At 55.7% G+C, this 57,671-nt stretch carries 53 protein-coding genes, 1 tRNA gene and 1 pseudogene (1 of these 55 running past the window's edge); 34 read left to right on the top strand and 21 right to left on the bottom strand.

What is annotated here, in order from left to right:
- Window positions 1-74 precede the first annotated feature (74 nt).
- Both AC2FGB_RS03990 and miaA read right to left on the bottom strand, forming a co-directional pair.
- Complete coding sequence (locus AC2FGB_RS03990; RefSeq protein WP_496693255.1) at window positions 75-1,745, bottom strand: ABC transporter substrate-binding protein; 1,671 nt, start codon at window positions 1,743-1,745, stop codon at window positions 75-77.
- 319 nt (window positions 1,746-2,064) lie between these two features.
- A complete protein-coding gene (miaA, locus tag AC2FGB_RS03985) occupies window positions 2,065-2,958 on the bottom strand; it encodes a tRNA (adenosine(37)-N6)-dimethylallyltransferase MiaA (protein ID WP_496693254.1) in 894 nt (297 codons plus the stop codon).
- A 95-nt stretch (window positions 2,959-3,053) separates the two neighbouring features.
- Between miaA and pyrH the strand changes: the two genes are divergently transcribed.
- The 14 genes from pyrH (at window position 3,054) to AC2FGB_RS03915 (ending at window position 17,932) form a co-directional block, all read left to right on the top strand.
- Entirely contained in the window at window positions 3,054-3,806 is a 753-nt protein-coding gene (gene pyrH, locus AC2FGB_RS03980) for a UMP kinase (protein WP_142634233.1), read from the top strand.
- Between the two features lie 250 nt (window positions 3,807-4,056).
- A complete protein-coding gene (locus AC2FGB_RS03975; RefSeq protein WP_496687742.1) occupies window positions 4,057-5,283 on the top strand; it encodes an aminotransferase class V-fold PLP-dependent enzyme in 1,227 nt (408 codons plus the stop codon).
- Between the two features lie 48 nt (window positions 5,284-5,331).
- A complete protein-coding gene (locus tag AC2FGB_RS03970; protein WP_496693253.1) occupies window positions 5,332-6,756 on the top strand; it encodes a cryptochrome/photolyase family protein in 1,425 nt (474 codons plus the stop codon).
- Between the two features lie 69 nt (window positions 6,757-6,825).
- On the top strand, window positions 6,826-8,034 hold the full coding sequence (locus AC2FGB_RS03965) for an SAM-dependent methyltransferase (RefSeq protein ID WP_142634227.1): 1,209 nt from the start codon (window positions 6,826-6,828) through the stop codon (window positions 8,032-8,034).
- Between the two features lie 16 nt (window positions 8,035-8,050).
- A complete protein-coding gene (locus AC2FGB_RS03960; RefSeq protein ID WP_142634225.1) occupies window positions 8,051-8,491 on the top strand; it encodes a TrgA family protein in 441 nt (146 codons plus the stop codon).
- 28 nt (window positions 8,492-8,519) lie between these two features.
- Window positions 8,520-9,638, top strand: a complete 1,119-nt coding sequence (locus tag AC2FGB_RS03955) for an NUDIX domain-containing protein (protein ID WP_496693252.1) — start codon at window positions 8,520-8,522, stop codon at window positions 9,636-9,638.
- A 66-nt stretch (window positions 9,639-9,704) separates the two neighbouring features.
- Window positions 9,705-10,739, top strand: coding sequence for a cysteine synthase A (locus tag AC2FGB_RS03950; RefSeq protein WP_142634220.1), 1,035 nt, complete (start codon window positions 9,705-9,707; stop codon window positions 10,737-10,739).
- On the top strand, window positions 10,739-13,165 hold the full coding sequence (locus AC2FGB_RS03945; protein WP_281994719.1) for a DUF3772 domain-containing protein: 2,427 nt from the start codon (window positions 10,739-10,741) through the stop codon (window positions 13,163-13,165). Before AC2FGB_RS03950 ends, AC2FGB_RS03945 begins: the two co-directional genes overlap by 1 nt.
- A gap of 88 nt (window positions 13,166-13,253) precedes the next feature.
- A tRNA-Ser gene (locus tag AC2FGB_RS03940) sits at window positions 13,254-13,343 on the top strand.
- Window positions 13,344-13,706: 363 nt separating this feature from the next.
- Window positions 13,707-14,666 (top strand): glycosyltransferase family 2 protein, encoded by a 960-nt coding sequence (locus tag AC2FGB_RS03935; RefSeq protein ID WP_496693251.1) that lies wholly within the window; start codon window positions 13,707-13,709, stop codon window positions 14,664-14,666.
- Window positions 14,663-15,049 (top strand): GtrA family protein, encoded by a 387-nt coding sequence (locus tag AC2FGB_RS03930; RefSeq protein WP_271946729.1) that lies wholly within the window; start codon window positions 14,663-14,665, stop codon window positions 15,047-15,049. The genes AC2FGB_RS03935 and AC2FGB_RS03930 overlap by 4 nt, the downstream gene beginning before the upstream one ends.
- Window positions 15,050-15,058: 9 nt before the next feature.
- The gene (locus tag AC2FGB_RS03925; protein WP_142634211.1) at window positions 15,059-15,808 is read left to right on the top strand and encodes a methyltransferase domain-containing protein; all 750 of its coding nucleotides are present in this window, start codon (window positions 15,059-15,061) and stop codon (window positions 15,806-15,808) included.
- Window positions 15,805-17,214 carry a hypothetical protein gene (locus AC2FGB_RS03920; RefSeq protein ID WP_281994716.1) on the top strand — a complete coding sequence of 470 codons (1,410 nt, stop codon included), beginning with the start codon at window positions 15,805-15,807 and terminating at the stop codon, window positions 17,212-17,214. Before AC2FGB_RS03925 ends, AC2FGB_RS03920 begins: the two co-directional genes overlap by 4 nt.
- A 40-nt stretch (window positions 17,215-17,254) precedes the next feature.
- A complete protein-coding gene (locus AC2FGB_RS03915) occupies window positions 17,255-17,932 on the top strand; it encodes a YrbL family protein (protein ID WP_496693250.1) in 678 nt (225 codons plus the stop codon).
- A 3-nt stretch (window positions 17,933-17,935) separates the two neighbouring features.
- Here the strand turns inward: AC2FGB_RS03915 and AC2FGB_RS03910 are convergent, their stop codons facing one another.
- Window positions 17,936-18,814: a LysR family transcriptional regulator gene (locus tag AC2FGB_RS03910; protein ID WP_271946738.1), complete on the bottom strand. Its 879-nt coding sequence runs from the start codon at window positions 18,812-18,814 to the stop codon at window positions 17,936-17,938.
- Window positions 18,815-19,025: 211 nt separating this feature from the next.
- Between AC2FGB_RS03910 and AC2FGB_RS03905 the strand changes: the two genes are divergently transcribed.
- Window positions 19,026-19,274: a hypothetical protein gene (locus AC2FGB_RS03905; protein ID WP_142634203.1), complete on the top strand. Its 249-nt coding sequence runs from the start codon at window positions 19,026-19,028 to the stop codon at window positions 19,272-19,274.
- A 43-nt stretch (window positions 19,275-19,317) separates the two neighbouring features.
- Window positions 19,318-20,322, top strand: coding sequence for a GlxA family transcriptional regulator (locus AC2FGB_RS03900; RefSeq protein ID WP_496693249.1), 1,005 nt, complete (start codon window positions 19,318-19,320; stop codon window positions 20,320-20,322).
- A gap of 7 nt (window positions 20,323-20,329) precedes the next feature.
- Here AC2FGB_RS03900 and AC2FGB_RS03895 read toward each other — a convergent pair whose 3' ends face one another.
- The 5 genes from AC2FGB_RS03895 to AC2FGB_RS03875 form a co-directional block, all read right to left on the bottom strand.
- Window positions 20,330-20,890, bottom strand: coding sequence for a sarcosine oxidase subunit gamma (locus tag AC2FGB_RS03895; RefSeq protein WP_496693248.1), 561 nt, complete (start codon window positions 20,888-20,890; stop codon window positions 20,330-20,332).
- The gene (locus tag AC2FGB_RS03890) at window positions 20,883-23,828 is read right to left on the bottom strand and encodes a sarcosine oxidase subunit alpha family protein (protein ID WP_496791756.1); all 2,946 of its coding nucleotides are present in this window, start codon (window positions 23,826-23,828) and stop codon (window positions 20,883-20,885) included. Before AC2FGB_RS03890 ends, AC2FGB_RS03895 begins: the two co-directional genes overlap by 8 nt.
- The gene (locus tag AC2FGB_RS03885; protein ID WP_271946753.1) at window positions 23,825-24,112 is read right to left on the bottom strand and encodes a sarcosine oxidase subunit delta; all 288 of its coding nucleotides are present in this window, start codon (window positions 24,110-24,112) and stop codon (window positions 23,825-23,827) included. Before AC2FGB_RS03885 ends, AC2FGB_RS03890 begins: the two co-directional genes overlap by 4 nt.
- A gap of 14 nt (window positions 24,113-24,126) precedes the next feature.
- A complete protein-coding gene (locus tag AC2FGB_RS03880; RefSeq protein WP_271946755.1) occupies window positions 24,127-25,377 on the bottom strand; it encodes a sarcosine oxidase subunit beta family protein in 1,251 nt (416 codons plus the stop codon).
- Window positions 25,378-25,462: 85 nt separating this feature from the next.
- Window positions 25,463-26,311 (bottom strand): LysR family transcriptional regulator, encoded by an 849-nt coding sequence (locus AC2FGB_RS03875; protein WP_281972198.1) that lies wholly within the window; start codon window positions 26,309-26,311, stop codon window positions 25,463-25,465.
- 108 nt (window positions 26,312-26,419) lie between these two features.
- On the opposite strand from AC2FGB_RS03875, the gene AC2FGB_RS03870 reads away from it, so the two are divergent.
- The 6 genes from AC2FGB_RS03870 to AC2FGB_RS03845 are packed head-to-tail and all read left to right on the top strand — an operon-like array spanning window position 26,420 to window position 32,108.
- Window positions 26,420-27,019, top strand: coding sequence for an amino acid synthesis family protein (locus AC2FGB_RS03870; protein ID WP_496693246.1), 600 nt, complete (start codon window positions 26,420-26,422; stop codon window positions 27,017-27,019).
- Complete coding sequence (locus AC2FGB_RS03865; RefSeq protein ID WP_496693245.1) at window positions 26,991-27,770, top strand: alpha/beta fold hydrolase; 780 nt, start codon at window positions 26,991-26,993, stop codon at window positions 27,768-27,770. The genes AC2FGB_RS03870 and AC2FGB_RS03865 overlap by 29 nt, the downstream gene beginning before the upstream one ends.
- Window positions 27,767-28,675, top strand: coding sequence for a flavin reductase family protein (locus AC2FGB_RS03860; RefSeq protein ID WP_271946765.1), 909 nt, complete (start codon window positions 27,767-27,769; stop codon window positions 28,673-28,675). The genes AC2FGB_RS03865 and AC2FGB_RS03860 overlap by 4 nt, the downstream gene beginning before the upstream one ends.
- A gap of 12 nt (window positions 28,676-28,687) precedes the next feature.
- The gene (locus AC2FGB_RS03855; protein WP_496693244.1) at window positions 28,688-29,722 is read left to right on the top strand and encodes an LLM class flavin-dependent oxidoreductase; all 1,035 of its coding nucleotides are present in this window, start codon (window positions 28,688-28,690) and stop codon (window positions 29,720-29,722) included.
- Between the two features lie 8 nt (window positions 29,723-29,730).
- Window positions 29,731-31,209, top strand: coding sequence for an aldehyde dehydrogenase (locus tag AC2FGB_RS03850; RefSeq protein ID WP_281972196.1), 1,479 nt, complete (start codon window positions 29,731-29,733; stop codon window positions 31,207-31,209).
- Window positions 31,210-31,241: 32 nt separating this feature from the next.
- Complete coding sequence (locus AC2FGB_RS03845) at window positions 31,242-32,108, top strand: urea carboxylase-associated family protein (RefSeq protein WP_496693243.1); 867 nt, start codon at window positions 31,242-31,244, stop codon at window positions 32,106-32,108.
- Here the strand turns inward: AC2FGB_RS03845 and argE are convergent.
- The 3 genes and pseudogenes from argE to AC2FGB_RS03830 all read right to left on the bottom strand — a co-directional run bounded on the left by argE (window position 32,105) and on the right by AC2FGB_RS03830 (window position 33,687).
- The gene (argE, locus tag AC2FGB_RS03840; protein ID WP_496693242.1) at window positions 32,105-33,262 is read right to left on the bottom strand and encodes an acetylornithine deacetylase; all 1,158 of its coding nucleotides are present in this window, start codon (window positions 33,260-33,262) and stop codon (window positions 32,105-32,107) included. The genes AC2FGB_RS03845 and argE overlap by 4 nt on opposite strands.
- A pseudogene (locus AC2FGB_RS03835) lies at window positions 33,259-33,486 on the bottom strand (ectoine hydrolase DoeA); the annotation flags it as partial. The gene argE and the pseudogene AC2FGB_RS03835, both read right to left, overlap by 4 nt.
- 69 nt (window positions 33,487-33,555) lie before the next feature.
- Entirely contained in the window at window positions 33,556-33,687 is a 132-nt protein-coding gene (locus AC2FGB_RS03830; protein WP_425595910.1) for a hypothetical protein, read from the bottom strand.
- Between the two features lie 154 nt (window positions 33,688-33,841).
- Here AC2FGB_RS03830 and AC2FGB_RS03825 point away from each other — a divergent pair, with 154 nt between their 5' ends.
- From AC2FGB_RS03825 to AC2FGB_RS03800, 6 genes are all read left to right on the top strand, one after another.
- Window positions 33,842-34,885 carry a pyridoxal-phosphate dependent enzyme gene (locus AC2FGB_RS03825; RefSeq protein WP_496693241.1) on the top strand — a complete coding sequence of 348 codons (1,044 nt, stop codon included), beginning with the start codon at window positions 33,842-33,844 and terminating at the stop codon, window positions 34,883-34,885.
- A 576-nt stretch (window positions 34,886-35,461) separates the two neighbouring features.
- Entirely contained in the window at window positions 35,462-36,553 is a 1,092-nt protein-coding gene (locus AC2FGB_RS03820) for an ABC transporter ATP-binding protein (RefSeq protein WP_142634174.1), read from the top strand.
- Window positions 36,554-36,654: 101 nt separating this feature from the next.
- The gene (locus AC2FGB_RS03815) at window positions 36,655-37,743 is read left to right on the top strand and encodes an extracellular solute-binding protein (protein WP_142634172.1); all 1,089 of its coding nucleotides are present in this window, start codon (window positions 36,655-36,657) and stop codon (window positions 37,741-37,743) included.
- Between the two features lie 70 nt (window positions 37,744-37,813).
- Complete coding sequence (locus AC2FGB_RS03810) at window positions 37,814-39,088, top strand: ABC transporter permease (RefSeq protein WP_271946783.1); 1,275 nt, start codon at window positions 37,814-37,816, stop codon at window positions 39,086-39,088.
- Between the two features lie 5 nt (window positions 39,089-39,093).
- Entirely contained in the window at window positions 39,094-40,305 is a 1,212-nt protein-coding gene (locus AC2FGB_RS03805) for an ABC transporter permease (protein ID WP_271946786.1), read from the top strand.
- 161 nt (window positions 40,306-40,466) lie between these two features.
- Window positions 40,467-41,687, top strand: a complete 1,221-nt coding sequence (locus tag AC2FGB_RS03800) for an aminopeptidase P family protein (protein ID WP_496693240.1) — start codon at window positions 40,467-40,469, stop codon at window positions 41,685-41,687.
- Between the two features lie 21 nt (window positions 41,688-41,708).
- Here the strand turns inward: AC2FGB_RS03800 and speB are convergent, their stop codons facing one another.
- Window positions 41,709-42,683, bottom strand: a complete 975-nt coding sequence (gene speB, locus AC2FGB_RS03795) for an agmatinase (RefSeq protein ID WP_281994703.1) — start codon at window positions 42,681-42,683, stop codon at window positions 41,709-41,711.
- Window positions 42,684-42,815: 132 nt separating this feature from the next.
- Here speB and AC2FGB_RS03790 point away from each other — a divergent pair, with 132 nt between their 5' ends.
- The 3 genes from AC2FGB_RS03790 (at window position 42,816) to AC2FGB_RS03780 (ending at window position 45,209) form a co-directional block, all read left to right on the top strand.
- Window positions 42,816-43,658: a glycosyltransferase family 25 protein gene (locus AC2FGB_RS03790; RefSeq protein ID WP_281972190.1), complete on the top strand. Its 843-nt coding sequence runs from the start codon at window positions 42,816-42,818 to the stop codon at window positions 43,656-43,658.
- A gap of 94 nt (window positions 43,659-43,752) precedes the next feature.
- Window positions 43,753-44,154 (top strand): group I truncated hemoglobin, encoded by a 402-nt coding sequence (locus AC2FGB_RS03785; RefSeq protein WP_345741800.1) that lies wholly within the window; start codon window positions 43,753-43,755, stop codon window positions 44,152-44,154.
- Window positions 44,151-45,209, top strand: a complete 1,059-nt coding sequence (locus tag AC2FGB_RS03780) for an adenylate/guanylate cyclase domain-containing protein (protein WP_271946800.1) — start codon at window positions 44,151-44,153, stop codon at window positions 45,207-45,209. Before AC2FGB_RS03785 ends, AC2FGB_RS03780 begins: the two co-directional genes overlap by 4 nt.
- A 5-nt stretch (window positions 45,210-45,214) precedes the next feature.
- Here AC2FGB_RS03780 and AC2FGB_RS03775 read toward each other — a convergent pair whose 3' ends face one another.
- The 8 genes from AC2FGB_RS03775 to guaA all read right to left on the bottom strand — a co-directional run bounded on the left by AC2FGB_RS03775 (window position 45,215) and on the right by guaA (window position 53,663).
- Window positions 45,215-45,829, bottom strand: a complete 615-nt coding sequence (locus AC2FGB_RS03775) for a TetR/AcrR family transcriptional regulator (protein WP_142634158.1) — start codon at window positions 45,827-45,829, stop codon at window positions 45,215-45,217.
- 104 nt (window positions 45,830-45,933) lie between these two features.
- A complete protein-coding gene (gene ppk2 / locus AC2FGB_RS03770; RefSeq protein WP_281994702.1) occupies window positions 45,934-46,803 on the bottom strand; it encodes a polyphosphate kinase 2 in 870 nt (289 codons plus the stop codon).
- Window positions 46,804-46,852: 49 nt separating this feature from the next.
- Window positions 46,853-47,737, bottom strand: coding sequence for an alpha/beta fold hydrolase (locus tag AC2FGB_RS03765; RefSeq protein WP_496710083.1), 885 nt, complete (start codon window positions 47,735-47,737; stop codon window positions 46,853-46,855).
- A 58-nt stretch (window positions 47,738-47,795) separates the two neighbouring features.
- Window positions 47,796-48,713: a homoserine O-acetyltransferase MetA gene (metA, locus tag AC2FGB_RS03760; protein ID WP_496693239.1), complete on the bottom strand. Its 918-nt coding sequence runs from the start codon at window positions 48,711-48,713 to the stop codon at window positions 47,796-47,798.
- Between the two features lie 39 nt (window positions 48,714-48,752).
- Window positions 48,753-49,625: an ATPase gene (locus AC2FGB_RS03755; RefSeq protein ID WP_496693238.1), complete on the bottom strand. Its 873-nt coding sequence runs from the start codon at window positions 49,623-49,625 to the stop codon at window positions 48,753-48,755.
- Between the two features lie 232 nt (window positions 49,626-49,857).
- The gene (locus AC2FGB_RS03750) at window positions 49,858-50,982 is read right to left on the bottom strand and encodes an OmpP1/FadL family transporter (RefSeq protein WP_142634147.1); all 1,125 of its coding nucleotides are present in this window, start codon (window positions 50,980-50,982) and stop codon (window positions 49,858-49,860) included.
- A 125-nt stretch (window positions 50,983-51,107) separates the two neighbouring features.
- Window positions 51,108-52,007 carry a DMT family transporter gene (locus AC2FGB_RS03745; RefSeq protein WP_496693237.1) on the bottom strand — a complete coding sequence of 300 codons (900 nt, stop codon included), beginning with the start codon at window positions 52,005-52,007 and terminating at the stop codon, window positions 51,108-51,110.
- 96 nt (window positions 52,008-52,103) lie between these two features.
- A complete protein-coding gene (gene guaA / locus AC2FGB_RS03740; RefSeq protein WP_271946816.1) occupies window positions 52,104-53,663 on the bottom strand; it encodes a glutamine-hydrolyzing GMP synthase in 1,560 nt (519 codons plus the stop codon).
- Window positions 53,664-53,940: 277 nt separating this feature from the next.
- On the opposite strand from guaA, the gene AC2FGB_RS03735 reads away from it, so the two are divergent.
- Window positions 53,941-55,485, top strand: coding sequence for a trimethylamine methyltransferase family protein (locus tag AC2FGB_RS03735; protein WP_281972186.1), 1,545 nt, complete (start codon window positions 53,941-53,943; stop codon window positions 55,483-55,485).
- Here AC2FGB_RS03735 and AC2FGB_RS03730 read toward each other — a convergent pair.
- Window positions 55,478-55,786 carry a DUF6477 family protein gene (locus AC2FGB_RS03730; protein ID WP_142634139.1) on the bottom strand — a complete coding sequence of 103 codons (309 nt, stop codon included), beginning with the start codon at window positions 55,784-55,786 and terminating at the stop codon, window positions 55,478-55,480. The genes AC2FGB_RS03735 and AC2FGB_RS03730 overlap by 8 nt on opposite strands.
- A 241-nt stretch (window positions 55,787-56,027) precedes the next feature.
- Here AC2FGB_RS03730 and AC2FGB_RS03725 point away from each other — a divergent pair, with 241 nt between their 5' ends.
- Complete coding sequence (locus AC2FGB_RS03725) at window positions 56,028-57,131, top strand: DUF6456 domain-containing protein (protein WP_496791754.1); 1,104 nt, start codon at window positions 56,028-56,030, stop codon at window positions 57,129-57,131.
- Between the two features lie 52 nt (window positions 57,132-57,183).
- Window positions 57,184-57,671 carry the 5' portion of a hydrogen peroxide-inducible genes activator gene (locus AC2FGB_RS03720; protein ID WP_496687848.1) on the top strand. 433 nt of this gene lie beyond the right edge of the window, so only the first 488 of its 921 coding nucleotides appear in the window; its start codon is at window positions 57,184-57,186; its stop codon lies off the right edge, out of view.

The raw sequence follows: 57,671 nt of genomic DNA, 5'->3' as shown, positions 1-57,671 counted from the left end.
ACTTCGCTGTTTTTTGGTCGCCACGATACGGACGAAAAAGCCGCGCCCAATCGGCGCGGCTTGTATCTGTCGGCTTAGGAAAGAATGCCGAACTTATAGATTTGTGGCAGGTCGGCGATGTGCTTTTCAACCCCAACCATATTGTCCCGGTGGTGACGCATCGCCGTCCGCCAATAGGGTTGGATGGTCACGCCTTCTTCGATCATGATCGCCTGCAGCTTGGCCATGACTTCGCGACGTTTGTCGACATCCGCGATCGAGTTTGCCTCTGCCAGAAGCGCGTCGAACTCGTCATTGGCGAAACCAGCCTCGTTCCAGGCTACGCCCGATTTGTAGGCCAGCGCCAGAACCTGTGTGCCAAGCGGGCGGTGGTTCCAGTTGGTCGACGAGAAGGCGTATTTCGTCCAGTCGTTCCAGAAGGTCGAACCCGGAAGAACCGTATGACGTGCCTTGATGCCAGCATCGTTCAACTGAGCTACCACGGCCGCGGTCGTGTTGCGGCGCCAGTCGTCGTCGATGGACTGAACCTCATGCTCGAAGTCACCCATTCCGGCCTCGTCCATCAGCGCTTTGGCTGCTGCAGGATCAAAGGGCAGGCGGGTCACAGCCGAGTCATATTCCGGGTGCATCGGGCCAACATGGCAGTTGTCGGCAGGAATGCCGTATCCCGACATGCCCAGCTCCAGGCAGACGGCGTTGTCGACGGCCATGGCCAGGGCCTGCCGCACACGTTTGTCGGCGTAGATCTTGTTGCCGTCGGCATCTTCGGCCAGCTGGTTCGGGCGGATGACGATTGTAAAGCCCGATGGGATCTCGGACCGTGTCAGACCGATGCTGTCAAAGATGTCTACGAATTCGCCGACCGACTCCCAGTTCATGTCGATCTCTTCGGCCTCATAAGCAGCCAGGAAGGCCGCAGGGTCGGTGCCGTAGTCGATGAATTCGATCCGATCGATATAGCCACCCTTGCCCGCAGCATATCCCCACCAGTCGTGCTCTTCATTGCGGACCAGTACACCCTTTACGCCCACTTCGTGGCTTTCAGGGATCATGAAGCCAGTGCCAATCGGATTGGCCAGCATATTGTTGGGATCGTGGCTGCTGTGCACGATGGCTGCCGGATAGTCGGCCATACCAGGAATGATCGTGATATCGGGCGTGTTGCAGGTCAGCTTGACCGTGTGATCATCGACCACAGTGATTGCACCTTCACCTGCTTTCTGGGTTGCCTCGTCAACCAGGGATGACATGCGCGATGCCATCGAGTTCCCCTCGACTGCCGCGTCACACCACATTTCGATGTTGCGGGCGACATCCGCTGCGGTGAAGTCATCACCGTTGTTCCACTTGACGCCTTTGCGAACGTTCAGCGTGTGCTCAGTCGCGTCATCGTTGGATTCCCAGCTTTCCAGCAACATCGGCTTGAACGAACCGTCATTGTTGTATTCGACCAGATATTCCAGCCAGCCAGCCGTGAAGGTCGCAATTTGCGTCCAGTCATAAGTACGTGGATCTTTCAGGCCGCGCACTTCCATCTGATAGCGGATAGTTCCACCGCGCGGTGGCTCTTGTGCTTGTGCCGGAGACGCCAGGCCGATCATTCCATAGGCGGCGGGGACGGTAACCCCCAAGGCCGTCGCGCGCGCCAGAAACTCGCGGCGGCTTAGTTGCCCGTCGCGGTACTCTTGCGCGTGCATTTCCGCGGCACGATGGATCGGCGCTCCGGTAATGGTTTGGTGTTTCATTAATGTCTCTCCCTGTGACATCGATTTTGATGAAGTAGCTCTGAACCGCTCAGACCAGTTGGTGCCAGGCAGCAGGTTCGTGTGTTCTTTTTTGGATATGCAGCATCCCCATGGCGTCATTCGGCACCAGATTTCCCATGAGGTCAATGTCGGAAATCGTCATCAACTGCACAAAAGCGACATGTTGCGGCCGAAGTTTCCGTCATCGCGGATGCTTAATCTGTGCTCTGGGTAATTCGAATAGTGACCGCCAATCAGATTCGATCACTTGGAATCTGCGGTTGGTGTCCTGAAAATGGGTTTGTAACTACGTTAAGTATCACTTTGATAAATCAACGCGAATCCAGTTTTTCATGCGTGCGCGAAACCACGTGCGCTGACGTTTGGCAAATTGACGGGTCGAGATTGTGGCACGCTCGCGCGCGTCATCCAGTGTGATACGGCCTTCAAGATAGGCTATCAACTCGGGAACGCCGATGGCCTTGAAAGACGGCAGCGAGGCGTCATACCGGTTTCGCATCGCCTCAACTTCTTCCAAAGCACCACTTTCCAGCATCAGGTCAAACCGGCGCCTGATCCGATCCAATAGCCATTCTTTGTCGACATCAAACACAATGGGCACGGCGTCTTGCGGGTTCAGAACCGGAGGAGGGGTGTCGGCTTGCCAGTCCCGCAAGCTGCGCCCGGTGGCTTGCTGAACTTCCCACGCACGTTGAACGCGGGCGCGATTCCGGATGTCAATCCCGGCCAGGGTTTTGGCATCGACCCCATCAATCAGTGTAGCTAGGTCCAGTTGATCCGCGGCAGCCCGAACTTTGGCCGGAGTCGCCGGGATATCGGCCATACCTTCGGTCAGGGCAGAAAAATACAAACCTGTACCGCCCACAATGATGGGGCGCTTACCGCCGGACAGCAATGGCTTGACCTCACGCAACCAGTGGCCAGTCGAATAGTCCTGATCATAAGGCACATGACCATAAAGCAGATGCGGCGCGCGGGCTTCTTCCTCGGCGGAGGGACGCGCCGAGATCACGCGCCAGCAATCATAAACCTGGCTTGCGTCTGCATTGACGATCACGCCGCCGAACGTTTCGGCGATCTTCAGCGCCAGCGCGGATTTTCCCGATGCGGTGGGCCCGGCGATCAGGACGGGTTTGTCGTCAGGAATAGGGGGAAGGCGGTCCCAAATCTGCGTCATCTTGGCATTGGCCATTCAGGTTGCCTCATTCCTCATCATCCGCATTGAACCCGCGGAGCTTTTGCTTCATTTTGCGCCGGAATTAAACCCGTGCCAGCCCGGAGCGCAATATGACCCTTTCCCCCACCACCGACACTGTCGATACGACCAAGGCGAAATACAGCCGCGTTATGCTGAAGATTTCGGGCGAGGCGCTGATGGGAGATCAGGGTTTTGGCCTGCATCCCCCCACCGTTCAGCGCATCGCGCAAGAGGTAAAGTCAGTTCACGATCTAGGGGTCGAGATTTGTATGGTCATCGGTGGTGGCAACATCTTTCGCGGTCTCAGCGGTTCAGCTCAGGGGATGGAACGGACGACGGCGGATTACATGGGTATGCTGGCTACGGTCATGAATGCGCTTGGCATGCAATCGGCGCTTGAGGAGGTTGGCGTATTTACTCGTGTGATCTCGGCCATTCGTATGGATGAGGTTTGCGAGCCTTACATCCGCCGCCGCGCTGTGCGGCATCTGGAAAAGAAACGGGTCTGCATCTTTGCCGCTGGAACAGGGAATCCGTATTTCACCACAGATACTGCAGCGACACTGCGCGCCAATGAAATGGCTTGCGAGGCGATCTTTATGGGTAAGAACGGCGTGGACGGTGTCTATGACAAAGACCCCAAAGAACATTCGGATGCGGTGCGTTATGACTCGGTCAGCTACGATGACGTGTTGGCAAAGCGGCTGAAAGTCATGGATGCATCGGCCATTGCACTAGCGCGCGACAATAACCTGCCTCTGATCGTATTCGGATTGGATGAGCCGGGCGGTTTCCGCGGTATCCTAGCCGGTGAGGGAACCTACACAAAAGTTCAGGGCTGACACCCGAACGATACTCATTTTCAAGGCTGGGCATGATTGCCCGGCTTTTTCTTTGGTTCAGGGCACAGTGTTCTTGACGATGGCAAAAGCTGTGGGCAATTTGTCAGCGTACTTGCGCGGCAAAGGCGCAGGTTCTGCGGGCACCTGAACGTGTCGGCTGGGCTGGAAGACCTGCCATGATTTCTGAGGGTTCCGAAATCATGCTCGGGCACCTCTTGGATAGGCAAGCATGATCAAGGAGGCACGTGCCATGAGCACTCTGGATATCAATTTCGTTCGGTCGCAGTTCCCAGCTTTTTCCGAACCCAGCCTAAAGGGACAGGCATTTTTCGAAAATGCTGGTGGATCATATACTTGCAAGCCGGTGCTTGATCGTTTGACGCGCTATTACACCCAGCGCAAGGTTCAGCCCTATGCCCCCTATGATGCCAGCCGTCTGGCCGGAGAGGAAATGGACGAGGCCCGCGCCCGGATGGCTGCGATCATGGGTGTGGATGCAGATGAACTGAGCTTTGGCCCGTCGACCACGCAGAACACCTATGTTCTGGCGCAGGCATTCCGACAGTGGATGCAGCCGGGTGATGCGATTGTCGTGACAAATCAAGATCATGAGGCCAATTCGGGGCCTTGGCGCCGTCTTGCTGATGAGGGCATAGAGGTTCGCGAATGGCAGATAGACCCCGAATCCGGGTCTCTGAACCCGCAGGATCTTGAGGACATTCTGGACGAAAAGGTGCGTCTGGTCTGTTTTCCGCATTGTTCGAACGTGGTCGGGGAAATCAATCCGGTTACCGAGATAACTGCGATTGCACATGCGGCTGGCGCGTTTGTCTGCGTCGACGGTGTCTCTTACGCGCCGCATGGATTTCCGAATGTCGGTGATCTGGGACCGGATATCTATCTGTTTTCGGCGTATAAAACCTATGGTCCTCATCAGGGGTGCATGGTGATCCGCCGGGCATTGGGTGAGCTGTTGCCCAATCAGGGGCACTATTTCAACGGCGATGTTCTTTATCAACGCTTTACCCCTGCAGGGCCGGATCACGCACAGATCGCCGCCAGCGCGGGAATGGCGGATTACGTCGATCTATTATGCGAACATCATGACGGACCCGGAACTGGTGCTGCAGCGCGGGGGGCGTTTGTCCACGACCTGATGCGCGGGCACGAGATCGCCCTGCTACAACCGGTTCTGGATGCGGTTAAAGATCGCAATGCAGTCCGTCTGATCGGAACCTCTGATGCCTCGCGGCGTGCGCCAACGGTCGCGCTGGCGCTGAACCGAAATGCTGAATCTGTTGCTGCCAATCTTGCCTCGCATGGGGTTATGGCCGGTGGCGGCGATTTCTATGCCGTGCGTCCTTTGCAGGCCATGGGTGTGGATCTGGGTGAAGGTGTTTTGCGAGTCAGCTTTACGCATTACACATCGAAACGGGAAATTGATCAGCTTTTGAATGCGTTGGACGCAGTTTTGTGATCCAGTTCTGACACTGCTGCGTAGAAAGGTAAACAATACGGAGCAGTCATGGGACCCAAGAGCCCGCCGATAATTATGTGGTTCCGACAGGATTTGCGACTGTCGGACCATCCTGCACTCAGCGCTGCTTCGGCAACGGGGAGGCCAGTTATTCCGGTCTATATTTTCGACGATCTCGGGCAGGCCTTGGGTGCGGCTCCTAAATGGCGCCTCGGCAATGGCCTTGAGGTGTTTGACCGTGCGTTGGCGCAGTTGGGAAGCCGTCTGATCTTGCGGCGCGGGGATGCATTGGAGGTTCTGCAAAACCTGATCAAGGAAACCGGATCCACCGAGGTCTATTGGTCTCGGGCTTACGATCCGGACACGATTGCCCGAGATACAAGGATCAAGACGGCTCTGACCAAATTGGGCGTACAGCCCAAATCGTTTTCCGGGCACCTGCTTTTTGAGCCCTGGACCGTCCAGACCAAGACCGGAACGCCTTTTCGCGTGTTTACACCAATGTGGCGATCGGTACAGAAACGCGAGGTTCCATTCCCACATGCGCGACCCGCCGCGCTGACCCCGCCGAAGGAATGGCCGCATACAGATACTCTGGAGTCGTGGGGATTGGCCGCGGGAATGAACCGCGGGGCATCAGTTTGCGCCCGATATGTTCAGCCAGGGGAAGACGCAGCGTTCAAAACGCTCCATCGGTTCTTGGAACGGCTTTCGGGGTATCCCGAAGCCCGGGATCAGCTGGCCGAGGATGGAACGTCGGGCATTTCCGAATATCTATCGCTGGGTGAGATTGGACCACGTAGCGTCTGGCACGCCCTTCAGGGCGCAGAGATGTTCGGCATGTCCGGTACCGAAGCCTATTTGCGGCAGTTGGTTTGGCGTGAATTTGCCTATCATTTGATGTTCCATACGCCTCATTTGTTAAGCAACAACTGGAAACCGGAATGGGATCAGTTCCCTTGGGGCCAAAACGCCTCTAGCCCCGAGATCATTGCTTGGAAGCAGGCAAGGACAGGCATTCCCGTGGTCGATGCTGGGTTGCGACAGATGTACGTCACAGGTCGCATGCACAATCGCGCCCGGATGATTGTCGCCAGTTATTTGACCAAACATCTGATGGCGCACTGGAAAATCGGTATGGGCTGGTTTTCCGATTGCCTGACCGATTGGGATCCGGCCTCAAATGCGATGGGTTGGCAATGGGTTGCTGGGTCCGGCCCAGATGCGTCCCCGTTTTTCCGTATTTTTAACCCCGAGGCGCAGCAAAAAAAATATGATCCCTATTGCGACTATGTGCGGAAATGGGTGGCCGAAGGACAGTCAAACCCGCCCTCGAGCGCACTTGATTATTTTGAAGCCATTCCCTGCAAGTGGGGTCTTGATCCGTCTGCGCCATACCCAAACCCTGTTGTGGGTTTGGCCGGAGGGCGCGCGCGTGCCTTGTCGGCCTATGAGGGCCGAAAAAGCCGGTAAAGAACTGAAAACTTGCCAGAAACACAAACTCGTTTTAGCCTTCTACAACAACCGCACAGGGGAGAGCGGATGGTTCTAACTACAATCGAAGGGCAGACAGACCTGCCAAGATATTTTGCACATGTTCTGAATATGCTGAACCAGATGGAGCAGGGGCAGCTTGATATTGCCTTGCCAGACGGTCGTGTATTTCGCACCGAAGGCAAACGCCCTGGGCCTGTCGCACGGGTCGATATTCACAATCCGGACGTATTTGCACGACTTATCCGGGAGGGTGAGCTGGGGTTTTCAGACGGATATCTGGAAGGCGATTGGAGTACACCAGATCTGCGTGCCTTCATGGATCTAGTGCATCTGGGTACCGAGACCGTGTACGACGATTTCACCGGGAAATTTCTGGTACAGGCCTATGAACGCCTGCGCTTTTGGTTGCATCGAAACAACCGTCGACAGGCTAAAAAGAATATCTCTTATCATTACGATTTAGGTAATGAATTCTATGGGTTATGGCTGGATGATACCATGACCTATTCCAGTGCATTGTTCGAAACCGGGCAGGAAAGCTTGGAAAAGGCACAAACCGCTAAATACGCCAGTCTGGTTGATGAAATGGGTGCCAAGCCCGGTGACCATATTCTGGAAATTGGCTGCGGATGGGGTGGTTTCGCCGAATATGCAGCAAAAGAGCGTGGCCTGCGGGTCACAGGCTTGACGATCAGCAAGGAGCAGTTGAGCTTTGCCCGTCAACGCATTGAAAAAGAAGGGCTTACGGATTTAGTTGATCTGAAGCTGCAGGATTATCGTGACGAACGGGGCCAATATGACGGGATCGCCTCTATTGAGATGTTCGAGGCGGTTGGTCAGAAATATTGGCCGGTTTATTTCGACACCATCCGTGATCGCTTAAAACCTGGCGCACAGGCAACGTTGCAAATCATTACCGTTGGCGATCATCGCTGGGATGTGTATAAGAATGGTGTTGATTTCATTCAGAAATATATCTTTCCGGGTGGGATGCTTCCGGCTCCGACAATTCTGCAGGAGCAGGTGGCGAATGCGGGTCTGACCGTGGTGAAGTCAAAAGAATTCGGCAAAAGCTATGATCTGACACTGCGCCGCTGGTACGAGACGTTCAATGACAAATGGGACGAGATTTCGGGAATGGGGTTTGATGAGCGTTTTCGCCGCATGTGGAATTATTATTTGACCGCTTGCGGCGCGGCCTTTGACACCGGCAACTGTGATGTGACACAGATCACCATAGCGAAACCTACTTAGTAAACGGACCTTTAGAATGCCCAGCGCCTCACGTCTTGTCGCAGCCCTTTGTCTGGCGGTGGTGGCATTTCTGGTTTCCAGCATGATCATAGCAAATGGTGAAGAAGGCAAAAGCTATGGCTACTTCACTGTCGTCAACATGGCCCTTGGGGTCGCGTGTGGTTGGAAAATCATGGGTAAGCGAACCGGCAAAGGGTGGACCGCTGCCGTCAATAACGGACTGACAGGCATTGCCTCGCTGGTGTTTTGGGGTCTTTTCGTTCAGGGCACCTATGAGATGTTCCGCTTGGCCATGCGCCACCGATATGACGGCCCGTTCGAGGCCCTTATGGCGATATTCAAGATTGGCGTTGGATATGGCGAACAGTTGTTAGCTCCGGAAATTCTGTGGACTTTGGCTATTGGCGCTCTTATCGCCGGTTTGGCGACGGAAGAAGCAAGCCGCCGCTGGCGCTAGCACCCAAATACCAACGCGAGATACCCTTGTGAACGATCTGTTTTTCTATGGCACGCTTCGGCATCTGCCACTGCTGCAACTGGTGCTTGGCCGTCCGCTGTCACGCCTGACTTTGTCAGAGGCCAAGCTGAAGGATCACGCGATTTACAGCGTGCGCGACGAGGCATTTCCGATGATCCAGCCAGAACGTGGGGGCGTTGCGGATGGCCTTCTGGTTCAGGGCCTCGAACCCGAGGATTTCAGGCGACTGATTTTCTATGAAGGGGGGTTTGATTATGATCTGCAGCTGAAGCCCGTTGAACTGCCCGATGGCTCTGTTGTCGAAGTCAGCGTGTTCTTTCCCGAGCCTGACCTGTGGTCGCCCAGTGAGCTATGGTCCTTGCAGGACTGGGCAGACGCGTGGGCGGATCTGACCCTAACCGCCGCGCAAGAGGTCATGGGCTATTACGGCAAGGCCGATGCCGTCAAGATCGCGCGCAGTTTTCCGTCGATCCGAACCCGCGCCTGGGCCAAGCTGGGTGCACGCAAACGCGGAACCGGTGACGCGCGTGATCCGAAGAAGGATGTGATCGTACACGAGCATACCCATGCCTATATTGACTATTTCGGCATGCAGGAGGTTCAGCTTCAACACCGAAGGAATGACGGCACGATGGGGTCGGTGCTGAACCGCAATGGATTGATGCAGGGCAGTGCTGTGGTGGTTCTGCCATATGATCCGGGGCGTGATGCGGTGCTTTTGGTTGAACAATTTAGGACGCCAGTTTTCCTGATCGAAGACCCCGAGCCGTGGATGTGGGAACCCGTTGCAGGCATGATTGACCCCGGTGAAACGCCGCAACAGGCTGCGCGGCGTGAGGCGATGGAAGAAGCCCAGATCAACCTCAAGTCGCTTGAATTTGCCGGAGAGGCCTATTCGTCCAGCGGATCGTCCACCGAATACGTCTATCTTTACGTAGGGTTGGCCGATCTTGAGAAAACGATAGACGATGGCGGGTTGGCCTCGGAAGGTGAGGATATCCGCACCAAAATCATTCCCTATGCTCAGTTCATGGATCAAGTCGACGGGCATGGGTTCAAGGATTTGCCGCTATTGTCACTGGCGCATTGGCTAGCTCGGAACAGAGACAGGCTGCGTGGGGCGTGATCGCGGCTTGTGGTTGTTGCGTAGCATCTGTAAATCTTCGTTGATACGTAAAGAAATGAGGGCGCCATGCGCATTGCGAAAGACCTTGCCGACGCAGTAGGGAAAACTCCGTTGATCCGGCTGCGCCGTATCAGTGAGGAAACCGGGTGTGAAATTCTTGGCAAGGCCGAGTTCATGAATCCTGGTCAATCGGTCAAGGACCGTGCCGCTCTTTATATCATTCGCGATGCCATAGCACGGGGCGACCTGAAACCTGGGGGCACCATCGTTGAAGGCACCGCCGGAAACACCGGTATCGGTCTGGCGCTTGTCGGGGCGTCGATGGGCTTCAAGACCGTGATCGTGATCCCGGAGACCCAGTCCGAAGAAAAGAAAGACATGCTGCGTCTTGCGGGTGCACAGTTGGTTCAGGTCCCGGCAGCGCCGTACCGCAACCCGAACAACTTTGTACATTACTCTCGCCGTCTAGCTGAAGAACTGGCGCAGACGGAACCCAATGGCGCAATCTGGGCCAATCAGTTCGACAACGTCGCCAACCGTCAGAGCCATGTCGAGACCACCGGCCCCGAGATCTGGGAGCAAACCGGCGGTAAGGTCGACGGCTTTGTTAGTGCGGTTGGTTCAGGTGGCACGTTGGCCGGTGTGGCCGAGGCCCTGCAGCCCAAAGGCGTCAAGATCGCATTGGTCGATCCGATGGGGGCCGGGTTGTATTCCTATTACAAAACCGGTGAGATCGCGATGGAGGGAAGCTCGATCGCGGAAGGTATTGGGCAGGTGCGGATCACCAAGAACCTTGAGGGGTTCAAACCGGATTTCGCCTATCAGATGACGGATAACGAAGCGTTGCCCTATATCTTTGACCTTCTGCGCGACGAAGGTCTGGTCATGGGCGGATCGACCGCCATCAACATGGCTGGCGCCGTGCGCCTGGCCAAGGATCTGGGTCCGGGCCATACCATTGTTACCATCCTGTGTGATTATGGCACGCGCTATCAATCCAAGCTGTTCAACCCGGAATTCCTGCGCGAAAAAGAATTGCCTGTTCCTGATTGGATGACCGAGGCGCCGCGTAGCATTCCGGGCGTTTTCGAGGACGTATGATGTTGCGGCAGGTCCGCCTGTTTCTGGCCCTTGTTTCACTTTTGTTTGCAGTTCTGTCTGGTCCTGCAACGGCACAGCTTTCGGATCGGCAAAGTGACTACTATCAGGGTTGGGTGAAAACGGCGGATCGGGCCGAAGATGTGATCGAGGCCAATCGGGCCTCGAACGCTTCGCTGGAAAATCTGCGATCGGAAATTCATACCTATCGAGATGTTTTCAACAGCGCGCGTGGTGCAAATACCGAACGTATCCAGACCCTGGAAAGCCAGATCAAGGCTTTGGGTCCCGGACCGGAAGGTGATGCAACCGAACCGGAAGACATTGCTACGCTGCGTTCACATCTTGAAAACCAACTGAACGCGCTGCGGGTGCCGCATATCATTTCCGACGAGGCCTTCAGTCGCGCCAACGGACTGATCGCAGAAATTGACCAGATCCTGCGAAATAGGCAGAAAAAAGAGCTGTTGGAGCGCGGCCCATCGCCACTGAACCCCAGCTATTGGCGGCCAGCCTGGGTTGACCTGACTGAAGCGGGCCGAAGCCTTTTCAACGAGGCTGTGCAGAACTACCAAACGGACGTGGTGCATGAGCAGCTTCGCAAACAGGGGCTTGGAATTCTTTTGCTGGTCTTTGTGGCCATTGTTTTGCTGGGCTATGGAAAACGTTGGTCCGAGGCTGCTGGGAACTATCTGCGTACCATAGGGGGGCAGGGAACTGGCGTATGGACATTCCTGACATCGCTGTTTCGGATAATTCTGCCATGGCTGGGTGTTTTGTTGCTGGTAAAAGCCGTCGTCCTGACGGGGATATTGGGATTGCGGGGAACCCTTCTGATACAAAACGTACCGTTCTGGGCGGCCATTGTTCTGTACTACGACTGGATTGGTCGTCAGGTCTATGTAATGCAGCAGGCGCGGGGTTTCAGAAAGCTCTCGCCAAAGCGGATCACCGAGCTTCGAATCTACCTGGATCTGCTTGCCGTTTTTCTCATTTTGCATGATCTTGGGAACCTTTTCGAACAGATCGAGAATACTTCGGATGCGACGCGCGCGGTTGTGGGCTTCCCAGTTATTCTTGCAACTGCTCTGGTTCTGTTGCGTGCGCGGCAGATACGGCTTGCCGAGGTGCAGGCAGAACCTGATGGCAATGCCCGTGGAACCGGGGTCATCCAGCTGGTCGAATTCTTGCGCCGAGCATTGTTCCTGTTGGGAGTTGTCAGCCCAGTTCTGGCCGCCATCGGTTATAACAACGCTGCTGAGGCCATTGTTTTTCCAGCGGTAAAATCGTTGATCCTGATTGCCGCACTGATCATCCTTCAACGATTCCTGACTTCGGTTTATGGATTGATAACCCGCAAGGGTGAGGCAGCCCGAGACACATTGTTTTCGGTTCTGATTGGCTTTGCCATGGCCATTTTGGCCCTGCCGGTTCTGGCGCTGATCTGGGGCGCACGCGAGACCGATTTGTTAGAGGCATGGTCGCGGCTTCTTTTGGGATTCGACATTGGGGGCGTGACAGTCTCGCCCAGTAATTTCTTTACTTTTCTGGTGGTTTTCCTGATCGGATACGGACTGACACGCGCCCTGCAGGGTGGGTTGCGGACCTCTTTGCTACCAAAGACGAGCATTGATCCCGGTGGTCAAAACGCGATTGTTTCAGGGACGGGGTATGTCGGTATCTTCCTGGCAGCCTTGGTCGCCATCATGGTTGCGGGTTTCGATCTGTCGTCCCTGGCCATCGTGGCCGGGGCGCTCTCTGTCGGGATCGGATTTGGTCTGCAAACCATTGTCTCGAACTTTGTGTCCGGCATTATTCTTTTGGTCGAACGTCCGATCTCAAAAGGCGATTGGATCGACGTAAACGGGATGATGGGATATGTGCGCGACATCTCGGTACGCTCGACCCGGATTGAGACCTTCGATCGAACAGATGTCATTGTCCCAAACTCGGACCTGATCAGCGGTGTTGTCACCAACTATACCCGTGGAAATACGATCGGACGCGTCATTGTCCCGGTCGGGGTGGCCTATGGTACCGATACCCGCGTAGTCGAGACAATCCTGGGCGAAATCGCAAACGCACATCCGATGGTATTGGCGAATCCGGCACCCAACGTTGTGTTTCAGGGGTTCGGTGCGGATTCTCTGGACTTTGAAATCCGCGCCATTTTGCGGGATGTGAATTGGGTTCTTTCGGTGAAGTCCGACATGAACCATGAGATCAATCGCCGCTTTGTCGAGGAGGGGATCGAGATACCGTTTGCTCAGCGTGATGTCTGGCTGCGAAACCCCGAGGCTCTTCAATCGTCAGATAACGCGCAAATGCCCCCATCTGAGCCTGTTTCAGAGACAAAAGCGCCCCCGGCCTCTTCGCCCGCCGAATTGACCGAGGCTGATCTTTCCGACGGTGATGGTGACGAACCCTGAGGCAAGTTCGGGCCTGAAACGAGCCAGAGAATTTTACACTAATCGGGCCTTGCAAATCCCCAGGCGATAGTCCAAATAACGCCCGCACGGAGAGGTGGCCGAGTGGTCGAAGGCGCACGCCTGGAAAGTGTGTAGGCGGGAGACCGTCTCCAGGGTTCGAATCCCTGTCTCTCCGCCACAACACCAGCTCTTGTCTTGGACGCTTAGGTGTTTCACATCTCAGACATTGTTTTGGAGCCCCCCAGCAAAAAAGGCTCGGTAAGCGATTCACATAACCCATGTTGAGCGAATTCATCCAATTTAGATGGCCCAGAATTACTGTTTCTTGCAGGCAAGGGAATTTCAGGATGCGAGGCAGTCAAACTGTTGGGTAGGGCCTATTCCTGTGTCGGTTGGGTAACTACAGGTGAAAACTCGGCGCTCGGCTTGTTCGCTGATGCGTCTGTTGAGATATCAATACATCTACAACGCCAAGTGAACGTTATTCCTTGGCTGGTCCGTTTTGCGATAGGTGCGCTGTAAAATCGCGCCCGGAGGTTAGATGTTACTGTCTGTCGTCATTCCATGCATGAACGAAGAGGAGTCGATCCCCTTACTGGTGGAGCGCCTGATCGCTGCGACTGAACAGTGGAACGCCGAATCCGAGATTATTCTGGTGGATGATGGGTCTAATGACGAAACATGGCGCGCAATCTGTGCCCAAAGCGAGTTTCATCCGCGTATTCGCGGTTTGAAGCTATCGGGTAACCGCGGTCACCAGATCGCTCTGACAGCGGGGCTGAATGCAGCCCAAGGGCAGCGGATATTCATGTTGGATGCCGATCTGCAAGACCCGCCGGAGCTTTTGTCGGACATGATGGCGATGATGGATCAGGGTTATGATGTGGTTTATGGGCGTCGGAGTGAGCGAAAAGGCGAAAGTTGGTTTAAGAAAGTAACAGCTCATGGTTTCTACCGCATATTGAACCGGCTTTCGGACGTACCCATTCCAAATGACACGGGCGATTTCCGGCTTGTCAGCCGTCGGGCGCTGGATGCGGTTCTGAGTATGCCGGAACGCGCGCGGTTCGTTCGGGGCATGTTCGCTTGGGTTGGTTTTCGTCAAATCGGGATCGAATACATCCGCGACCCACGGATCGCGGGCGAGACCAAATACCCGATGTCCAAGATGATCCGCTTTGCGCTTGATGCACTGGCGAGTTTTTCGATCAAACCGCTGCAGATCGCCACACGAATGGCCTTTCTGACACTGATTATCGCCGCGCTGATGGCGGTCTACGTCTTTTGGTCCTTGATCCTTTACAACGCGGTTGCGGGTTGGGCGTCGACGGTTCTGGTGATCAGTTTCTTCTCGGGTATCCAGCTATTGACGCTTGGAATCATGGGGGAATATCTCGGACGTCTGTATATCGAGGCCAAAAACCGACCACTCTATTTTGTAGATCAAGAGACCTCAGAGATTTCAGACACCATAGTAGAAGAGAAGACCGCGCAGAAATGAGCGAACGGCGCCGCATAATCCGGTTTGCCATCGTGGGCTTAGGCGTGGCTGGTTACTACATGCTGGCCTATCTGGGCCTGTTGCGCGTGTTTCATTCGCCTTGGATCGCCAATGCATTGGCTTTTGGGTCCGCAATCCTGATCCAATATATTGGGCAAACAGTCTGGACCTTCGGGCAGGCGCTGGTGGTTCCTGCACAGTTTGGGCGGTTTCTTTGCATGGTCGGAATTGGGCTGCTGGTTTCAGCTGCGATTACCGGACTGGCCGGCCCTCGTTTTGGCCTGAGCGAAGCTGCCTCGGCCGCTGTCGTTGTAGTTGTTCTGCCTGTGATCAACTTCGCGTTCCTACGGCTATGGGTCTATAAACCGCAGAATTCAACCTAGAGATTGGCAATGTCGCATATCTATTCAAACGAGTTCTTTGACTATATTGACCAGGGCGCCAGGCGGTCCGCAAACAGGCTAATTGCTTGCCTTCTAGGAAAAATCTCTGCGGACAGTGTCGTGGACTTTGGCTGCGGGCGGGGTGTGTGGCTGTCGGAGTGGCAGGCCGCGGGTTGCAAGGATATTGCCGGTGTCGATGGCGACTATGTGGATCGTGACAAGCTTGCGATACCGGCTGAGGCGTTTATCGGTGCAGATCTGTCCAAACCGGTCGAGCTTGGACGCCAGTTTGATTTGGCTCAGTCGCTTGAGGTCGGTGAACACTTGCCGCATGACGCGTCGGCCAGCCTGGTTCAGAGCCTGACCACACATAGCGATCTGGTCCTGTTCTCAGCCGCCGTTCCGGGGCAGGGCGGCGAGTTTCATATAAATGAACAGCGCCTGTCCTTTTGGCAGGGTTTGTTCGCTGAACGGGGATACACGGCCTATGATTGTTTGCGGCCTGAGATGTTCGGGGATCAATCGATCGAACCCTGGTATCGGTATAATTCTGTCCTCTATGCGAACCAATCAGGGGCAGTCCGGCTGTCTCAGGACGTGCTGGATACCAAAGTCGCGCCCGGCGCGTTGAAAGAGGTCGGCAGTTTAGGCTGGACCCTACGCAAGCTGGTTGTGCGTGCCTTGCCCCGGTCGGCTGTCACCGCTATCGCTCAGGTCCGGGCCTCTGTTATTGCAAGGTCATATGGCGACAAATCATGACGGAAAAAACATCTCGGCAGGAGTTTCTTTTTCTGTCCCTGCTTTGCATCGCTGCGTTGTTCTTGATCAATTGGCCACAGCTTTTCGACCCTTTCGTACGTCATGATGATTTCCCGGCGCTGCTGGGCTGGACCGAGATTGCCTACCACAAGGCCTTGGATGAAGGTCGTTGGTTGAACTACTGGTGGCAGTTCCGGCCATTTCTATGGCCCTCACAAATAAGCATGTATCTCTATAACATAGCCTGGGGCTTGTTCTCGGCTGCGGCAGCAGCCGCGATCATGGAGCGTTCGGACCCGATCTGGTACAAAGGTTATCTTGCGCTATTCATTGCGTTTTCGGTTCCAGCATTCCTGATTTCATACTGGTTCAACACGTTGCTGCCGGGGATCTGGGTTATCACCTTGTACAGCCTGGCAGTTCTGTTTCTGCCGCATCGTGTGTCGCTGGCCCTTTTGGTTGTGGCAGTGCCCTTATCCTTCATGGCCTACACGACCTATCCGTTCCTGTTGCTGACACTGATCCTGCTGTCAAACAAGGCGCCAAAAACCTATACCAGCGTCGCTGTTACGCTGATCATTTTCTTTGTCAGCCTGGTTCTGGCGTTGCTGAGTGTTTACACCCTGAACTACTTTTATCATGGGATATTTGGTATACCGGTTGCTGAATGGCGTGGGCCGAACGAAGTAAATTCGGTCGATGACCTGCTGCTGAACCTTACCAAGGTCAAAGTATTCCTTCGATCCATCATCTATACAATGGGCGGAGGGACAATCGGTTATGGCTTGATGCTCTTGGCCCTATTTGCAGGTGCCTGGGGGTTCCTGTTTACCCGAAGACGGATGTTTGCCGTCGCGATCCTGATGGCTGCACTTGCTGGTCTGGCACCGCTTATCCTCAAGGCGATTATGTCGGGGGTGCAGGTCCCTGTTCGGGCATTGAACTGGCTTTGGATCTTGTTTGGAGTCGTGCTCACCACGTGTGGGGTTCAGTTTCTGCAGTCTTCAAAAAGATGGTTAAGTGTTTCGCGTATCTTGTTGATGTGCGTGTTGATGATCAATTTGATGCTCATTGGCAAAACATCGTTTATGTTCATCCCGCCTTGGCAAAAAGCAACGCGCGCATTGGCGCAAAGCCTGCCTGAACAGGTCGAAACCGTATATATCTATGGGCATTTTCTTGGCGTGAATGGCGCGGCAGACGCCAGAGTTCAATTCGAACGGGGGCTGCGGTTGCGGTTAAACTATCTGACCGGGGCCGAGATCATCATGTGCTGGAAGCAGCCCGATAGATGCGATGGGATTACACCTCCGTTCGATCCAGGCGACTGGGTCTCGACGCCTGTTGTCGCATCATCTGGTGACCAGGCCTTTATCCTTTTGCCGCGTCCCAATCTGGGGCCCTGATCAAAAGGTGAGTTGTAACAGGTTTGAGAAAATTCTATGAATGCGCCCACTTGGGCTGTCCGGCATTCAAGGACACAGACCCCAACCCCTGTTGGAACACCCGGACATGATTGACCTGAGCGCCCACAATCCCCTGCGAAAAAGTCGCAACTACCTGATTTATCAGCACCCCGAGGTCGAAGGGGCGCTGCTGAAAGTGCGGGTGGACGAACCTGTGCGTAGCCATTTTCTGCCGCGTTATGCCGAATGGCGCTATGGCAATCTGCGCCAATGGAACCGCGAAGCAAACGAATATCTGGCGGCGCTCAACCGTGGATGCCCTGAGATCGAAAGGTTGGCGCAATTCATGGGATATGCGCCAACATCAGCGGGCCCGGCGATAGTGGTGGAAAAACTGACCGGCCCGGACGGAGATCTTGCGCCAACCCTGCATTCGGAACGCGTCGCGCTGGCCAAAGATCACGCCGGACGTGAACGTCTTCATGCTGAATTGATGGAACTGTTTGACGATCTCGAAAGCGGCCGGATCATTGTGGGTGACATGGGGTTCGAAAACATCGTTCGTGCGCAGGAAAGAGGCGGCAAGCTGACCGTGATTGACGGCGTTGGCGAGAGGGTTCTTTTTCCGCTGTCACTGGTCAGCGAAACAGCGTTTCGCAAGTCAATCGACCGCCGGCGACAGAGGATGTCGAGTGGCTTTGGTTTAATGAAGACCTGACCACTAAACTGCTACGCGCAGGGGAAAGGCGCGTTCGACTTCTTTTGCTATCTCCGCAATCAGGGCTTTTGTCACGGCGTTGCGGTTGTTCATCTGAACCCGTGCGACATAGGCAAGCTCTGGAGGGTTTGGAAAGACATCGTTGATGACTTCCATGTCTGGTGTAATGTGCATCCCGTTCAATAGCGCTATGCCCAGCCCTGATCGAACAGCCGACTGGATTCCTGCTGCACTTGGACATTCCAGGATATTGTCAAAGCGGTGGTCCTGCTGCTGACTGTCTTCCATTCCCCATCTCCGGTAGAAACACTGTGTGTCAAAGGACAGAAACGGAACCGGTTCTGACAGATTCAGACGATAGTCGGGTGATTTGACCCAATGAAGGGAATCCTGAAACAGGATCAGATCTTCGGGCTGCACGTCGTTGCGAAATATCTGAATCACCGCCAAGTCTAATTCACCGGCCTTCAACCAATCCTGAACATTCAGGCTTTGACCAGTGCGGGTTCGTACGCGAACATCGGGGTACAGCCGCGTGAAACGTCCAAGAATTTGGGCGATCCCGCTGGTTGTCGCATCCTCGGTCATGCCAAGCCGCAAGTGGCCGGTGAGCGGCCTGTTACCAAGTGAGGCCACCGCTTCGTCATGCAGAGTGGTAATTCGACGGGCGTATTCACAAAGACGCAGCCCGTCTTCGGTGAACAGGGGGGCACCTTTGCGGCGAGTCAGCAGTTTGCAATTCAGTGCGCGCTCTAAACGGCCGATCTTATGGCTGACTGCCGATTGCGAAAGCGCAAGGTGTCGGGCCGCACTGGTCACACCACCATAGGTCGCGATTGCTAGCAGCGCGCGCAAAGCGTCTATTTCCAAACGTTCGTTCATGAATGCCCATGACAGATTTTGATCATTGAATGATAATCATTCATTTGCGGCAAAGGCAAATGTCAGATTAGGTATCGCGAACACAATGTTCGCGGAGCTTCGAAATGAACAATCTGTACCCGGAGGATATCACAGACTTCGAACATCAGTCGGCATGCAAATCTGGTCCGCTGACGCTGTCTTCTTCTTTCGGCAAAGGAAAGTGTAACTGATGACGGAAGACAGAACAGCTAACCGCCGCCTGACAACACTGTTTGAGATCACCGGATCGGTTCTGGCTATGGCTTATGCCTTGCTGATTGCTTCGAATATTGGCGCTGAGATTCTTGGATTCTCCCTACTGTTGGTGTCATCGGCGCTGTTTGCCGCATGGGCATTGATTGATCGGCGCTGGACGTTTTTGCTGTTGCAGGCGTTCTATGCGACCTCTGCCATTATTGGACTGATCCGTTGGGCATAAACTTGGTGTAGGGTTGCCGCCAGGAACTTGTTAGGACGGATCTATGACGGATCAGGACAGAATCGATATCGGCTTTCTGCTGTTTGATGGCTTTCCGATGGCTTGTTTGACATCGGTGATCGAACCCCTGCGGGCGGCCAATGAAATCGCAGGTCATCAAGCGTTTAGATGGTCGCTGGTTTCTGAACGTGGTCAAAAGGTTCAGTCAAGCGCAGGGGTTGGGTTCGAAGCAGATCGCGCGTTGGCGGACTGCAGGAATATCGACATTCTATTCCTGCTCAGCAGCCCGTCTTCGGTCTTTGACAACGCTGTTAGCGGCAATGCCTTGCTGCGTGGTCTTGGGAGGCACGGAACAGTTCTGGGCGGGATCAGCGGTGGCGTATTCCCTCTTGTGCGATCCGGTGCAATGGCAGGTCAGCCGGTCTCGGTCCACTGGTGCTATGAGGCGGCATTTGAGGCCGAGTTTCCCGATATGGACGCCCGGAGCGAAGTGATCGTGCGCACCGTGACGCGCTATACCGCCGCCGGTGCAGCGGCAGGGTTCGACCTGGCACTGCATTTGGTTCACGATCGCTTGGGCGGTGACATTGCGCATGAGGTTGCGTGCTGGTTTCAACATCCGATGATGCGCGGTGCGGCAGTGCGTCAGCAGGTGCCCAATGCGACAGCGCCGAAAACGGGAGACCGCCTTCCACCGCTTGTTTCACGCAGCGTTGAAATGTTTGCCGCCAATTTAGGTCAAGCGATCTCGATTGCTGAAGTTGCGAAACAAATGGGCGTCACACCTCGTCAGATCGAGCGGGCATTCAAACAGGCAACCGGACACAGCCCCAGCCATTATTACCGCGCAATGCGGATGAAAGCGGCGCGTCAGATGGTGGTTTATACCAAAGACCCCATTTCCCAGATCGCGGCCGCTGTCGGCTATGGATCTGTTGCGCCCTTGGTGACACATTACCGGTCGGCTTTTGGCCTGAGCCCCAGCGAGGACAGGCGCCGCATCAACCGTTTCCGGGTTGAGGATAACGCCCCTTTGCCCTCGGTCTAGGCGCTGACTAAAGCGCCGATCGCATCGCCGTCAGGATCGCATGGTGCAGAGATTTGGCGGACGAGCGCGGACCGTACAGGCTGTAGTGATCCGAATCACGACACAGCACGAAACAGCCAATATGGTGGATCGAGCTGCGCGCCGCCGTTCCCATAGTCAATATGCGCAGATCCAACTGGCACAAAAGCTCCAGCACTGCTTGAATGTTCGCACCAGCCAGGTCGAAACGCACCCAGGCATCGGTCTGTTCAGTGACAGAGGCCGCAGACCCAATGGCAGATTTTACTTGCGTAGCAAGGTCCTCGTGCGTGTCATGCGGTGCTTCAACCATCCATTGCTCTGGCCCCGCCCAAAAGGCGGTGATTGCGGTTCCTTCAAACCTCTGGACCTTTGGTGCCTCAGCGCCAATTAATTTCTTTAATGCGGCTTTGGCCGCTGTTTCCTGACCGAGCCGCGCCGCGACTGATGCCAACGCCACGTCCGGTATCTCGGAACAGGTGACAGGCCCAACCGTGTCTACCCGAGGGTCAGCCGCGCCGAGGGCGGTTATCGCAACCAGATTATCCACGCAGACGTTCTCCTTCCGGGTCAACGAAATGGGCCGAGACAATTTCCACCTCGACCGTCAGGTCCGTCAGCGGAGAGACAAGGCGCATTTTTTCGCCCAGCCTGTCGCCGCCGTTTTTCAACAGTCCCAGCCCAATGCTACTGTTCAGAATGGGTGAGTAGACGGCTGAGGTGACATAGCCCTGATCATGGGCTGCATCGACCGGGCCGTCAGTGTTCATCAGGTGGCCACCGGCGGTTACCTTGTTTTCAGGCTCCAACGGTTTGATCCCCACCAGCATCAGCGCGTCCGGTTGGTTCAGTGCCTCGCGTTCCGACAGGGTTGATCCGATGCTGTCCTTCTTTTTGGACACCATGCGGCCCATTCCCAGGTTCAGGGCGGTTGTGGTGCCGTTCAACTCGCTGCCTGCAGCATGGCCTTTTTCGACCCGCATGACGCCCAGTGCTTCGGTGCCATATGGGACAACGTCGAACTCTTCGCCCTCGGCCATCAGCCTGCGCATCAATGCGTCGCCATAGCGAGAGGGAACCGCGATTTCGAATGCCAGCTCGCCTGAAAAGGAAATCCGGAACAGCCGCGCCCGAAGGCCGTCGCACACGGTGATGGTTCCACAGGCCATAAAGGGGAAGGCCTCATTCGAGATGTCGAATTCCGGGTCGATGATTTTTCGCAGCAGCTTACGGGAATTGGGCCCGGCAACTGCATATTGCGCCCATCCTTCTGTGGTGGATATCAGCTGCACATCCATGTCCGGGCACAGGCATTGGCGCACGAATTCCATGTGGCGATAGACGACTACGGCATTTGCGGTCGTGGTAGTGACGACGAAATGATCCTCGGCCAGCCTTGCCGCTGTGCCGTCATCCATCGCCATGCCATCTTCGCGCAGCATCAGGCCATACCGGGTTTTGCCGACCGCAAGCTTGGCGAAACCATTGGCATAGACCCGGTTCAGGAACGCTGCCGCATCGGTACCCTGCACGTCGATTTTGCCCAATGTCGTGCAGTCGCACACCCCGACCGAGGCACGCGTCTGACGCACTTCACGGTCCACACTCTCGCGCCAATGGGTCTCGCCGGGCAGGGGGAACCACTGCGCGCGCAGCCAGTTGCCAACCTCGACAAACACCGCGCCGCGTTCTTCGGCCCAGTGGTGTGAGGGCGTCAGGCGGGTGGGGTGAAACTCTTTACCCTTCATCCGGCCTGCGAAAGTGGCAATCGGGACGGGGGTATAGGGCGGGCGGAAGATGGTGGTACCTGTCTCGGGGATCGACTTACCGGCCAGCTCGGCCATGATCGCCAGCCCGCCGATATTCGAGGTCTTGCCCTGGTCCGTGGCCATGCCCAGCGTGGTATAGCGTTTCAGATGCTCGACCGAACGGAAGCCCTCCTGATAGCTGAGACGGACATCCTTGACCGTCACATCGTTCTGCTGGTCCAGCCATGCGCGTTTGCAGCCCTGAACGTACCAGAATGGGGTCTGCGCGATAGGTGCGTCCTCGGCTTCGGGCAGATCGGGTTTGGCGTTGGTCAGGTCCAAAGCGGCGATTGCGGCCTCGGCGCCAGAGCGCAACGCACCGTGGGTAGACATATCGCCGTTTGCCGCGCCGGCAACGGACATGCCTACCGGCAGGTCCGCGCCGGGAACAAAGGCGGCCAGCGTCTCATCCCATGCGGGGCGGCCGCGCTGGTGGCAGGTCATGTGGACGTTGGGGTTCCAACCGCCCGAGACGCCCAAGGCACCGCATTCCAATGTCCGGGTTGAGCCATCGGGCAGGGCGACTTCGACAAAGCTCAGCCCCAGTCGGCCTTTGGTATTTGTGACCTGAGCACCCTGCAGAACTTCGTAATCGTGGCTGATAGGTGCGTCTTTGCGCACATCGATCACCGCAGTGATTTTGACACCTTTGGCGTGCAGATCAGCTGCGGTGCGGTGGCCGTCATCATTGTTGGTAAAGACCGCGACGCGCTGCGAGGCCGCCACTCCGAAACGGTTGGCATAGGTCCGCAGGGCGGTGGCTGTCATGATGCCGGGGCGATCATTGTTCTCGAATGCGATTGGCCGCTCGGTCGCGCCTGCGCACAGCAGCGCCTTTTGGGTATAGATACGCCAGAGGATTTGCCGGGGTTTGCCTGCGGGCAGGCTGGGCAGATGATCGCCCGTACGCTCGACCGCGCCATAAATTCCGTGGTCAAACGCGCCGATCACCGTGGTGCGCGGCATCAGGCGCACATTGGGAAGCGCGGACAGCTCGGCCACAGCCTGCGCCGCCCAGTCAGACGCCGCAGCATCGTCTATGGTGAGTGTTTCGCTGTTCAGGCGACCGCCCAGGGCGAAATCCTCATCCGCCAGAATGACATCCGAGCCCGCACGACCCGCGGTCAAAGCCGCCATAAGACCGGCTGGTCCGGCACCAATGATCAGCAGATCGCAATGGCGAAAGCCCTTGTCGTATTCGTCCGGGTCCTCTTGCATCGAAAGCGATCCAAGCCCGGCTGCGCGACGGATTGTAGGCTCGTACAGCTTTTCCCAGAAGGCTTCAGGCCACATGAAAGTCTTGTAGTAAAAACCCGCAGACAGGAAGTTGGAAAACATGTCATTCACGGCCAGCGCGTCGAATTTCAAGCTGGGCCAGCGGTTCTGTGATCGCGCCTCAAGCCCCTCGAACATCTCGGTCACCGTGGCGCGCGTGTTGGGCTCTTTGTGGGCGCCGCTGCGCAGCTCGACCAGGCCGTTGGGCTCTTCGGATCCGGCGGTCAGAAGCCCGCGCGGGCGGTGGTATTTGAAAGACCGCCCGATCAGACGCACATCATTGGCCAACAGGGCCGAGGCCAGCGTGTCGCCGGGATGCGCAGTATAGCTGCGCCCGTCAAAGCGGAAGTTCAGCGTGGTGTTGCGGTCAATCTGTCCGCCGTTCAGCCGGTTCACCTGCGTCATTTGGAGCGCCCCCGTTCGCGGGCCACATCGCGGGCCAGTTCCACCTTTGAAATCTCGTGGGTGAGCGTGTTGCGCGTGACGACCAGCCAGGATCGGTCACCTGTTTCGTGGTACCAAAGCTCTCGGTGTTCGCCTGCCGGGTTGTCGCGCAGATAGGCATAGTCGTGAAAGGCCTCGACGGCATTTTCCGCCTGCCAATCGGGGCGATCAATCAGCGCGGCGTCACCCAGATAGGTGAATTCTGATGCATCACGAGGCCCAAGAAGGGGGTGGTTGATTATCATGTCTGGTGTCCCCTTTAATGCAGGTTGGGCTGATTGCCCGCGCCTTTTTCGTCGATCATCCGGCCGGTGCGGAACCGGTCCAACCGATAGGCCGTTGCGACAGGGTGCGGTTCGTCTTTTGCAAGCAGATGCGCAAAGCAATAGCCCGAAGCCGGAGTGGCCTTGAACCCGCCATAGCACCAGCCCCCGTTGAAATAGAGGCCCTCGACCGGCGTTTGGTCAATGATCGGTGAGCCATCCATCGACATATCCATCACGCCGCCCCACATCCGCAGCAACCTGGCGCGTCCGATCATCGGCATCAATGCCATGCCACCTTCGCAAACATCCTCGACCACGGGCAAGTTGCCGCGTTGGGCATAGGTGTTATAGCCGTCAAGATCGCCACCGAACACCAGCCCGCCCTTGTCGGACTGACTGACATAAAAATGCCCCGCGCCATAGGTGATGACACTGGGTAGGACGGGTTTTAACCCTTCAGATACAAAGGCTTGCAGAACGTGGCTTTCGATAGGCAGGCGCAGTCCGGCCATCCCCATAACGCGCCCTGAACTGCCCGCAACTGCGCATCCGACTTTGGAGGCGCCGATAAAGCCCTTAGTCGTTTCGACCCCAAGACATTTACCGTCTTCTATCCGCAGCCCGGTAACTTCACAGTTCTGAATAATATCGACGCCATGAAGGTCGGCTGACCGGGCATAGCCCCAGGCCACTGCATCATGGCGCACGGTACCGCCGCGCCGTTGAACAAGGCCGCCCTTGATCGGAAAGCGAGCGTCGTCGAAATTCAGATAAGGGTGTTCGCGCCGCACCTGATCTGCGTCCAGCAATTCGGCATCGGCCCCGTTCAGGATCATCGCATTGCCACGTCGCGTATAGGCGTCACGCTGACCGTCTGTATGGAACAGATTGACGATACCGCGCTGACTGACCATTGCGTTATAGTTTAGGTCCTGCTCGAGCGCTTCCCACAGCTTCAGCGAGAACTCATAGAACGGCTCATTCCCATCCAGCAGGTAGTTCGAGCGAATGATCGTGGTGTTTCGGCCCACATTTCCGCCACCGATCCAGCCTTTCTCGATTACGGCAACATTTCGTTGGCCGTAGATTTTGGAAAGGTAATGCGCGGTTGCCAGACCATGCCCGCCGCCACCGATTACGATGATGTCGTAATGGGCCTTAGGTTCAGGTTCACGCCAGACCGGTTTCCACCCTTTGTGGCCGGTTAGCGCCTCTTTGATAACTCGAAAGCCGGAATATCTCATGAATCGGACCTTTTCTTCCAAACTTCATTATTTTCGGGCGCAGCGATATCCCCATATGCGACATGGGTGTGTCTGAATCAGACCCTCAGGCACAAGAAATAAGGCCGGAAAACCAATCGGTGAAATCCGATACCTCGGCTGAGTTGCGAAGGACGGATAAAAAATAGCCCTCACAGGCGGGTGCAGAATCTTTGCTGGCAAGGCGGACTTTGCCCGATTTCAGGGCTTGCTCTGCGATGATAGAATTCACCAGCGCAACACCGCTGCCTGAAACGGCAAGTTGCAGGGCGAGGCCATAGGAATCCACAAAATATGATGGCTTGCGCAGTTTCTGGCCGGTGATTTCACCCCATGACGCCCAACTGTCCGATGTGCCAACGGATTCGATCAGGGGCAATTCAAGCCAATTGCCGCTTAGATTCGGCGACACCACCGGGACAAGGCGATTGGGATTCAACGGTTTCGCATTTTTCCCGACTTGTTTTTCTGAACCAAAGCGTACCTCAATATCTGCGCGCGATGCTGCGTATTCGTCAGGCCAGATCGTGCTGACAAATCGGAGTGAGGTTTCCGGGTGCTGGGCCTGAAATTCGGGTAATGCCGGCGAGATGACCCATTCGATGATGCTGATAGAGGCTGCCACCGTGATATGGCGAGCTTTTTCTTCGGCCAAATAGGGTGAGGCTGCGGAGTGCAACATATCCAAGGCTGCCTCGACTTGTGGCAGCAGCTTCCGCCCTTCATCCGTCAAAGAAAGACCGCGCGCGTGGCGGTGGAACAGAACGACGCCCAGACGGGTTTCCAAGGCTTTGATTTGTTGGCTGACTGCGGATTGCGTCAACCCGATCTCATCTGCCGCCGCGGTCGAACTGAGCCGCCGCGCGGCCGCTTCGAACGACCGAAACCACGTTAGAGGAGGGAGTGTTTTTGCCATCGGTAACCGACCTATTAGTGCTATTAATACCTAAGGCTCAAGTTCTTTCGTTTGTCAAAAGATGTTTCTAACGGTGATATTTCCTCAAGCAGATTTGGGGAGACGGCAGTGCAGCCAAATATCAGAAAAATAGTGACTTTCGACGAAGAGGTTCTGGTTGAAGGATTTCGGGCAGCGGAACGCCCGTGGCGCATGTTTGCCGTAGCGGCGGTTGTGTCGAACCCCTGGGCTGGCCGGTATGTCGAGGATCTGAGGCCGGAAATTCTGGCCTATGGACCGGTGCTGGGGCAAATGTTGACTGACCGGATGGTCACGCTTGCAGGCGGCGGCGAGGTGATCGAAGCCTATGGCAAAGCGGCGGTTGTTGGGCAGGATGGCGAGGTCGAACATGCCTCGGGCCTGATCCACACGCTGCATTTCGGGAATTACTATCGTCAAGCGGTTGGGGCCAAGTCCTATCTGTCCTTCACCAATACCCGCGGTCCGGCGAACACTCCGATCATGGTGCCCATGATGGACAAGAATGATGCCGGGCGTAGATCGCATTATCTGACGCTGCAGTTTGCAATCCCCGACGCACCGCGCGCGGATGAAATTGTGGTCGTGCTGGGTGGCGCAACCTCGGGCCGTCCCCATCATCGGATCGGCGACCGTTATCAGGACCTCAAGGATTTGGGCCATGACGTCGACAACCCGGCCTCGGTCTGAACTCAGCACCCTGGCGGTGATTGATCAGGGCCAAGGGCCGCTGGTTATTCTGCTGCACGGGGTTGGCCTGCGGGCCGAGGCATGGGGCGCGCAGATCGACGCCCTGGTCGCCGCGGGGTATCGTGTCTTGTGCCCGGATATGCCAGGACATGGTCAGTCGAGCTTTGATCATCCGACTGGCTTGGAGGCCTACGTGCACCGCACGGCGTCCGTGCTGACAGAGCCCGCTGTCTTGATCGGCCATTCAATGGGCGCCCTGATAGCGCTCCGACTGGCGGCGGATGTGCCAGATAGCGTTCTTGGCGTTGCGGCATTGAATGCGATCCATCGGCGTCCGGTTGCCGCGCACAAGGCCGTCGTCGCACGTGCCTCGGCCTTGGAGGTATCGGGGCCAAATGATCCCACGGTCACGTTGCAACGTTGGTTTGGCGAAGCCTCGTCCGCCGAGCGACAGGCCTGCAGGCGCTGGCTAACTGAGGTTGATCCGGCGGCCTACAAATCCGCGTATACCGCTTTTGCCGAAACGGACGGTCCTTCCGATGATGAACTGGCCCGTATCGCTTGTCCCGCCTTGTTCATGACCGGCGCGGATGAGCCGAATTCTACGCCTGAAATGTCTCGGGACATGGCGCGTTTGGTTCCCTCGGGACAAGCGTCAATCATCGCAGGTGCCGCACATATGTTGCCGATGACTCATCCCGCCGAAGTAAACGCACAGCTGTTGGAATTTGTGGGGGGGTGCCAGCCATGACAAGTATGGACCCCCGAGCTTTGCGTGACGCCTTTGGCAGCTTTATGACCGGGGTGACAGTGGTGACGGCACGGGACGAGCACGGTGCGCCGGTCGGGTTCACCGCAAACTCGTTTTCGTCTGTGTCACTTGACCCGCCATTGCTGCTGGTGTGTCCGGGGAAGTTTCTGTCCAGCCACGAAATTTTCGCCAACTGCACCCGGTTTGCGGTGAATGTGCTTGCAGATGGACAGCAAGAGATATCGAACACTTTCGCTGGGTATAAAGGGGACCGGTTTGCAAAGGTCGCGCACAGCAATGGCCTTTTTGATCTACCCCTAATCGACGGGGCGCTGGCGCAGTTTTGCTGCAAGACCCATCAGGTCCTTCCCGCCGGTGATCATACCTTATTGATCGGTGAGGTGGCAGAGTTCTCGCACTCGGTCGGGCAGGGTCTTGGATATGTCGGAGGGTCGTATTTCAGCCTGGGGCTCGAACGTGAAATCGACGCCATGGTACCGACGATCTGCGGCGCGATCATCCGCAAAGATGACAGTGTTTTGCTGGAGCAGAGCAACGGTGCCTATCGTCCCATTCAAATCGCCGGGGTTGAACGCGGCGGGCAGCGAAACCGGTTGACCCAGGGCCTGTCCGAACGTGGACTGAAGGTCGAGGTCGAACAGGTCTATTCCTCATTCGACGATGCGGAAACAAAGCAGCATTACACCTATTTTCTGGCCAGCTGTTCCCGACCAACGCCGCTTGAGGGCGCCGAATGGATCAGAACGGATGACCTTCCGAACCTAAAATACGTGTCCGGTGGTGTCCGCCACATGATGACCCGCTATGCGATGGAAGCCAAAGAGGGGGATTTCTCTCTCTACCTAGGTGACGCCTCTCAGGGCGACATTCACAGCTTACGATAAAGGAGCAGGTCAATGGAATTTTCCCTGTTTGCCCATATGGAACGTTTGTCGCCAGATCAGCCGCATGACGTTCTGTATGACGAATTCGTCAGCCTTGTGAAAATGGCGGACGAGGGCGGGATGCGCGCCGTCTGGACTGGCGAGCATCACGGGATGGAGTTCACCATCGCGCCCAACCCCTTTATCTCGCTAGTCGATCTGGCTCATCACACCAGGAATGTACGGCTGGGGACGGGTACGGTAGTCGCCCCGTTCTGGCATCCGATCAAATTGGCCGGAGAGGCCGCCGCGGCAGATCAGATTACCAAAGGCCGGATCGAGCTGGGGATCGCACGCGGCGCATATTCTTATGAGTATGAGCGCCTGATGCCGGGGATGGATGCCTGGGAAGCGGGCCAACGGATGCGGGAAACAACCCCTTTGCTTCCGCGAATCTGGCAGGGCGATTGTGCGCATGAGGGTGAGTTTTATTCCTTTCCGGCAACCACATCTGCGCCGAAACCGTTTCAGAAAAACGGTCCGCCGATCTGGATCGCAGCGCGGGACCCCAATAGTCATGAATTCGGTGTCCACAACGGGTTTAACATCCAGGTCACCCCCCTGTGGCAGGGCATGGAAGAGATTGAAACGCTGATGGACCGCTTCAATGCAGCCTGCGACAGCCATACCGGACCGCGCCCCAAAATCATGCTGTTGCATCACACATATGTCGGCAAAGACGCAGACGATGTTGCACAAGGCGTTCAGGAATTGCGCCGGTATTACAACTATTTCGGTGCTTGGTTCATGAATAAACGCCCGGTCGCACAGGGTTTGATCCAACGGATCAACCAGGACGAGATGGATGCAAACCAGATGTACACAAGTGATAAGCTGGCGCGCGACCTGACGGTTGGTACAGCGCAGCAGGTTATCGACCGGATCAAACGTTATGAAGATTTGGGCTATGATGAGTTTTCGTTCTGGGTCGACAGCGGGATGACGAACGAGCGAAAACGTGCCTCTCTGGCGCGGTTCATCGACGATGTCATGCCAGCCTTTCAGTGAGGAACACTATGGGAAATCTACCGCATTTTCAGCTTTTCATTGATGGCGCCTGGTCTGAGGGGGCGACGTCTCAGGTTATGACATCTGCAAATCCCGCAACTGGGCAGGGGTGGGCTACGTTTTCCTGTGCGGCACCTGAGGATGTCGACAGGGCAGTCGCCGCCGCCAAACGTGCGCTTGATGATCCGCAATGGCGCGACATGACGGCCACAGCGCGCGGCAAGCTTCTTTATCGCCTGGCCGACCTGGTTGCCGAAAACGCTGCACGGCTTGGGGAATTTGAGACAACAGACAGCGGCAAACTGCTGGCAGAAACCTCGGCGCAAACTGGGTATGTCGCGGATTATTACCGCTATTTCGCAGGGCTTGCGGATAAGGTTGAAGGGACGGTTCTGCCCATCGACAAGCCGGATATGCATGTGTTTACCACGCGCGAACCCATTGGTGTTGTCGCGGCTATTGTGCCCTGGAATGCACAAATGTTCCTGACAGCGACCAAGTTGGGCCCGGCGCTTGCGGCTGGGTGTACCGTCGTGCTGAAGGCGTCCGAAATCGCACCCGCCCCGATGCTGGAATTCGCGCGTTTGATTGAACAGGCAGGATTCCCCGCGGGCGTTGTCTCGGTCATCACCGGGGATGCGGAAAACTGTGCAATTCCACTAACCCGCCATCCCGATCTGGATCGCATCGCCTTTACCGGTGGCCCCGAGACAGCGCGCCATGTGGTCAGGAATTCCGCCGAAAACTTCGCCGTCACCTCGCTGGAGCTTGGTGGAAAATCGCCGATACTTGTTTTTGAAGACGCGGATCTGGATGGGGCCGCAAATGGCCTGATCGCTGGAAACTTTGGCGCGTCGGGGCAAAGTTGCGTTGCGGGCACGCGCGGGCTGGTGCAGCGATCCGTTCTGCAAGATCTGATCGGCCGCATCAAAGAAAAGGCGGGTGCAATCGTTCTGGGTGACCCGCTGGAGGCCGGTACCCATGTCGGACCGCTATGTACCATGGCGCAAGTGAACAAGATCGAAGAGACCCTGGCCAAGTCAGCGGAGCAGGGGGCCGTGGTCCATTTCGGAGGGCAACCTGCGGATCGGCCCGGCAATTACATGAACCCAACCCTGGTCGAGTGCATATCGCCCGAGACCGAGACGTTGAAAGTTGAGATGTTTGGCCCGGTCATGTCTCTGCTGCCATTCGATACCGAAGAAGAGGCCATCGCGTTAGCCAACAGCACAGTCTTTGGGCTGGGTTCAGGTGTGTTTACGCAGAACCTGGCGCGGGCGCATCGGGTGTCCAAGCGGATCAAGTCCGGGATTTGTTGGGTTAATACCTATCGCGCGATCTCTCCTATCGCGCCGTTTGGCGGGTTCAATCAATCAGGGTATGGTCGTGAAGCCGGGGTTGAAGCCATCCTCGATTACACCCGGACCAAGACCATCTGGATCAGCACCTCGCAAGAGCCGATGGCGAACCCGTTTGTGATGCGCTAGGTCTGTTGTCAGACAGATATCGGAGCGTGGTCATGAAGTTGAAACATCCGAATTTTAAACCTCCGGCAGACGCAAATGACCGGAAAGAGATCCCTCCGGTCATTTGCTATCCGCCCGAAACGATGCCGCAACCTGATCTGGTTGCGTTGACCGACCTGAGGCAGCATGCGGTGAAAACCGCCGAAGTCATAGCAGCCCCGCGTGATGCAGCCTGTATTGAAGTGCCCGCGGGGGCCTTTATTCGTGTGGTGTCGGTCGATGGCGCGCAGGTCGGTGATCTGAACATGTGGAACAAGCACGACCTGACCGAACGGTTCTATTCCGGCAAAACCCGCGCGCTGCATGGCACGCATCTGTCGACCGGGGATCGGATGTGGTCAAGTTTTCCAAATATGCGACCCATGGCGACCATCGTCACGGATACTCTGGATTGGTATGGGTTCGATTCATACGGCGGATCCGTGCATGACGTAATCGGGACCCGCTGTGACCCATATACCGGGCGACTGCTGTCTGGTGATGACTTCCATCATTGCTGCCATTCCAACTTGACACGCGCTTTGGCCAGCCATTGTGGCCTGCCGCTGCATGAGGCCGAAATGCACGTCCACGACGTGTTGAACGTCTTCATGTGCACCGGATTTACGCAGGACACAGGCCAATACTTCATGAAGGCAAGCCCGGTGCGTCCGGGTGATTATCTGGAATTCTACGCCGAGATTGACCTGATCGTCGGCCTTTCAGCTTGTCCCGGGGGCGATTGCTCGTCCGAGCATTCCTCGGACGCAGCCGCTTGTTATCCATTGGTTATGGAAGTCTATGACCCCGGTGAAGACATCCGAAACGCGCATATTCAGCCCAAGCGATCTGCTTATGATCGCACCCATGGGGCAGGTTAAGAGGTCAGGCGTAGCCCAAGCCGGTCCAGCATCCGACAGCATAGGTCGAGCTGTTCGATCTCGACGTACTCATCTGCTTTATGGGCCTGTGTGATCGAGCCGGGACCGCAGACAATCGCATGGGTGCCAAGCTGCTGAAACAGGCCAGCTTCAGTGGCGAATGACACAACACCTGTTCCGTTCGCCCCAGTCAGCTCGGCAACCAGTTTGCGGGCGGCGTTTTCTTCCATTGGCTCAAGGCCTGCAACCTCGGCCGTGATATCCTGCGTGATGCTGGCTTCACTATGGACGGCCTGCATTTCGGGTAGCAGGCTGTGGGTCACATAGTCAGACAGGGTTTGCTTGACGAAATCCGCATCGCTGGCCTGAACCGGGCGCATTTCCCAGCCGACATCGGCTTTGCTGGCAATGACGTTATGGGCGACGCCGCTATTGAAGAACCCCACGTTTATAGTGGTCCAGGGTGGCTCGAAGGGGCTGTTTGTTGGCGCGCGGGATTTCAATATCTGACGCAGTTCCAGAAGTTTTCCTACATAGCGTGCCGCGTATTCCGCCGCATTAACCCCATCATCCGGGGCCGAGCTGTGTCCTTCGAGCCCGACAAATCGTGTCGTGTATTCATAGCACCCCTTATGCCCTTCGATCAGGCACATTTCGGTGGGCTCTCCGATTATTGCGATATCCGGCACTATTCCTCGTTCGGAAAGATCGTTCACCATGTTCTGCGCGCCCAAACATCCGGTTTCTTCATCATAGGTGAAGGCAAAGTGCAGCGGTTGGGTCAGTTTTCTGGCATCCAGCGTTTCGGCAAGTGCAAGTGCGGCGGCGATGAAGCCCTTCATGTCACAGGTGCCACGTCCGTAAAGTCTGCCATCTTTCTCGGTCATCAAAAACGGGTCTGATGTCCAGTTCTGATCCGCGACGGGAACCACATCCGTGTGGCCGGATAACAAGATGCCGCCGGGAATGTCTGGGCCCATGGAAGCAAATACATTGGCCTTGGTGCCAGTATCATCCCGGGTTTCGATGCAGCGTGCACCCAAGGCCTGCAACCTGTCCCTTAGATAGCCGATGATCTTAAGATTGCTGTCTGCAGATACCGTTTCAAACGCGATCAGATCGGCGAGGATATCTTGGGTTCTTTGCAGGGTCATGGCTTTACAAACAGCTTTCTTGGGCGGTTACAGAAACATTCGGCAGGACCGGTATCGGTGATCTCTAACCCCCAGTCATTCAACCAGAGGCCAGGCATAAAGTGAAACGTCTTGCCAGGTTCCTGGATTGTCTCATCCTCGGGACACAGAGATATCGTGCGCTCACCCCAGTCCGGGAGATAGCTCAGACCTACTGGATAGCCACAGCACGCGCGGCTTTCAATGTGGACGTATCTGACAATCAGGCATCCACACTGTACGTCGTTCCCATTTGTATCCTGATTGCGTCCCCACTAGATCGGGTCTGCGTCATGAAAGACCGAAACGCCCTGATGGACGTAGAACGACCACCCCTCGTTTCCGGTTAGCCACGTCATGTTCGAAGGATCTTCGAAGAACAGCGCGTCCAGCCCGGCCTTGGCCACGGCTTTTCGTGATTGGACAGACGACGGTCATATTCCCCCCGAGTGAATGCCGGATTCACTTGGCTCATCGGATCCTCGTGTCGTGATTAGAGACGTGTTGACAGAACTTTACGAATCCGATCACGTCAATGGACAACTCAGGAAGGAAATACTGTTGAAACTCAGTTCAAACCCACACCGCGGCAAGGAAAAATTGATTCCTGATGCTCCATTTCCTTCGATAAACGCGGCTCGCGTAGCTGATTTGTTAACAGTATGCCCTGCAGCAGCGGAAACCAATCTGGTAGAAGCCAAGGATTTGGCCAATGTCGCCGATCTATGGGTCAAAGATGAGCGTGGGCGTATGAACCTCGGGTCATTCAAGGCTTTGGGGGCTGCCTATGTCATCGCCCGTCACGCTGCTGATCTGGCGCAGACACCGGATGAGTCTACTTTACGCGGGAAAACCTATGTCACCGCTAGCGCGGGTAACCACGGGATGAGTGTAGCAGCAGGTGCACGGATATTTGGGGCTGATGCAGTGGTCTATATCGCCGAAACCGTACCTGAAAGTTTCGCGGAACGCCTTCGTGCGCAAAAAGCCAGGGTCGTTCGTCAAGGTACGGATTATGCCGCCAGTATGGAGGCTGCTGGCAAAGCGGCGCAGGATAACGGTTGGACATTGCTATCTGACAGTTCGTGGGACGGGTATTACGAGCTGCCGCACACCCTGATGGAGGGATATCTGCAGATGGCTGCAGAAGCGGTGCGCCAATGCCCAAATGCGCCCACGCATGTCATTTTGCAGGCCGGGGTAGGTGGGCTAGCAGGGTCGGTTGCAGCTTATGCGCGCCATGCCTGGGGTGATGGACCCAAAATCATTGTCGTGGAACCCGAAGCGGCCCCTGCGTTGCAAGCCAGTATCGAAGCAGGTACCTGCGTCTTTGCGGATGGGCCTGACAGCATCATGGGGCGGCTGGACTGTAAAGAACCATCGCTGATCGCGCTGAATGGTCTGGCGCGGGATGCAGACTGTTTTCTGACGCTCTCGGATGACGACGTGGTGCGGTATTTACCGGCCATGGCAGAGGCTGGGTTGGCGACAACTGCTTCGGGCGGGGCGGGCGTCGCAGCAGCGATGAATGCAGATGTCTGCGAGGCCCTGAACATTGGAAGCGATGCCCAAGTTCTGTGCATTTTATCCGAAGTACCGGATTGAAGAAGGCCAAGAAGCATCTGAATCCTGCCCTGGAATAAGCGCAGGAAGCGGCAAGTTAAGAGGGTGCAACTGCCCCCAAAGGCAGAATCCGATTGCGCCTGAAAACGCGGGGTTCGCAAATCCGTACCTCTGCCCTATCAAAATGAGATTAATAGCCCCCCAAAGCGCGGTTTCTAGATTGGATTGCACCAGATAATTTTGGCGTTTTCCAATCGGTCAAGGAATTTCGACATGCGAATCTCTCAGCAACTCAGTATCGATGTCGAGGTCTGGGCTGGGAGATGCGGCGGTTTAAATAGCAATTATAACTCATTTAAATAATTAGATTTATGTTGTTGATTGGGAAGTTAAATAGAGGCGAATGAAGCAAGTTAATTACGCCATTCAAGGCCTTGCGTTGCGGACGAGATATCGAAATATCAGTTGAGCTGAAGTGAATTACAGGATTCTTTGTCGCCTAGCTGTCACATTTATGGTTGCGTGGTTGGTCCCCCATGTCCTTAAATAGGGTGGACTGGTCTTTGAGATCCGGATGAACCGGGCAAGCAAAGACCGCACAGGGGAGCCAAGTTGGTAATGTCAAATGACGCAGCGTTCGTCGAATTTCAGCGTGTTCAAAAATCTTATGACGGCGAGATACTCGTCGTAAAAGACCTTAATCTCTCGATGCCAAAAGGTGAGTTTCTAACTATGCTCGGCCCCTCGGGGTCAGGCAAGACAACTTGCCTAATGATGTTGGCCGGATTTGAAACCGCTACTCATGGCGAAATCATGTTGGACGGACGCCCGATCAACAACATTCCACCACATAAGCGCGGGATTGGCATGGTGTTCCAAAACTATGCATTGTTCCCGCATATGACTGTGGCTGAAAACCTTTCGTTCCCGCTTGAAGTGCGCAACATCGGCAAAAGCGATCGGGAAGAAAAAGTGAAGCGTGCGCTGGATATGGTCCAGATGGGCGCCTTTGGCAGCCGTCGTCCGGCGCAACTGTCCGGCGGTCAGCAGCAGCGGATCGCCTTGGCCCGTGCTTTGGTGTTCGAGCCTGAGCTAGTTTTGATGGACGAACCGCTGGGCGCGCTGGACAAGCAATTGCGCGAACATATGCAGTTCGAGATTACCCGTCTGGCGCATGAGCTGGGGATTACGACAGTTTACGTGACCCACGACCAGACAGAGGCGCTGACGATGTCGGATCGCGTGGCCGTGTTCGACGACGGACGCATCCAGCAGCTTGCGCCGCCGGATCTGCTCTATGAAGAGCCCGAAAATAGCTTTGTTGCCCAGTTCATTGGTGAAAACAACACCTTGGAAGGCGCTGTTAAGTCAATCGACGGCGACTCGTGCGTGGTTGCACTGGATGATGGATCAGAAATTGACGCTAAACCGGTCAATGTCAGCGCTGCTGGTGAACGGACCAAAGTTTCAATCCGCCCCGAACGGGTGGAGTTCAACAAAGATCGCCTGCATGCCGATGCGCATACGCTAAAGGCGACTGTCAAAGAATTCATCTATATGGGTGATGTCTTCCGGTTTCGCCTATCTGTGGCGGGCAATGAAGACTTTATCATTAAGACCCGAAACGCTCCCGATGCGGTTCGGTTGTCGCCCGGCCAGGAAGTTGAAATCGGTTGGTTGGCCCATGATTGCCGGGCACTTGACGCCTGAGGAAGAACGTCCCCTGGTGGATCGCTGGGGGGTAAATGGCGGCCGGGTTGCCCCGTGATCCGGTCTGTTCAGAAATTTACGGGTATAACAGGGAGTTAACAATGAAAGTTAAGACCACTTTGATGGCAAGCGCCATTGTTGCCGTGGCCGGAGGCGCCATGGCCGAGGAGATGACGATTGTCTCGTGGGGCGGCGCCTATTCCAAGTCACAGCTGAAGGCGTATCACGAGCCCTATTCTGAAAAGAGCGGCATCACTATCCTTAACGATGACAGCTCGGCCGAAGCGGTTGCCAAGCTGCGCGCGATGAACGAAGCGGGCAACATCACCTGGGACGTAGTGGATGTTGTTGCTGCGGACGCAATTCGACTGTGTGACGAAGGTCTGGCGATGGAGATCGACCCCGACACCATGCTGGCCCCGGCGCCCGACGGCACCTCGGCTGCCGATGATTTCGGTGACCTGCTGGTCAGCGAGTGCTTTATCCCGCAGATCGTGTATTCGACTACATTCGGCTATCGTACAGACCTGGTAGGTGACACACCTCCGACCGATGTCTGCGCCGTATTTGATTTGGAGGCTTATCCGGGCAAGCGTTCACTGGAAAAGCGCGCCATCAACAACATGGAATGGGCGCTGATCTGTGACGGCGTCGCCAAAGATGACGTTTATGACGTTCTGGCGACCCCTGAAGGTCAGGATCAGGCATTGGCGAAACTGGGAACCATCAAGGACAACGTCGTCTGGTGGTCCGCGGGTGCCGACACGCCGCAGCTTCTGGCCGATGGCGAGATCATCATGGGCTCGACCTATAACGGCCGTCTGTTCAGCGTGATCGAAGAGCAGAAGCAGCCCGTTGCCATGCTGTGGGACGCGCAGATCTTTGACCTGGACGGCTGGATCATCCCCGCCGGTCTGAGCGAAGAGCGTCAGCAGCGTGCGCTGGACTACATCATGTTCGCAACGGACACGCAGCGTCTGGCGGATCAGGCTAAGTACATCTCGTACGGTCCGGCCCGTGCCTCTTCGGCTCCGCTGGTTGGTCAGCATGCCGAGCTTGGCATCGACATGGCGCCGCACATGCCGACCGATCCGGAAAACGCCAAGAACACGTTCCTGTATAACTACGAGTTCTGGGCGGATTACCGCGATGACATCGAAGCGAAATTCCAGGCTTGGCTTGCGAAATAATCGTTTGATTTCATGAAACAGTCGGGGGCGGTGCGCCGCCCCCAGACCCAAGCAGAGTCAAGGGGCACAAATGACTGACGCAAGCCAAAATGCGGGGCCGATGCTGGCAGCGGACGGAACGCCGCTCAAGCAATCGCTGGCACGTTCACTGCGGCGGCAGAAATTACGAGCATTGATGCTCGTCGCTCCGCTTCTGCTATTTGTCATGTTTTCCTTTATCGTGCCGATTGCTTCAATGCTGTTCCGCTCGGTTGAAAACAGCATGGTTTCAGAGACCCTCCCGCTTACTGTGGAAGCCCTGCAAAGCTGGGACGCCCAAAGCGGTGAGCTTCCGGACGAAGCAGTATACGACGCATTTGTTCGCGACATGGTCGTTGCCGTTGATAGCAAAACCCACACCCGCCTTGGCTCGCGTCTGAACTACGAAGAGACTGGCATGTCTTCTTTGTTCCGCCGCTCTGGCCGGAAAATGGGCAAGCTTGACCCTGAAACCGATGGACCGTTCAAGGAACAGATCATAGAGATTCACGAGGGCTGGGGCGATCCTAAGACATGGGCAGTGATCAAGACCCATTCGCCAACGGTTACCAATGGTTATTTCCTGAACGCGGTCGATATGCGCCGCACGCCCGAAGGCGCGCAGTCGCAGCCTGAAGACAAGCAGATTCTGATCAAGCTGTTTGGCCGCACATTGTTCATGTCGCTGGTGATTACGGTGTCCTGCATCTTGTTGGCCTATCCGGTTAGCTACCTGCTGGCGACCCTGCCGATGCGGGTGTCGAACCTGCTGATGATCCTCGTTCTCTTGCCTTTCTGGACCTCACTTCTGGTGCGGACCTCGGCGTGGAAAGTGATGTTGCAACAGCAGGGCGTGATTAATGAAACATTGGTCTGGCTTGGACTTGTGGCCGATGATGCACGACTGGTGATTATCAATAACCAGATAGGCACGATCATTGCGATGACGCATATCCTGCTGCCGTTCATGATCCTGCCGATGTATTCAGTGATGCAGACGATCCCGGTGACTTACACGCGCGCGGCGAAATCCATGGGCGCGACCAACTGGACGACCTTCTGGCGTATCTACTTCCCACAATCCATTCCGGGTATCGGAGCGGGCTCGATCCTCGTGTTCATTCTGTCGATCGGTTACTACATCACGCCTGAAATCGTTGGCGGCACAAAAGGTGTCTTCATCTCGAACCGGATTGCCTATCACATCTCGTCCTCGCTGAACTGGGGGCTGGCTGCGGCCTTGGGTACAATCCTGCTGGGTGTCGTCATGCTGCTCTACTGGGTCTACGACAAGATCGTGGGCATTGATAATGTGAAGTTGGGATAATCGACATGGCTGCACTTACACCGATATCCCGCAAACCGCTCTCCATGGTTCTGCCCAGTGTCGCCTTGGCGGGTGCCTTCGCCGGCGTCTTTGTCGGCGCGGGCAACGGCTCGATCCTTTTGGGCATTCTGGGTGGCGCAGCTCTGATCGCCGCGCTGGCCTGGGTCTACATCAACGTTCTGAAGAACGAAAAACTGGCGCGCTGGATCAATATCCTGGGTTTCGGCGTCATCGGTTTCCTGTTGACAGGTCCGATGGGTGGCATTCTGGGCCTGTTGGGCGGTTGGTTTTTTATCTTCTTTATCTATTGGCTCTATGAAGGCCGGTATCGTCGCAAACTGCTCAGCTATCTGACGCCAAAACAGGTGTTCTATCACTATCTGTTCCGGGTTATCTGCGGTGCGATCTTCGTGTTCCTGATCACTCCGATCCTTGTGGTTCTGCCGCTGTCGTTCAACGCGCAGGACTTCTTTACCTTCACCCCTGAGATGCTGAGTCTGGACCCCGAAGGATATTCGCTGAAGCATTACCGCGATTTCTTCACCAACAATGAATGGCAGCGCAGCTTCAAGAACTCGCTGATCATCGCGCCGATTGCGACGATCATCTCGGTCTCGCTGGGCACGTTGGCGGCCATCGGCCTCAGCCAGAGCCACGTACCCGGCCGCCGCGTCATCATGGGCGTCCTGATCTCGCCGATGATCGTTCCGTTGATCATCTCGGCCACCGGCATGTTCTTCTTCTACAGCGATATCGGTCGCTTCATGGAAGGTACGCTGGGCATGAACAAGAACTTCGTGGGCTATGTGAAAGTTGTCCTTGCCCACGCCGTTCTGGGCATCCCTTTCGTCATCATCACCGTGACTGCGACGCTGGTGGGCTTTGATCGCTCTCTGACGCGGGCGGCGGCGAATATGGGCGCGGGCCCGGTGCGGACTTTCTTCAAGATTCAGATGCCCCTGATCCTGCCGGGCGTGATCTCGGGCGGCCTCTTCGCCTTTATCACCTCGTTTGATGAGGTGGTTGTGGTGCTGTTCGTTGGCTCTGCCAGCCAGAAGACACTGCCATGGCAGATGTTCACTGGCCTGCGCGAACAGATCAGCCCGACCATTCTGGCGGTAGCGACTATCCTAGTGGTGATCTCGATTGCGCTGTTGACCACGGTAGAGCTGCTGCGGCGGCGGTCTGAACGCATGCGGGGGCTCAGTCCCGCTTGACGCGACTCACAAGGTGATTTAGCGATTTCACCATGCACCCCGGTCACGATGGCGTCGTGACATCTAGGCGGGTGCATGGCTCTCGGTTCCCGAGGCCGCTTGTCCTGAACGCCGGGACTTGTGGCCGGGCTTTGCCTGTCCGGCATCGAGGAGAGACCAAGATGAATGATCTAAACAATCGCCCCGAATTCTTTACCTGCCACAACGGTGACAAGGCGCCTTTGCCCTTTAGTAACGCGGAATATGCACGCCGTCTGGCCAGTTTGCGCGCCACGATGGCCGCCCGCGATATTCCAGCAGTTCTGCTGACTTCCATGCAAAACATCGCCTATTACTCGGGCTTCTTGTATTGCTCGTTCGGGCGTCCCTACGGTTGCGTTGTCACTCAGGACAAATGCACCACCGTGTCGGCTAATATCGACGCCGGCCAGCCTTGGCGTCGCTCGGTTGAAGACAACGTGATCTATACCGACTGGAAGCGGAACAATTACTGGCGCGCGGTGGCTGATCTGATTGGATCAGCCGGTAGGGTCGGGATCGAAGGCGATCACATGACACTGGCAATGCGCGACACCGCACTGGATATGCTGGGCCAACCTGAACTGGTTGATATCGCACCCGACACAATGGCCGCACGCATGGTGAAATCCGCCGAAGAGATCGCGCTTATCAAAGGCGGCGCACACACAGCAGATGTGGGCGGCGCAGCCATTCACGCGGCGATCCGCGAAGGCGCGAACGAGATCGATATCGCCATGGCCGGCCGTGACGCGATGGAGGCCGAGATTGCTCGTGCTTATCCAGAAGCCGAGTACCGCGACACCTGGGTCTGGTTCCAATCCGGCCTGAACACTGATGGCGCACATAACCCGGTCACCAAGCGGGCGCTGCAAAAGGGCGATATCCTGTCGTTGAACACATTCCCGATGATCTCGGGCTATTACACTGCGCTGGAACGCACCTTGTTTCTGGGCGAACCCGACGCTGACAGCCTGCGCATCTGGAAGGCAAACGTCGCCGCGCATGAGTTGGGGCTGAGCCTGATCAAACCGGGCGCGACCTGCTCGGGGATCACGGCTGAGATCAACCGTTTCTTCGCCGACGAAGGCCTGCTGCAATACCGGTCCTTTGGCTATGGCCATTCCTTCGGCATACTCAGCCATTACTACGGTCGTGAAGCGGGTCTTGAACTGCGCGAGGATATCGACACGGTTTTGGAACCCGGCATGGTCGTGTCCATCGAGCCGATGCTGTGGATTCCTGAAGGACAGCCCGGTGCCGGTGGCTATCGTGAGCATGACATTCTAGTGGTCGAAGAGGCCGGTGCCGAGAACATCACCGGCTTCCCCTATGGGCCAGAACACAACACGATCAGCGCCTGATCACATGGGCAGGAAGGGCGATCAGCCCTTCTTGCCCCGTTCGTGAAAGATGAAGCCGATAAAGTTCAGCAGCACCTGTGCCGCCAGAATCTGCGTGCTTTCGGTTGGGTCGTAACTTGGGGCGACTTCAACAAGGTCGATCCCGACCACGTCACCGCGTTTCGCCAGCCCCTGAAGAATTTCCAGCACATCGTAATACAAAAACCCGCCATGGCTGGGCGTACCCGTACCAGGTGCGATTGAGGGGCAAAACGCGTCGATATCAATCGTAACGTAATACCGCGCGCCCTCGGGGATGCGTTCAACCACGCCCTCGGTGCCCAGTTTGCGCACCTGTCGTACGGACAAGATGTCCGAGCCGCGAGCGCGGGCATCCTCATACCCTTCCTTGGCGGTTGATGACACGTTTCGAATGCCCAGCTGGGTCATGCCCGAGACGTACGGCTTTTCAATCGCCCGCCGCATCGGATTGCCGTGGCCAGCAGTGACGCCATGACGCTCGTCAACGAAATCCAGATGCGCGTCGATCTGGACCACATGGATCGGACCGTTCTGCGCGCAATCTGAGGCAAAGGCGTTGATGCAGGGGATATTCACCGAATGATCGCCGCCGATGGTGACGGGCAGGGCGCCTGCGGACAGAATACGTTCGACGCCGTATTGAATATTGGCGTGGCTCTCATCTGTCTTGGTGTGGATAATATCGGCATCCCCAATATCGACCATCCGCACCGATCCATCCAGATAAGTGGCGTCATCCTCATGGTCATAGGCCCCGGCATGGCCAAAGCTGAACAGGGTTGAGGCCTCGCGTACAGCACGGGGCCCAAAGCGCGCGCCGGACCTCCATTGAGTGCCAAAGTCGAAAGGCGCCCCCATGACTGCGACATCCGCGTCGATATTGTCCCAATCCTCGACATACGGCGCTTTGCCGAAGGTCGAAATGCCGACGAAAGGCAGATTAAGCCGCCCACCGCTATACCCATGTGATGACATGGCGAGTTTCCCGTTTCTTGCTGTTCAACGGCAGCTTAGACAGGAATTCAAAGCTGCGATAGGTGGGGGCTGTGGGCTTGATTATCCGATTGTGCGAAGTGTATCTGGTGCAGCCATTATAAAGGAACAGCCGTGGGCCATCATGAACTGCCACCGGGAACGGGTGTCTACTATATCAATCTGGATCGGGTACCCGAGCGGCGCAACTTTATGGAGGCGCAGTTCGCCCATACCGGGCTGATCGGGGCCGCGCGTTTCAGTGCGACCGACGCGCAACAAGAAGGCGCACTGGATGGTCACGGCTATGTTGCCGGTTCCGGCAGCCGCTGGGGTCTGAAACAAAGTGAAGTCGCTTGTTTCGAAAGCCATCGCGCCGTTTGGAAGCGTGCCGTTCAGCAAGACCTGAAGGCTGTTGCGATCTTTGAAGACGATGTCGAAATGTCGACCCAAGCTGGCGGTGTGATTGCCAGATTGCTCGAAGCAGGGTCAGGGTTCGACTTCCTAAAGCTGGACTATTCCCCCCGGGTGCTGCGGTTTGGGCCAGAACTACAGATTTCCGGCGTACCGGTTCGCCCGATGCTGGAAATGGCACCCAGCGCGGCCGCATATATCCTGTCGCAGGCGGCCTGCCGTAAATTGCTGATGTGGTCCGAGAAATACTCGGATCACCTGGATGATTTCGTATCTATCCCCCGCCCGGATTGGCAAATGTATCAGTGTTTTCCAGCAGTCGGCGTTCAAATGATCTGGTCGAAACAGCAAGATCAGGCTGAAGATTCCGTGAAAGTCAGTGAACGTTCACAAAACAGAAAGACCAATAGCGGTCTGGATAAGGGACCCCTGTGGTTTCGCATTCGTCGCGAATTGCAGGCCGCGAAACGCAAGTTGTATTGGCGCCAGAGAGGCGAAGCCCGATTGCTTGAAAGCGGGGGGTATGTCGGATTTATCCCCTGTGCCGAAGACCTGAGGGTTTAGTTTAGATCATGAGCTGATCACGTCTTTCCAACCAAGCAAAAATAGTAATTCTCGATAAGCGTTAACAAAACTGTCAATTTGATATAAACTTCCAGTGTTGTTGGTGTTTTTCCGGTTTGGGGTTGGTGTGGGTCAGACAATCTATGAGCATTATGGCGGTTTCAAAACGATCAGTCGGATCGTAATGACTTTTTACGAAATGGCACTGGAGTCTGATCAGATCGGTGACCATTTCGAAGATATCGACATGCCAAGGCTGATTGATCACCAGACCAAGTTCGTATCGTCTCTGATCGGTGGTCCGACATCATTTAGCGATGATCGAATTGAAGCGGTTCACAGAAATCTGAACATCTCGCACGCAGATTTTGACGAAATGGCAGATCTGTTTGGTGAAGCGCTGGCGTTACATGGAATGGAAGATCGGCACGTAAAGATTGCCTTGGGAGCGATCGAATCCAAACGCGCAATTATTGTTACGCGCGATGCGGCATGAGTATTCTTGCGATCAATGAACAACTGCTGCGCGCGATCGGTGTTGGTGTCGCAGTGGTTCGGGCGTCAGATCTTACATTCGTATTCTGCAACGGCCCTTTTCAGGAATGGTTTGGCCCTCCGGCTAATGGACAGACATTGTTGGATATTTTTCCTGACCTTGATGCGCGTGAACTTGAAGACGTAAAGCAATCGGGGCTCAGATACTCGGTCGAATTGCAGATCAAGCCGAAACGCAGGACATTGGTTTTCGCAACGGCAGTTTCTCTGGCAAACGGTCTTTCGGAACAGGTTCTGGTCATCGAGTTTCAGAACATCACCAAAATCCGCGAACTTGAAAGCATGATTGACAGCTACTCGACCATGGTCGAACGCAACACGCGCGAGTTGGAGCGTGAGAAAGAGCGGGTTGAAAGGCTGTTGCTGAACCTGATGCCGCGCGCTGTTTATGAAGAATTCAAGACATTCGGTGTGGTCACGCCGCAGCTTTACGATCAGGTGTCAGTTGTGATGCTGGACTTTGTGGGGTTCACGGATTTTGCCGCCAAGACGGACCCGACGGTTACCCTAAGCGAGTTGAATGACATCTTTACTGCCTTTGACCGGATTGTCGAACAGTTCGGATGTGAGCGGATCAAGACTATTGGCGATGCTTATCTTGCGGTGTCCGGCATGCCGGATGCTACGCCAGATCATGCGACTGCTGCTGCCCATTGTGCGGTCAGGTTCCTTCGCTATCTTGAGCGGAGAAATGAAAGCCATCCGCACAAGTGGCAGGCACGTGTGGGACTGGGTATGGGGCCAGCGGTGGGATCTGTGGTTGGTATTCAGAAATATGTCTATGATGTATTCGGACCCGCCGTGAACATCGCTTCCCGGCTGCAAGTCTTTGCAAACCCAATGAACATTGTTGCGCCTGAAGAAATGAAATACGCCCTGATTGACGAGTTTCAGGTCTCTGATATCGGGCGTGTGGACATCAAGGGCATGGGTGAGATGGATCTAATTAATGTCACATCCGGTCTCAGCATTCCGCAACGGAAACCGGTGTTCTGACGGCCTTATTCGTCCGGAGGCACCAGCCCTAGTCCCCGTAGATATATACCGATCCCCGTTTCCAAAAGATCTTCGGGCGGGAAGGGTGCGGTGGCGCCGGTGTTACGGGCAAACAATTCGACTACACCGTGACTCAGCGCCCAGATATGTGCGCTGAACATTGAAGCTGGCGGACGTTTTTCCGGCGGAATATGTTGCGACAGATCGGCTGCAGCTTTCTCCAGAACATCTCTGGCCCGGTTTGCAGCTAGGGCAAGTTCTGGGGTGCGGTTGACAGAAATCCCACTTTCGAACATCGCGATATAGTGGCCAGGATTCTTGCGCGCAAAGGCCAGATAGGCGCGCCCGGTTGCTTCGAATGCAGCCAGCGCCGAAGGCTGGCCTTTGTCATAAGCGAATTGAATTAGATCGGCGAACATCTCGAACCCTTGACGCGCCGCCTCGGCGATCAGGTCCTCGCGCCCGTGATAGTGGCGATAAACAGCTGCAGGCGTGACGCCTGCCGCTTTTGCAGCCTCTGACAGGGTGAACCCGGTCGGACCCTTTTCCTCGATCAGGGACAGAGCTGCGTCGATCAGAGCCTGTTTCAGGTTGCCGTGGTGATACCCGCGTTTTGTCATCCCTGATTCAGACGCCTTTTTTGTTCAATTCTTGAGGAACTAAGACATAAACCGGTAGCACGTATTCGTCCAATCTTTGTGATGATATTGGCCGGCAAGAAAGATCAGGCATCCCAGATATCTGGCCCGCCACATATCTTGGTGTCGATATCGCCAATCGCATTTTTGTCCTTTTCATCATAGTCCAGCGCATGAAGCACGGTTCGGATTGCTGCCAGCCTTGCCCGTTTCTTGTCGTCGGAACGAACTATGGTCCAGGGGCAGGCTTCGCTGTGACTGCGTGTAAGGGTTTCGGAAATCGAAGCAGAGTATTCATCCCATTTGTCCAAACCAGCGATATCGATTGGGCTTAGCTTCCAGTGTTTCAATGGGTCCGTTTCGCGCGCAAGAAACCGGTTCAACTGCTCGGCCCGTCCGACGTTCAACCAGAACTTGAACAAGCGGATACCATCGTCACACAGGCCGGTCTCTAACGGCAGAACCTGTCGGAAGAAGCGTTCACGCTGTTCTGTGTTGCAGAACCCAAACACATTTTCCACCACGCCGCGGTTATACCAGCTGCGGTCAAAGAACACGATTTCTCCGGCTGCGGGCAGATGTGGGATATAGCGCTGAAAATACCATTGGCTGCGCTCTTGATCCGATGGCTTGCTGAGCGCAACATTCCGGGCCCCACGCGGGTTCAGGTTCTCACGGAACCGCTTGATTGTCCCGCCTTTTCCAGCGGCATCGCGGCCTTCGAAGATAACAGCGACACGCTGGCCGGTTTCCTTCACCCAAAGCTGCATTTTCACAAGCTCGATTTGCAGGGACTGCATTTGTTTCTCATACGCCTTACGCTTCATGCGTTCGTCATAGGGGTATGTAGGGTTCAGAATGTCATCCTTATCGGCCTCTTTGATCTCGTTCCGGACTTCTTCTGGTGCACGTTTTTTGTAATATTCCTCGATGGTGCCTTTGCCAGTTCGTGTCATGAGTCACCTCGCGATAAAATCCATATCTTACTATGGATTAGCCTCGGAATTAACGCAAACCCGCCCGCTGAGCAGCCCGGATGATTGCGGCCGCTACTTCGGGTGCGGCCACGATCTGTGGCATATGGCCAATTCCCGGCAATTCGATCAGTTCAGCGCCGGGGATTTGGTCGATCAGGGGTTCCGCATGCCATTCCAACCCGACCGTTGTGTCGGCGGTGCCATGCACAACCTCGGTCGGGACCGAAATATCCTTATAGCGCGGCTGCAGCGCACGAACTTCGTCCAACAGATTGGCGCGTTGCATTGCGTTGGCATGCATCGAAGCCGGGCGCATGGTCAGCCCGGGGCCGAAATGTTCGGCATAACCTTCGGGCGCTTTTTGGGGAGCAAAGACACTATCCATCGCCTGTTCGACATACCAATCGGGGACAAAGGCGTTGATCAACGGCAGCACAAGCGCGTTTCCGGGCTTGGTCGCGGCAATTCGGTTGAAACCATCCAGCGGCGTTTCCCAAGGGATCGCGGCGGGGGCAATCAACACCAGCGCCGAGATGTGTTCGGGCTGTGTAACCGCCCAGGCCAGCGACACCGACCCGCCATAGCTTTGCCCTGCAACAATGGGTTTGTCCGCGCCCAGCTTGACAGCTGCACGGCGTAGGGTTTCGGCTTGTTCTTCAAGGGTTTCGCCGTCCGGATTGAAGCTGTCGGAATACCCCAGTCCGGGCCGGTCAAAAACAATGACACGGAAATCTTCTGCCAGAATTGGTGCGAGGGCAAAAGTCATGTCCCGAGTGTTTCCGCTGGACCCGTGGATCAGCACGACATCGGGCCCGCGCCCTATGACTACGGCATGAACGCTGACTCCATCGACGTCGATCAGCTGACCCTCGGGTGGGAAACTGGCCTCGGCTACAGCTTCGTTCCGTGACACGCGCCAAGTTGTTGCGGTGGCCAGGCCAGCAATCAGCAGGGCAAAAGCTATGATGGTTTTAAGAACCAATTTGATCCATATCGAACGGTGTTGTCTGATAGATTTCGTTAATCCAGTTGCCATAGAGCAGGTGCGCATGGCTGCGCCATCTGTTCTGAGGCCGGCGCGAGGGGTCGTCGCCTGGATAGTAGTTCATCGGCACGTTTATCGGTGTGCCGTTGTCGATATCGCGATCATATTCCTGCTTGAGCGTATCACTGTCATATTCAAAGTGGTTGAAGATATAAATCGCACGATGGTCCTTATCTTCGACTAAGCAGGGGCCTGCCTCATCACTACCCAGCAAGGTGGTCAGGCCCGTAGCGTTGTCGATTTCGGCCTGCTTCATCTCGGTCCACCGGCTGACCGGGATGACGCAATCATCGGAAAACCCGCGCAGAAACGGTGAAGAGGGGGCCAGATTGCGGTGCCGGAAACATCCGAAAGCCTTGGCGTCCAAAATATGCTTACGCACCCCATGGAAATGGTTGATCATCGCCATTCCGCCCCAGCACACGCCAAAGGTCGAATGGACATTTGTCTGGGTCCAGTCAAATACTTCGCTGATCTCTTCCCAATAGGTGACATCCTCGAATTCAAGATGTTCGATAGGGGCGCCGGTGATGATCAGGCCGTCAAATTTTTGGTCCCTTACCTCCTGAAACGGGCGGTAGAACTCGGCCATGTGCTCGGCTGCGGTGTTCTTGGTCCGATGTTCGGTCATACGGATCAGCGACAGGTCGATCTGCAGAGGGGTTGCACCGATGAGGCGAGCGAACTGGTTTTCGGTCTGAATCTTCTTGGGCATCAGATTCAGCAACCCGATCCGAAGGGGGCGAATATCCTGACGCATTGCCTGATCCTCGGACATGACCATGACGCCCTCATTGGTGAGAACGTCATATGCGGGCAGGTCAGAGGGAATCTTGATCGGCATCGGATGCAAGCCTTTGGTTTGAGAGTGTAAGTGCCGTAGTTAATCGCGCTTTGGCCGGGTCTCAAGTGCACGTTCGATCAACTCATCGAAATCACCGCCGTCGCGAATACTGTGCATGTCGCTGGCAGCGATCGTCAGACCCCAGTTGTCGGCCATTGCCCTGTATCTCGGTTGCCGGTGCGCAAGAGCTTTGGCATAGGTCCAGCGAATGAATGCGTTGGGATCGACCTGTTCGGCGGAACAGCCTTGTTGGGTCAGATATTCGTCCCAGACACGTGTCAGGAATTCGGGCTGATAAGACATGGGCTTGGGCGCACGGTCAAAGCGCCTGATCAGCTCGGACGTGTGGTCGTCATCACCTTTGATCCAAATCATCAGCGTGTGGCGCGACAGCTCAGTCAGGACCTGATCGCGCGGATCGTCGGGATCAACCCATTCGCAGATCGAACCGCCAGTATCGCAAATGAAATGCGGGTATTGGTACAATCTCTGCGCCCGATCCACGAAATACTCGGTATCCAGCAGAGCGTGAATTTCTGCCAAACGGAATTGTTCCTGACGGCGTTTATATTCGGTCAGCTCCATGCCGCCCTGTGCCGGGTTGCCCGGTTTTCCCAGATAGGCGGCGACAGGGGTCAAGTTCTCGAACGAGATATTTGATCCGATGTAAATGGAATCAGACAACAGCAGGTCACGTAGGAAAGGGACCTTCATGGCCTCGGCTTTGGCGTTGTCGATGATATACTCGCCCATGTATCGCGTGCCGATCCGGTAATCGACCGAATAGTGGAACCAGTCCCCGGAATCGCGCAGAACGTTGGACACATAGGTCTTTCCCAGGCCTGACATGCCAAAAAACAGCACCTTTTTGCGCGCGGCTTCCCGCCAGTCTTTTGCCGAGTTGTAGATCATTGTCCACTATCCCTTTTCCGACCTTGCTAAAACGGGTGGGAGGCGGCGTCAATCGCGCGTGCGCGGTTGTTTAGAACCAACAGTCTTGGGCACAGGTTTCGTTATGCCAGAATGGGAGTAGATATCTGTTCCTTGCCACGCAGGACCGCATCATCTCAATTCGTGATCATGCGGATCTATGCAAAAAAGGCTCCGCCGGAGGGCGGAGCCTTGTGAACAGTTTTGCCGCTGATCAGTTCAGAGAGTAGGTCAACTGAAGGCCGACGCTCCAGGCAGAGTTGCCGCTGAATTCACCACCCGTGGTGGTTGTCGCATCGCCAATGTCCGTATAACGGACACCGCCCGAGATCTGAGCATTTTCCACGGTGTAAGTACCGCCTACGCCAATGCTCCAGAAACCGTCAGTCGGCCCCAAGTTTGATACTTCGGTACCATTCGACTTTTCGTAAGATGTGGATATCGCGCCAGAAAAAGCTTCTGAGAACTGATATCCCATTCCAAGAGTATAGGTGAATGTGTCGTCGTCAAAGTCGACGAGGTTGTCCCCAACGATCCCGACATAGGCGGCAGGTGCCACTACTGTCTGAGGCCAGTCAACCCAGCGGATCGATCCGAACACCAGCGTTTTTGGGGCAACCCCGGTCTGGAAATCCAGGTTGATGGATTGCGGTGTCTCGACCCTGGTCGTGTCATCGATTGTTTGCAACCCGGCGGGGACGGGCGGCACTACGTTGAACGACTCGGTCGACGACAGATCGTGAGTGATCTTGGAGTTGTAGACCAGCGAAACCCGAGCTGCGATTTCAGGTTTTTCCCAGGCAACCCCGACGAGATAACCAAAGTCAGTATCGGCGTCCGCGTCAAATTCGTATCCGGCTGCTGCCGGTACAACGACTTTTGCGCTAGCACGTTGCGCGCGAATACCGCCAATGGCGCTGAAGCCACCGTCAAGCTTGTAGCGCAGCAATGCGGTGAGGGAGTCGACATCAGCGCTGGCCCTCAGAATCCCGCTGCGTCCTCCAAACGCTGCAGTTGGATTCTGCGACAGGGGATAGTCGGCGGAATACCCAATATCCGCACCGAATGGTTCATCATAGATCAGCGCAAAGTCCAGTTTGTCAGTAAATGAACGTTTGTAAGCCAGGCCCGGTGAGAAGAAAGCATTCGACACATCACCTGATTCTACGCCATTTTGTTCACCGCTTACGTCGGGTGACGCATATCCAAGACGAAGTTGGACCACGGATCCCTCTTCGAAAATGATATTGATTCCCTGTCCACTACGGTCCAGACCACCGGCTTGAATGCTTGTTGCGCCCACGCACAAAGCACACGCCTGTAGAAGCGTCTTCTTCATCCATTCCTCCCAATTATGTCGCTAAGTTGCGCGAATTTGTGGTGTCTGCGCACAACCGAGTTATTCTTACAGGTGGATTTCACTCTCTCTACAATAGCTGGTCAACGGGTGACTGAACGTTACCCTTAGTGAGTGTTGCGAGAATCTGTTGCTGAACTGTTACGGTTTTCCGACTGAACGTTAAGGAAGATACCCACAAAAATGACAGCAGCCCCCACGAGCGTCCACTGATCGAGAGCCTCATGATAGAAAAGCATACCGACAATCGCGATTGTAGGAAGGCGCGCAAAATCGAATGGGATCACAACCGTAGCCGGTGCGATTGAGAGTGCATTCGTAATGCAGAAATGCGCTAATAGGCCTGCAAGCCCTACAAGCAAAAGCCAAGGCGCGGTTGCCATCGTTGGTAACGCAAGTTCTCCGTCGATCGCAGAGGCTGCCAGCCCAAGACCAGCCTGTATAACGGTAAGCCAGAACATGATGCACCCGATGCTTGCAGAACGCGTGAGTTTTTTTGTGGAAATTGTAGTCAAAGCGAAGAACACCGCCGACATTGCGGCGGCGACAATTCCTGCGCTTAACGGAACAGCCCCCGGTCGTGCGACTATAAGGATACCAGCAAAACCGATAAGTGCTGAAAGGACCCGCACGACTGTCAACCGCTCGGCCAGCAGCATCGGGGACAGCAGGATCACCCAGATCGGTTGCGTAAACTCAAGTGCAAAGACCTGTGCCAGTGGTGCCACGGAAACAGCGTAGAACCAGAGATTCTGACCGGTGAAATGCAGGGTATTTCTTACCCCGTGAAGGCCAATCCGTTCGGTCGATACCTGATGCCACTTTCCCGTAACCGTCAGAACTAGGCTGACCACGCACATGCCGACTAGGCTGCGATAAAACATGATCTCAAACGTGTCATGGGTGACGCTCAGCTCACGTCCGGCCACGGCCATAGACGTAAAGGATGCGATCGCCCCGATCATCCACAGCGCGGCTTTGCCGATTTGGGGTTTGCTGCTTTCCATTGAGTTGCCCGCGCACTAGGAGTTCTACGATGTTGATTGGTAACTAAATATTTGTGTCGCAGAAACAAAAAAGCCGGGCGCTGGCCCGGCTTGTTTTCATTCCCACTCGATTGTGCCCGGAGGCTTCGATGTGATGTCATAGGTGCATCGGTTGATGCCTTTGACCTCATTGATGATCCGGGTGGCGGTTTCGCCCAGGAATTCATGACTGAACGGGTAATAGTCGGCGGTCATTCCGTCGACTGAGGTAACTGCCCGCAGGGCGCAGGCATAGTCGTACGTGCGGCCATCGCCCATGACACCGACGGTTCGAACCGGCAGGATCGCCACGAAGGCCTGCCAGATATCATCATAAAGCCCATGTTTGCGAATCTGGTCGATATAGATCGCATCGGCTTCGCGCAGGATATCTAGTTTTTCGCGGGTGATTTCACCGGGGCAACGGATTGCCAGACCAGGGCCGGGGAAGGGGTGGCGGCCGATAAAGCTTTGGGGCAGGCCCAGCTCGCGTCCCAATGCGCGGACTTCGTCCTTGAACAGTTCGCGCAGCGGTTCGACCAGTTTCAGACCCATTTTCTCTGGCAGACCACCAACATTGTGGTGACTTTTGATCGTGACCGAAGGCCCGCCCGAGAACGAAACGGATTCGATCACATCAGGGTAGAGGGTACCTTGGGCCAGGAATTCGGCCCCGTCGATCGTGTCGGCATGTTTCTGGAACACGTCGATGAACAGCTTGCCAATTATCTTGCGCTTGGTTTCCGGGTCGCTTTGCCCCTCAAGCTCACCTAGGAACAGATCGCTTTCATCCGCGTGGATAAGCCGAATATTATAGTTGTCGCGGAACATGCCGACGACTTCGTCAGCCTCGTTCTTGCGCAACAGGCCGTGATCAACGAACACACAGGTCAGCTGGTCGCCAATCGCCTCGTGGATCAGGATCGCCGCGACCGAACTATCGACACCTCCGGACAGACCGCAGATCACTTGTTTATCGCCCACTTGTTCGCGGATTGTCGCGATCATCTGCTCGCGATAGGCACCCATGGTCCAATCGCCGCTGAACCCGGCGAGCTTTACAAAATTCTCATAAAGCTTGGCGCCCTTTGGTGTGTGGTGCACCTCGGGATGGAATTGAACAGCATAAAAATGGCGGGACGTGTCTGCGGTGATCGCAAACGGTGCGTTGGGCGAGGTGCCATAAACCTGAAACCCCGGCGCGATTTCACTGACATGGTCGCCGTGACTCATCCAGACCTGTTCATCGCCGTCGGTGAACCAGCCATCGAGAATATCCAGTTGGCCTTTGGGGGTCACAAAGGCGCGGCCGAACTCTGCAGTGCCATGGCCGCTTTCGACCTTGCCGCCCAACTGGTGCATCATCACTTGCTGCCCATAGCAGATACCAAGGATGGGAACGCCAACGTCAAAGATTTCCTGCGGGACCCGCGGAGACCCTTCTCGTGTCACGCTATCGGGACCGCCCGAGAAAATAACGGCCTTTGGGGCCATTTTCCGAACAAAGTCCGTCGTAACATTCTGATAAGGATGGATTTCACAATAAACATTCAGCTCACGCAGGCGGCGCGCAATCAGTTGCGTTACCTGGCTGCCGAAGTCGATGATCAGAAGGCGGTCATGGGTGTCTTGGGTCATGGGTCTGCTACTAGGTTGCGAAGATGATAAGCGCAAGGGATTTCAAGTGGTATAGACACGCCAGTTGGTCGCGGTTGGGGCCTGCTTGTCTGGTGGACGGCCCCGAAGCGAATGACGAAGAGCCGCGCGACTTCAAAAACATGTGCTGGGTCATTTTGTGGCGGTTGTCCCCGACATTTTGTCGCTTTTTCCCCTATAGCGCCGTTATCCACGACTGCCATTGCGGCGGGTTCCTGTAACACACATGTAAATTCAACAACTGATACGGGATTTTCTCATGACAGAGGCAAACACCCGGCGCAGGGCGAGAGGTGGCGGTGGCGCTGCCCGCCGGGCCGAACGTACAGCGGTTCGTATCGAGACCGCAAAGTACATTGAACGCAATATTCCGAATTTCGAGGTTCTCAACGAAGAAGCGTTGCAGATCATCGAAACAAATGCGGAAACGCTTCTGGCCGAAGTCGGCGTCAATTTTGTCGACAACCCTGCGGCGCTGGAACGTTGGAAAGACGCGGGCGCCGATGTGGATGGCGAACGGGTGCGCATCCCACGCGGCCTTGCGCGCGAGTTGATCAAAACTGCGCCAAGCGAGTTCACGCAGCACGCAAGAAACCCTGAAAAGTCCGTGGTCATCGGCGGTCGCAATCTGGTTCTGGCGCCGGTCTATGGCCCTCCGTTCGTGCGTGATGCGCAAGGTGGCCGTCGCTATGCGACCATGGACGATTTCAACAAGTTCGTGAAACTGGCTTACATGTCAAAGTGGCTGCACCACTCGGGCGGTACTGTGTGCGAACCCACAGACGTTCCGGTGAACAAGCGTCACCTGGACATGCTGATGGCGCATATGACCTTATCGGACAAGCCATTCATGGGCTCGGTCACCGATCCCAGCCGCGCTCAGGATTCGGTGGAAATGTGTGAGATCCTGTTCGGCAAAGAGTTTGTTCAGGAAAACACGGTCATGACTTCGCTGACCAACATCAACTCGCCGATGACCTTCGACGATGTGATGATGGGGTCGCTGGAAGTCTACGCCAGGAATAATCAGGCCTGCATCATCTCGCCGTTCATCGTCGGTGGTGCGATGGCGCCGGTTTCGATAGCGGGGACATTGACACAGGTTCTGGCCGAAGTTTTGGCCGGTGTCGCGTACAGTCAGATCATCCGCCCGGGAGCGCCTGCTATCTTTGGTGCTTTCGTTTCGTCGATCGACATGAACTCAGGCGCGCCAACCTTTGGCACACCCGAGGCGTCAATGGTTACCTATGGCGCGGGACAGCTGGCGCGGCGTCTGGGTCTGCCGTTCCGCTCAGCCGGGTCGTTCTGTGGCTCGAAACTGCCCGATGCGCAGGCCGCTTATGAGACCGCGAACTCGCTGAACATGGGGCTGATGGCGGGTGTGAACTTCATGCTGCATTCCTGCGGCTGGCTTGAAGGCGGCCTGGTTGCGGACTTTGAAAAGTTCGTCATGGACGCAGATCAACTTGGCGTTCTGCACGGTCTGGCCAAGGGTGTGGCCTATGATGAGAACGCTCAGGCCATGGACGCAATCCGCGAGGTCGGCCCGGGTGGCCACTATCTGGGATGTGCCCATACGCAGGCAAACTTCAAAGAGGCGTTCTGGAAGTCCGACCTGCTGGACTACAAACCTTACGAAACCTGGGAAGACGAGGGCGCGCGCGATACGCGGCAGTTGGCCTCGTCTCGGGTCGAGCATTTGATTGCCAACTACAAGCAACCGGAACTCGACCCGGGAATTCACAGCGCTTTGACCGAATATGTTGAAAAGAAAAAGACCTCCATGCCGGACGCTTTCAGCTGATAACTGAAAACTGTGAGGCGCGGCTGGCTTTGTACAGCTGCGCCTCACCCAATAGCGCGATCAGAAGGTCCAAATGACGGACCAGCGAATAGCCTGCATCTTCTGCCAGTCTCTGCGCGTTAACCTCTCGTTCAATATCCATCAAACGCATCAGCGCCGCACCCGACCCAGGTAGCGATCCGTACCCAAGTATGCGTTGCAGGTGGCGGTCCCGATCATAGTCCTGTGCGCCGTGTTTGGCTGCCCGCGCCAATAGGCGGGGGCGGCGGAGGGCGGAAATCATGGTCATCAGGTCCTGCATCATTGGGCTCCACTTGTCGGATTAATGTTGCCCAATTTGTTACACAACCTAAGCGGGTGTTGCCTTAATCGGGTTCTCCCCGAACTCTCGCTTCATGAGTGTTTATGAATTTGAATGAAATCTGGTCATCACCTCCGGCAGTTAACGAACGAGTAACGAAAGCGACTCTAGTTAGAATTGGTTAACAAAGTCACCGGGGGCGATAGAGAACAGATTGTTTCGTCGATGAGGGCACAGAACTATGGAAAACAACATGGCTTTCACCATTCCGGCTTGGGTACCTGAGGGGGCACAGCGATACCTGGCCCACACAGAAACCGGCCAGTCGATCCGCGATATTGCGCGATCTGCGGGGTGCCATGCTTCGACCATTCTTAGACAAATCCGCCGAATTGAGATGCGTCGTGACGATCCATTGGTGGATGCGGCTTTGCAGTCGTTGGCCGAAGAACATTTTTCGGTCAATGATGCTTCTGATCGCAAGGTTTCAGCGTTCAGTCATAATTCACACGTCGAAAAAGAAGAATTCAACCACGAGGCCCTAAGGGTACTGCGCAGACTGTGTGAGACCGGTTCGGTCCTGGCTGTCGCTGAAGAAATGAACAAAGCAGTGGTGGTGCGCGATACCGGCGAAGCCGCTGCGACCAGAACTGCAGTGGTTGATTGCAGGATCGCACAGGCGTTGGCGTTGAAGGATTGGATTTCCTGCGACAACCCAGGCCGGATATCGCGCTACCGGATTACCAGCGCGGGCCGCACGGCACTGAGCCAGTTAATGGCCGATTTCGAGAACCAGGCAAGGTCTCGCAACGAACATGGAATGGCAGAAGCGCCTTCTTCGTTTCATGGGGCGCCCTCTCACGCGACGACAAACCGCGCCCATCCAGAACGTCCCAGAAGAATGCGCTATAGCGCCGCAGAAAGCCCGCTGATCGCCCTGGCAAGGCGTCGGGATCGGGATGGAAAGCCGTTTTTAGATGAAGCACTTGTCGGGGCAGGAGAGCGCCTGCGCGAGGATTTTGAACTGGCTCAGATCGGACCTCAGGTTGCACAGAACTGGGACCATTTCCTGACTGCCGGTGGGCGCGGAAGTTTTGGAAGCGGCGACACTGGCAACCGGGGTTCTTCAGAAGCGCGCGACCGCGTAGAGCGTGCATTGTCTGACCTTGGACCGGGGCTGAGCGACGTGGCTTTGCGCTGCTGTTGCTATCTGGAAGGGTTGGAATTGGCGGAAAAGCGAATGGGGTGGTCAGCGCGGTCCGGCAAAATCGTTTTGCGTATCGCATTACAGCGCCTGAAACGTCATTACCAGGATCAGGAAGAGCGCAGCCGTATGATCGGATAACGCTTTGATCGGTTTTGGTTGCGGTTTCAGGGTGGAGTGATAGCTAGGGGTTATGAACTTTACCCTTCGACAGCTCCTATACTTTAACGCTGTTGCGCAACAGCGCAACTTTGGGCGGGCGGCACAGATGTGTAACGTTTCGCAACCGGCATTATCGGTTCAGATCAAGGCGTTAGAAGAAACCCTCGGTGGTGCCCTGTTCGAGCGTAAGGCCCGTGACATATTGCTTACCCCTTTGGGGCGGGATGTGCTCGAATATGCGCGTCAGATACTTGGTGCCTCGGACAGGCTCGACCAATTTGCCAAGGATCACTCAAGCGGGCATCGGTCTTTGTCGATCGGAATAATCCCGACGATTGCGCCCTATGTTCTGCCAGGTGTTCTGGCGGGGTTAAGGGCGGCCGATGTTTCTTTGAGAGTGCAGATACGCGAAGCGCGGACAGAGCGCCTGTTGACGATGCTGCGCGCTGGTGAGATCGACGCAGGTGTGGTCGCGCTGCCCTCCGGGGGAAGCGAATTGTTCGAATTTCCCTTGTTCGA

The sequence above is a fragment of the Ruegeria sp. CDSC021 genome (assembly GCF_059610845.1).
The sequence above is the reverse complement of the archived record's forward strand: the minus strand, read 5'-3'. Positions and strand labels throughout refer to the sequence as shown.

Bases quoted from the DNA above. Each gene is read 5' to 3' on its own strand.
- AC2FGB_RS03990 (WP_496693255.1), bottom strand. From the start codon at position 1,745: ATGAAACACCAAACCATTACCGGAGCGCCGATCCATCGTGCCGCGGAA.
- miaA (WP_496693254.1), bottom strand. From the start codon at position 2,958: ATGGCCAATGCCAAGATGACGCAGATTTGGGACCGCCTTCCCCCTATT.
- pyrH (WP_142634233.1), top strand. From the start codon at position 3,054: ATGACCCTTTCCCCCACCACCGACACTGTCGATACGACCAAGGCGAAA.
- AC2FGB_RS03975 (WP_496687742.1), top strand. From the start codon at position 4,057: ATGAGCACTCTGGATATCAATTTCGTTCGGTCGCAGTTCCCAGCTTTT.
- AC2FGB_RS03970 (WP_496693253.1), top strand. From the start codon at position 5,332: ATGGGACCCAAGAGCCCGCCGATAATTATGTGGTTCCGACAGGATTTG.
- AC2FGB_RS03965 (WP_142634227.1), top strand. From the start codon at position 6,826: ATGGTTCTAACTACAATCGAAGGGCAGACAGACCTGCCAAGATATTTT.
- AC2FGB_RS03960 (WP_142634225.1), top strand. From the start codon at position 8,051: ATGCCCAGCGCCTCACGTCTTGTCGCAGCCCTTTGTCTGGCGGTGGTG.
- AC2FGB_RS03950 (WP_142634220.1), top strand. From the start codon at position 9,705: ATGCGCATTGCGAAAGACCTTGCCGACGCAGTAGGGAAAACTCCGTTG.
- AC2FGB_RS03945 (WP_281994719.1), top strand. From the start codon at position 10,739: ATGTTGCGGCAGGTCCGCCTGTTTCTGGCCCTTGTTTCACTTTTGTTT.
- AC2FGB_RS03935 (WP_496693251.1), top strand. From the start codon at position 13,707: ATGTTACTGTCTGTCGTCATTCCATGCATGAACGAAGAGGAGTCGATC.
- AC2FGB_RS03930 (WP_271946729.1), top strand. From the start codon at position 14,663: ATGAGCGAACGGCGCCGCATAATCCGGTTTGCCATCGTGGGCTTAGGC.
- AC2FGB_RS03925 (WP_142634211.1), top strand. From the start codon at position 15,059: ATGTCGCATATCTATTCAAACGAGTTCTTTGACTATATTGACCAGGGC.
- AC2FGB_RS03920 (WP_281994716.1), top strand. From the start codon at position 15,805: ATGACGGAAAAAACATCTCGGCAGGAGTTTCTTTTTCTGTCCCTGCTT.
- AC2FGB_RS03915 (WP_496693250.1), top strand. From the start codon at position 17,255: ATGCGCCCACTTGGGCTGTCCGGCATTCAAGGACACAGACCCCAACCC.
- AC2FGB_RS03910 (WP_271946738.1), bottom strand. From the start codon at position 18,814: ATGAACGAACGTTTGGAAATAGACGCTTTGCGCGCGCTGCTAGCAATC.
- AC2FGB_RS03905 (WP_142634203.1), top strand. From the start codon at position 19,026: ATGACGGAAGACAGAACAGCTAACCGCCGCCTGACAACACTGTTTGAG.
- AC2FGB_RS03900 (WP_496693249.1), top strand. From the start codon at position 19,318: ATGACGGATCAGGACAGAATCGATATCGGCTTTCTGCTGTTTGATGGC.
- AC2FGB_RS03890 (WP_496791756.1), bottom strand. From the start codon at position 23,828: ATGACGCAGGTGAACCGGCTGAACGGCGGACAGATTGACCGCAACACC.
- AC2FGB_RS03885 (WP_271946753.1), bottom strand. From the start codon at position 24,112: ATGATAATCAACCACCCCCTTCTTGGGCCTCGTGATGCATCAGAATTC.
- AC2FGB_RS03880 (WP_271946755.1), bottom strand. From the start codon at position 25,377: ATGAGATATTCCGGCTTTCGAGTTATCAAAGAGGCGCTAACCGGCCAC.
- AC2FGB_RS03875 (WP_281972198.1), bottom strand. From the start codon at position 26,311: ATGGCAAAAACACTCCCTCCTCTAACGTGGTTTCGGTCGTTCGAAGCG.
- AC2FGB_RS03865 (WP_496693245.1), top strand. From the start codon at position 26,991: ATGACGTCGACAACCCGGCCTCGGTCTGAACTCAGCACCCTGGCGGTG.
- AC2FGB_RS03860 (WP_271946765.1), top strand. From the start codon at position 27,767: ATGACAAGTATGGACCCCCGAGCTTTGCGTGACGCCTTTGGCAGCTTT.
- AC2FGB_RS03855 (WP_496693244.1), top strand. From the start codon at position 28,688: ATGGAATTTTCCCTGTTTGCCCATATGGAACGTTTGTCGCCAGATCAG.
- AC2FGB_RS03850 (WP_281972196.1), top strand. From the start codon at position 29,731: ATGGGAAATCTACCGCATTTTCAGCTTTTCATTGATGGCGCCTGGTCT.
- AC2FGB_RS03845 (WP_496693243.1), top strand. From the start codon at position 31,242: ATGAAGTTGAAACATCCGAATTTTAAACCTCCGGCAGACGCAAATGAC.
- argE (WP_496693242.1), bottom strand. From the start codon at position 33,262: ATGACCCTGCAAAGAACCCAAGATATCCTCGCCGATCTGATCGCGTTT.
- AC2FGB_RS03820 (WP_142634174.1), top strand. From the start codon at position 35,462: ATGTCAAATGACGCAGCGTTCGTCGAATTTCAGCGTGTTCAAAAATCT.
- AC2FGB_RS03815 (WP_142634172.1), top strand. From the start codon at position 36,655: ATGAAAGTTAAGACCACTTTGATGGCAAGCGCCATTGTTGCCGTGGCC.
- AC2FGB_RS03810 (WP_271946783.1), top strand. From the start codon at position 37,814: ATGACTGACGCAAGCCAAAATGCGGGGCCGATGCTGGCAGCGGACGGA.
- AC2FGB_RS03805 (WP_271946786.1), top strand. From the start codon at position 39,094: ATGGCTGCACTTACACCGATATCCCGCAAACCGCTCTCCATGGTTCTG.
- AC2FGB_RS03800 (WP_496693240.1), top strand. From the start codon at position 40,467: ATGAATGATCTAAACAATCGCCCCGAATTCTTTACCTGCCACAACGGT.
- speB (WP_281994703.1), bottom strand. From the start codon at position 42,683: ATGTCATCACATGGGTATAGCGGTGGGCGGCTTAATCTGCCTTTCGTC.
- AC2FGB_RS03780 (WP_271946800.1), top strand. From the start codon at position 44,151: ATGAGTATTCTTGCGATCAATGAACAACTGCTGCGCGCGATCGGTGTT.
- AC2FGB_RS03775 (WP_142634158.1), bottom strand. From the start codon at position 45,829: ATGACAAAACGCGGGTATCACCACGGCAACCTGAAACAGGCTCTGATC.
- ppk2 (WP_281994702.1), bottom strand. From the start codon at position 46,803: ATGACACGAACTGGCAAAGGCACCATCGAGGAATATTACAAAAAACGT.
- metA (WP_496693239.1), bottom strand. From the start codon at position 48,713: ATGCCGATCAAGATTCCCTCTGACCTGCCCGCATATGACGTTCTCACC.
- AC2FGB_RS03755 (WP_496693238.1), bottom strand. From the start codon at position 49,625: ATGATCTACAACTCGGCAAAAGACTGGCGGGAAGCCGCGCGCAAAAAG.
- AC2FGB_RS03750 (WP_142634147.1), bottom strand. From the start codon at position 50,982: ATGAAGAAGACGCTTCTACAGGCGTGTGCTTTGTGCGTGGGCGCAACA.
- AC2FGB_RS03745 (WP_496693237.1), bottom strand. From the start codon at position 52,007: ATGGAAAGCAGCAAACCCCAAATCGGCAAAGCCGCGCTGTGGATGATC.
- guaA (WP_271946816.1), bottom strand. From the start codon at position 53,663: ATGACCCAAGACACCCATGACCGCCTTCTGATCATCGACTTCGGCAGC.
- AC2FGB_RS03735 (WP_281972186.1), top strand. From the start codon at position 53,941: ATGACAGAGGCAAACACCCGGCGCAGGGCGAGAGGTGGCGGTGGCGCT.
- AC2FGB_RS03730 (WP_142634139.1), bottom strand. From the start codon at position 55,786: ATGCAGGACCTGATGACCATGATTTCCGCCCTCCGCCGCCCCCGCCTA.
- AC2FGB_RS03725 (WP_496791754.1), top strand. From the start codon at position 56,028: ATGGAAAACAACATGGCTTTCACCATTCCGGCTTGGGTACCTGAGGGG.